Raw genomic sequence first — 56,674 nt, 5'->3', positions numbered from 1 at the left:
GCGACGGCGTGCGCCAGGTGATCCTGCCGCTGTGGAACGCCTGGCACTTCTTCGCCACCTACTCCAACAACGCCGACGGCGAAGCCGGTGGCAAGGGCTACGCGGCGCAGACCCGGTACGACTCCAGCCAGGTGCTCGACCGCTACCTCATCGCCAAGACCCACGACCTCATCGTGGACTTCCAGCAGGCGATGGACGACTACGACGTGTGGGCAGCCTGCGAGCTGGTCCGCGACCACCTCGACATGTTCACCAACTGGTACGTCCGCCGCTCCCGCCGCCGCTTCTGGGAGGGCACGGCCGAGGTGCGCGAGTCCTTCGACGTCTTCTACACCTGCTTCGAGGCGTTCCTGCGTGTGGCCGCCCCGCTGCTGCCGTTCACCGCCGAGGAGATCTACCGCGGGCTGACCGGCGAGCGGTCGGTGCACCTGACAGACTATCCCGACGCCGAGGCGTTCACCGCCGATGCCGATCTCGTCGCCGCAATGGACCGCACCCGCCAGGTCTGCTCGACCGGCTCCTCACTGCGCAAGGCCAACAACCTGCGCGTGCGGCTGCCGCTGGCAGGCCTGACCGTGGCCACGAACGACGATCTCGGCACCGACTTCCGCACGATCATCGCCGATGAGCTCAACGTCAAGGACGTCACCGTCATGGGCGTCGACCAAGCCGCTGCCGCAGGGTTCACCCTGGAGCAGAAGCTCACCGTCAACGCCCGGGCCGCCGGGCCGCGCCTGGGCAGGAACGTCCAGGCCGCGATCAAGGGCTCGAAGACCGGCGACTGGTCAGTCGCCGATGACGGCACCGTCACCGCCGGTGGGATCGAACTCGAAGCAGGCGAATACACCCTCGAAGAGGTCGCCGACGCCGGGGCGACAAGCGCCGCCCTGGCAGCAATGGACCGTGGCTTCGTCGCCCTCGACATCGAGGTCACCGACGAGCTGCGCGCCGAAGGTGTCGCTCGCGACGCGATCCGGGCGATCCAGAACGTGCGCAAGCAGCTCGACCTCGACGTCGCCGACCGGATCACCGTCACGCTCTCGGCCCCCGAACAGGTCCGTGCGGCCGTCGACACCCACCGCGACATGGTCGCCGGTGAGGTGCTCGCCGTCGAACTCGACACCACGAGCGAGCAGCTCAGCGGTGACGAGGTCTTCGCCGCCGGCGAACTCGCCTCCGATGCGGCCGTGCAGGTGAAGCGCGTATGAGCGAACACGACCCCGTCCACGACCCCGCCCACGGCACTGAAGCTGAAGGCATCGAGCCGGCAGGGCCCGAAGCGCCGCAGCTGCCGGACTTCGAGGACAACCCGCTCGTCCCGCTGGTGCCCGACGATCCTGACGCCGCCGAGGTCGATGCCATCGTCGCCGCCTCCCAGGGCGACGATGAGACCGACGCCGCCGTGCCCGCCGAGGCGCGCGGCACCTCGGAGCTGGCCCGCGTGTACTCCGCGCTGCTGTCGCGGCAGGGGGAGACGCAGGTCGAGCGTCGACTCGATGCGACCGAGCGGGCATGCCAGCTGCTCGGCGACGTGCACATGAGCGCTCCGGTCGTCATGCTCACCGGCACCAACGGCAAGTCCTCGACGGTGCGGATGGTCGACCGGATCCTCTCAGCCGCCGGGCTGCGAGTCGGACGCTTCACCAGCCCGCACCTGCACCGGGTCACCGAGCGCATCGCCGTCGACGGCGAGGAGGTCAGCGAACGGGTGTTCGTCGACGCCTATGACGCGACTGCCCCGATCCTCGAGATGGTCGATGCGGAGCTCGTCGCCGCCGGCCGGCCGAAGCTCACCTTCTTCGAAGCTCTGACGGTGCTCGCCTTTGCGATCTTCGCCGAGGCGCCCGTCGACGTCATGGTCATCGAGGTCGGCATGGGCGGCGAATGGGACTCCACCAATGTCGCCGATGCCGCCGTGTGCGGCTTCGCGCCGATCGGCTATGACCACCAGGCCTACCTCGGTGACACGCTCACCGAGATCGCCGTGACGAAGGCCGGCATCCTCAACCGCTCTATCGACCCCACCCCGGCCCCGGACCCGGTGGCAGTCATCGCAGCGCAGGATGAGGAGGCCGCCGAGGCGCTGGCAGCCCAGACTGCCGAACGGGATGTGCCTGCAGTGTGGGCTGGGCAGAACTTCGGGCTGCGCGGGCGCGAACGCGCCGTCGACGGCCAGCTCATCGATGTGCAGGGACTCTACGCCGGATATCCGGATCTGTTCCTGCCGCTGCACGGAGAGCATCAGGCGGACAACGCCGCCCTGGCGATCGCCATGTGCGAGGCGTTCCTCGCCGACGCCGACAAGCCGCTGAATGGCGAGATCGTCGCCGAGGGGCTGTCCCAGGTGACCTCGCCGGGTCGTGCGGAGATCCTGCGCACCGAGCCGACGATCCTCGTCGACGGTGCGCACAACCCGGCCGCGGCCCAGGTGCTCGCCGACACGATCGGCGAGGCCTTCGACTTCGAGTTCGTCGTGGCCGTGGTCGCGATGTTCGCCGACAAGGATCCACACGGTGTCCTCGAATACGTCCACCGGTTCGCCGACCGCATCGTCGTCTCCGAGGCCCTCTCGCCGCGGGCGCTCGAACACGGCGCACTCGCAGCCGCTGCCGCTGAGTGGTTCGACCCGGAGGACGTCACCGACACGCCAGACCTCAATGCCGCGCTCATGGCCGCGATCGATCTGGTCAACAGCCAGGACAGCCCGCACGCCGGGATCGTCGTGACCGGCTCCCTGCTGACCGTCGCCGAGGCCCGCACGCTGCTGGGCAAGGGAGGCATCCAGTGACTGCCGAACACCCGAACGCCGCAGGACAGGAGCACCCGGTGGAGAAGCCTGACGGGCCTTTGAAGTCGAAGCTGCCGGTGCTGTGCGGTTCGATCCTCATCTCCGAGATCTGCGTCGTCTACTTCGCCGGTCTCACCGGGATCGGCCTCAAGCCGGTCAGCCTGCCGCTGCTCATCGCCGGTGTCGCCGTCATCACGGTGGTGCTGCTGGCTGCGGCGATCCTGCTGCCCAGGCGGATCGGCCAGAAGCGGCCCGGGGTCCTGCTCGGCTGGATCGGCCAGGCGCTCATCGTCGCCTGTGGATTCGTGCTGCCGGCGATGTTCTTCGTCGGTCTCGTCTTCGCCGGCCTCTACGCTGCCGCCGTGTACTGGGGCAGACGCATCGACCGTGAGGTCGTCGAGTACTTCCGCACCGGCGGGGGAGAGACGGCCGCCTGATCTGCGCGGTGTGAGCTGGTTCTCACCGGCCGGGCGCCCCTGGTGGTGATGCAATAGACTGGCACCGCATTGCCCTGCTCGGCGCACGGAACGTCGACTGATGACGAAGGAGAACCTGGTGACCGAACGCACGCTCGTGCTCGTCAAGCCAGATGGTGTGCAGCGCGGCCTCATCGGCCAGATCATTGCACGCATCGAAGCCAAGGGATACAGCATCGAGAAGCTCGAGCTCGTCCACGCAACCGCGGAGCAGCTCGCCGCCCACTACGAAGAGCATGAGGGGAAGCCGTTCTACCAGCCTCTCGTGGACTTCATGTCAGAAGGCCCCCTCGTTGCACTGGTGGCCTCCGGTCACGGCGTGATCCCCGGCTTCCGGTCGTTGGCCGGAACCACCGACCCGACGACCGCTGCGCCGGGCACCATCCGTGGTGACTTCGCCCGGGACTGGGGCGTCAGCGTGCAGAAGAACCTCGTGCACGGCTCCGACTCCGAGGAATCGGCGGCACGCGAGATCGCCATCTGGTTCCCCGAGGACTGAGACCGCCACAGCTTCGCAGACAGACGCGGGGTGGGACGCGCACAGCGTGTCCCACCCCGATGTCGTCTTCGAGGTGCGTCCCGATGTCGTCTTCGAGGTGCGTCAGAGCAGTCCGGAGAAGAACGTCCAGAACTTCACGATGATGAGTCCGTAGACGATGCACATCCACAGCACGCCGATGAGCAGGGCATGCTGGGCGAACACACGGGAATAGGGACTGGCGGTGACACCGGCACCGAAGAAGCCGCGCAGCACCGCATATCCGGTGACGACGCAGAACATCGGAATCGTCACCGTCCACACCACGATGCACCACGGGCAGCCGACCCCGATGGCGAAGATCGAGGTGTAGAAGAGGTACATGCACAGCAGCGCACCCGCCCCGAGACCGGCAGCCAGACTCATCCACATCCAGCCCGGCAGCTCCACCCGGGCGAGGACGAGCACCCCGAAGATGAGCGGTACGACGAATGCCGCGATGCCGAGGAACTGATTGGGGAACCCGAGCAGCTGGGCCTGCGGGTAGTCCATCACCGACCCGCATGAGAAGAACGGGTTCAGATCGCAGGACAGCGTGATGCCGGGATTCTCCAGCTTGCGCAGTTTGTCGATCGAGAGCAGGAACGACATCCACAGTCCGATGACCGATCCGATGATGAGGAAGATCCCCAACGGCAGTCGGCGCAGGAACCAGGCATCGGCAGCCGGTGCGGCTGCAGGGGATGAGGCAGGGGAGGATGCCGCAGGAGGTGTCTGGGCAGGAGGAGTATTCACCCCAACAGCATGCCGTGTCGATTCGGTCTGCGACAAGTGTGACCGGATGCCGAGGCTGATCTGCCCACCGCAGAACCTGCGCCGCTGCAGGACGGCACACCGTGCCTATGACATAATGATGATGGCGACAGGCTGAACACACCCGGCCAGTTGCCCGCTTCCACCGAGCGGAGGTCTGACTCCCGCAGGTCAAAGCTGAAGCGGCACGTGCGTGCCACCGCGCTGACGCAATTCGCGCGAGCCCATGTGTACCCACAGTTTTTTCTGCCCGCCGGCACGGCTGCGACGCCGCGAGACGGGCACCGCCATCGCCCATGGCGCAGCTGGAAGGTGTGCCGGCTGCGGTGGGCAAGGAGTTCTATACAGATGAATCACGAACCCGAGGATCAGCAGAATCCGACAGAGGGCATTCTCGCCGATCTCGAGAATCTGCGTGCGCAGTCCGAAGCCAAGCGCACCGACGACGACGCCGACTCACGCGGTGACGCATTCGCCGTCCTCGACGAGATCGCCGAGAAGGCCGAATCGCTGCGCGCCGGCGGGCATTCAGCCGAGGATGCTGGCCAGGCAGCTGAGGCCGATGACGATTCCGCAGAGGAGAAGCCCAGCCGTTCGACGCGCCGCCGCAGCACAGGCGGCCCGAAGTCAGCCCGCTCAGCCGTCGCCAACCGCGGTCTGATCTTCGAGTCCTATGTCGGTGATTCCACCGACGACGAAGACGACGACAGCGACGATGACGCCGATTCGCAGCCCGCGCAGCAGGCTGTCACGATCGATGTGCGCAACCCGTTCTCCTTCGGCTTCAGCGCTCAGCGTGAGGAGTCAGATGACGAGCCGCTGCAGCCGGTGAGCGTGCCGGCCGGGGGCGGTCTGCTGTTCCAGACGCCGCAGGCCGAACTCGGTCAGCAGGTGGATCCGGATTGGACCCCTGATGACGACGAAGACGATGACGACGACACCGACGACGCTGACGGCTCCGACCGCAGCGATCGCTCCGATCGTGATGACGACGGCGATGACGACCAGCCGCGTCGCCGCCGCCGAGGCGGGCGGGGCAAGCGCTCGCGCGGTCGTTCCAACGGCAACGACGACGATTCCGGTTCTGACAGCGACAACCGCGGTGGCCGCCGCCAGCGCAGCGACGACAGCGACTCCAGCGACGACGGGAAGTCCGACGACAGCGGCCAGGATGACAATCGCAGCGGCCAGAACGATCGCGATGACCAGCGGCAGGATCGCAGTGACGATTCCGGTGACTCCGATGACGACTCGAGCAGCTCGCGGCGTCGCCGCCGGCGCCGCAGCCGGTCGGGCTCCGGATCGAGCAGCGGCACCAGCGCCTCCGAAGTCACCGGTGTCAAGGGCTCAACGCGCCTGGAAGCCAAGCGCCAGCGCCGGCGCGAGGGCCGCGAGGCCGGCCGCCGCCGCCCGGTGATCTCGGAAGCGGAGTTCCTCGCCCGCCGCGAATCCGTTGAGCGCACCATGCTCGTGCGCGACCACGACGACCGCACCCAGCTCGTCGTCACCGAAGACGGCATCGCCGTCGAGCACTACCTCAGCGAGTCGAAGGCCCAGGCCTCCCTCATCGGCAACGTCTACCTCGGCAAGGTGCAGAATGTGCTGCCGAGCATGGAAGCCGCGTTCGTCGACATCGGCAAGGGCCGCAACGCCGTCCTCTACGCCGGCGAGGTCAACTGGGACGCACTCGGCATGGACGGCAAGCCGCGCCGCATCGAGCTCGCGCTCAGCCCCGGTGACTCGGTCCTCGTGCAGGTGACCAAGGACCCGATCGGGCACAAGGGCGCCCGCCTGACCGCGCAGATCTCCCTGCCCGGGCGGTTCCTCGTCTACGTGCCCGGCAACGACATGACCGGCATCTCCCGCAAGCTTCCGGACAATGAGCGACAGCGGCTGAAGAAGCTGCTCAAGCAGATGGTGCCCGAATCCGCCGGCGTCATCGTCCGCACCGCCGCCGAAGGCGCCTCGGAGACGGAGCTCGGCCGGGACATCGAGCGGCTGTCCAAGCGCTGGGAGTCGATCGAGAAGAAGTCGACCTCGACGAAGACGACTGCTCCGCAGCTGCTGTACAAGGAGCCGGACATGATCGTCCGGATCATCCGCGATGTCTTCAACGAGGACTTCAGCGCCCTCGTCGTCGACGGCGACGAGTCCTGGGACACGATCCACGAATACGTCGAAGCCGTCGCCCCCGACCTGCTCGAGCGGCTGAGCCGCTACGAGGAGGACGGAGACATCTTCGACCACTACCGCGTGTCGGAGCAGATCGACAAGGCCCTGCAGCGCAAGGTCATGCTGCCCTCCGGCGGCTCCCTCGTCATCGACCGCACCGAGGCGATGACCGTCATCGACGTCAACACCGGGAAGTTCACCGGCTCAGGCGGCAACCTCGAAGAGACGGTGACGAAGAACAACCTCGAGGCAGCAGAAGAGGTCATCCGCCAGCTGCGGCTGCGCGACATCGGCGGCATCATCGTCGTCGACTTCATCGACATGGTCCTCGAATCCAACCGCGATCTCGTCGTCCGTCGGCTTGTCGAGTGCCTCGGCCGCGACCGGACCCGCCACCAGGTCGCCGAGGTGACGTCGCTGGGCCTGGTGCAGATGACCCGCAAGCGCATCGGCACCGGACTGGCCGAATCGCTGGCTGCCGCCGGAGAGGACCTCTCCGGACGAGGCCTTGTGCTGCCGGGCACCGAGGACGACGGCTCCTCACGCGGCCAGTACAAGTCGCGCAAGCGCCGCGGACAGGACAACCGCCGCTCGAACAAGGACGCGCAGTCCCGCGAAGAGGAAGAGAAGCAGTCTGCCTCCCGCTCGGCTGTCGCCGCGATCGCCAAGGCAACGCTGAAGGCCGATGACGACGACAGCGCCGAGACACCGGCAGCCGACCAGGGCTCTGGCTCCACAGACGAGCAGAACAGCGGTTCGCAGCGCACGGGCCGCGGCAGGCAGGACGACGGCGTCTCCGGCGACGCAGGCGGGGAGAGCTCCTCGCGCAGCCGACGCTCCCGCCGTTCGAAGAAGCAGGCCCAGCCGGCCGATGATTCGAGTGCGCAGGAGCGCTCAGAGGACACGCAGGGCAGCGATGAGCGCAGCACCGGCGACCCGGGCAGCGGCGAGCAGGGTGGAAAGCGCTCACGGCGCAGCCGCTCCCGCCAGGCTGCGAAGTCCGCCGATGCCGGCCAGCAGGCTGCCGGCGAGGCGCAGAGCTCTCAGCAGCCTGAGGCTTCCTCAGCACCGGCGCGCCGCACCCCGCGCAAGCCCGCCGAGCCCAGCGGTCCGGCACCGCTCATGATCGGCGCTGAGACCGAAACCCGCGTGCAGGAGGCGCCGGCGCGCCCGGCCAGCCAGCCTGAGCGCGCGGACAGCCAGCCTGAGCGCGCGGACAGCCAGCCTGAGCGCGCGGACAGCTCCGCAGCGCAGCCGGCTGCTGCTGAGCAGCAGGAGCGTCAGGAGCCGGAGAAGCAGACCGAGGCGCCGCCGATCCTCATCATCGGCGCCGACGACTGAGCCGAGCGTCTGCGAGGCATGCGCAGGGCCTGTTGCCGCATCTCCGCGGGAGCAGGCCCTGCAGCGCTCTCACCAGGTGCTTCAGGGGCGAGCCCGGGTTTCGCAGCGGTGCGCAGACGCGAGATCACGGGGTGCTTATACCACAGATTCGCGCCGTTTCAGCGGTCCGAAAGGAGTCAATTGTGAGCTAGGTAACGGTTGGATAACTGAAAGTTGCATTGGCACTTTTGCAGTTGCGGCCAGCCCCGTTTTAGGGGAACTTATAGCTTCATGAGCACCTTTGTGAGCGCCGCCACACTCCTACCTCTGGCGGCAAACGCGTCCATCGAAGAAAAGGTCGACGGCATCCTTGCTCCGTTCGTCGACCGTTTCGAAACAGTCATCTTCTACCCCCTGTCGATCGGAGCAGTGTCGTTCCCGATCGTCGTCGCCTGGCTGATCATCGCAGCCTGCGTCTTCACCATCTACTTCGGCTTCATCCAGTTCCGCGGATTCGGCGTCGCGCTCGAAGTCGTGCGCGGCAAGTTCTCCTCCAAGGACGACCCGGGTGAGGTCACCCACTTCCAGGCCCTGTCCTCGGCAGTCTCGGGCACCGTGGGCCTGGGCAACATCGCCGGTGTCGGCGCCGCGATCGCCATGGGCGGTCCGGGTGCTGCGTTCTGGATGGTTGTTGCCGGAATCCTCGGCATGGCCACGAAGTTCGTCGAGTGCACCCTGGGTGTCAAGTACCGCGAGATCGACCAGGACGGTGTTGTCCACGGCGGTCCGTTCAAGTACCTGCCCATCGCCTTCAAGTTCATGAGCCGTCCGGTCGCAAAGGCGCTGACCGGTGTGTTCGCCATCGCCATCCTGCTCTTCGGTGTCGCCGGCGGCGGTATGTTCCAGGCCAACCAGACCGTCGTCCAGCTGCAGAACTCCGCAGGCGGTGCCGACGGCCCGCTCGGCGACGGCATGGTCCGCCTCATCATCGGCATCGCCATCGCCCTGCTCGTCGGCCTCGTCATCATCGGCGGCATCAAGTCCATCGGCAAGGTCACCGACAAGCTGGTCCCGGGCATGGCGCTGTTCTACATCGCCTCCTGTCTCATCGTCATCATCGGCAACCTGTCCTACATCCCGACTGCCTTCGGCATCATCTTCGAAGGCGCCTTCAGCCCGCAGGGCATCGCCGGCGGTGTCGTCGGTGTCATGATCGTCGGCTTCCAGCGCTCGGCCTTCTCCAACGAGGCCGGCATCGGCTCAGCACCGATCGCCCACTCGGCGGTCAAGACCCGCCGCCCGGTCTCGGAGGGCTTCGTCGCCCTGCTCGAGCCGTTCCTCGACACGGTCATCGTCTGCCTCATGACCGCCCTGACGATCATCATCGCCCACCAGCCGTCCTACCAGGAGGCCATCGAGACCACCGCCGCCGGCGGCTCGGTCGACGGTGTCACCCTGGCCTCGGATGCGTTCTCGACCATCACCGGCTGGTGGCCGATCCTGCTGACCGTCGCGGTTGTGCTCTTCGCCTTCTCCACCCTCATCACCTGGGCGTACTACGGCGAGAAGGCCTGGCACTTCCTGTTCGGCCGCCGCAAGGCCACCGACCTGGTCTACCGCCTCATCCTCATGGCGTTCATCGTCGTCGGATCGGTCGCATCGTTCGGCAAGGTCATCGCATTCGCCGATGCCGCGCTGTTCATGTGCGCCTTCATCAACATCCTCGGCCTCTACATCCTCATGCCGGTCGTCAAGCGCGAGATGAAGCAGTACCTCGCCGACCGCAAGCACGGCAAGCTCTACGAGCTCGGTGCTGAGGACGAAGCGCACCTGGAGGAGATCCGCCAGGACCAGGGCCTGAAGTGACCACCGCCTCGGCGCCGGTGAGCACCTGACCGGAGCCGAGCCCGACCCCGAACGCGGGAGGACAGCGAGCCTGTCCTCCCGCGCTCACGTCTATCCACTAATCTGAAGGCATGGCGCACATGACTCCGCTGCACGACCTCGCCGCCCGCTGCGGCATCAGCCCGGTGACCCGCGACGACGACGGCACTGAGCGACCCGTTCCCGAGGCGGTGCTCACCGGCCTGCTCGAGGCGCTCGGGGTGGCCGCGACCACCGACGACGACGTGGCCGCCAGCCTGCAGCAGCTCGCCGATGACGAGCTGCGCCGGGGTCTGCCGCAGTGCGTGACGATGCGGGCAGACGCACCCGAAGGGGTGCCGATCCACGTGCGCGAGGGCGCACCCCACCGGCTGGTCATCGAGACCGAAGACGGTGCGGCGATGCCGGTCGAATCGATCGGCGAGGCGACCGCGACCACCTCGGTGATGGTCGACGGGACACCACAGCTGCGCCAGTGCCGCACTGCCGTGCTGCCCGAAGGGCTGCCGACCGGATACCACACCCTCGTGCTCACCGACGGTGACGCCGAGCACCGCTGCCCGCTCATCGTCGCTCCCGCAGCCACGGCCGATCCCGGCCGCCGCGCAGGCCGTGACGATACGGCACACGGGCGGATGTGGGGTGTGTGCGCCGACCTGTACGCCATCCGCTCCCACCGCTCCTGGGGTGTCGGCGACTTCGGCGATCTCAGCGACCTCGTCATCGCCGCCGCCGACCGCGGCGCCGACTTCATCCGGCTGGGTCCCATCCACGCACTGCCGATCCGCGAGACCAACGTCAAGAGCTCCAAGGCCAGCCCGCTGGGCACCCCATCGCCCTATGTGCCCTCCAGCCGGGTCGCGATCGACCCGATCTACCTGCGCATCGAGGACGTTCCCGAGATCGGCCACGTGCCAGCCGCCCAGCGTGAGGCGATCCAGTCACTCGGCCGCGGCTGGGGCCGGCCGAATGCGGCCGCCGAGCCGATCCCGCGCGCCAAGGTGCTCGGCGACAAGCTCGCCGCCCTGCGCATCCTCTACAGCATGCCGCCGACGCCGACACGGCGCCGGCTGTTCAGCGACTTCTGCCGGCAGGCGCCCGAATCGCTCAAGCGCTGGGCGCTCATGAGCGCAGCAGCCGCCCACTACGCCACCAGCCGCAACCCGGATGCGTGGCGGGAGAAGATGCCGCACCCGCACAGCAGCACAGCCGCAGAGTTCTCCGACGAGCACCGCACCGACGTCGAGTTCTGGCTGTGGACCCAGTTCCTGGCCGTCGAACAGCTGCGCCAGGTCAAGGCCGTCGCCGCACAGGTCGGCATGCGGGTCGGGCTCATCACCGACATCGCTCCCGGCATCAGTGCCGAGGGAGGAGACTGGTGGGCAGGCCTGCCCGGCGAGGACGCGACGACCGGCAGCCAGAGCCTGTACCTCGACGGCATCGAACGCCGTGACGGCGCGGCCGCCAGCGGCGATGCCGCCCTGCGGCCGTGGAACCCCCAGCTGCTCGCGGCAGACGGCTACACCGCCGTGCGCGACATGCTGCGCACCGCTGCGGCCGGAGCCGGGGCGATCAGCATCGAGCGCTTCTCCAGCCTCGGCCGCCAGCGCTGGGCCGTCACCGACGCCGACGAAGACGCCTGGGCCGAGGTCGACCTCGGCAGCGCGGCGATCGACGCAGTGCTCGCACTCGAATCCGAACGGCTCGGCCTCGACATCCTCTCGACCACCTCGGTGTGGGAGGACCGCGAGCTGCGCCACAGCTTCGCCGACGGGTCTGCGCCGGCTGAGACCATCGCCGTCCTCACCCCGCCGACCCACGCCCCGCTGGCCAGCTACATCAACCTCGGCGACCTCGACGCTGCGCAGCAGCACAAGGCCCTTCACGGCGACATCCAGCAGCTCACAAGCGACGAGCGCACCAGACGCCAGGAGGTGCTCAAGGAAGCCGCCGAACTCGGCGCGCTGGCCCCGACCGAGACGATGGTCGGCACGATCGACGAACTCTGGCCGGTCGTCGTCGGGCTGCACGCCTACCTCGGGCAGCTCAACGCCGCCTACCTCGGCGCCTCCCTCATGGACATCGTCGGCCAAGAGGCCCCGCCGCACATCCCGGGCGCCGGCGAATCCCACCCGAACTGGTCGGTGGTGCTGCAGGACGCCGACTCCCAGGCAGTCCTCATCGAGGAACTCGACCAGCATCCCGGCTTCGCCCAGATCGCGAACACGCTGAGCGAACAGGTCTCCGGCGGCCATAAGCTGGAGGCCGCCGAACCGGTTGCCGGCTTCGCCGCGGACACCGGGTCGACGGCAGCAGGCGAACTCCAGTCAGATGCCGGAGCGGACACCGCCGGCCGCGACCGGCAGGCAACCGGCTCAACGGCTGCCAGCACCCGCTCACGTGAGGAGGACAGATGACCCGCGAATCCGCCGACCCGCAGTCTGCCGCCAGCGCAACCGGCCCGCAGGCAGACACCAGCACCGCAGCACCGGCGGAGCTCACGCGACTGCGCAACAGCATCGACAACGTCGACGCCGCCCTCATCCACATCCTCGCCGAACGGTTCAAGCTCACCGAGGCCGTCGGCCGGCTCAAAGCCAGCAGCGACCTGCCGCCAGCCGACCCGGCGCGCGAGGCCCGGCAGGTCGAGCGGCTGCGCTCCCTGGCCGAGGAGAGTCACCTCGATCCCGAGTTCGCTGAGAAGTTCCTCACATTCATCGTCGCCGAGGTCATCCGCCACCATGAGCGGATCGCCGAGGAGAACCGCGACAGCTCAGCCTGAGCGGGTGCAGACCGGCCGTGCAGGGGAGAAGCACCGGTTCTGGTGCCGCCTGGCTGCTTTGAATCCGGCAGCCGGGCGCGCTAGACTGTTGCGTCGGTGCAGAAAGCACCACGGTCGATCCTTCCTCTCAATGGGTCGGATCCTCCTGCCAGCTGCCAGGCAGCCGGCAGCAGGAGACGGACCAAGGAAGTATTGCCGTTTCGGGAAGTCGCCGCAGCATCCGGCTGGGCGCGCAGAATGCTAAGAAGGGGTTCGCACATGGTCTATGCCATCGTCCGTGCCGGCGGCCATCAGGAGAAGGTCAGCGTCGGCGATATCATCACCGTCAACCGTATGAAGGCCGCAGCAGGCGACAACGTCGAACTCGAAGCAGTTCTGCACGTCGACGGCGACACCGTCACCCACGACTCCGACTCGCTTGCCAAGATCACCGTCACCGCCGAGGTCGTCGACGAGACCCGCGGACCGAAGATCGTCATCCAGAAGTACAAGAACAAGACTGGTTACAAGAAGCGGATCGGTCACCGCCAGGATCTCACCCGCCTGAAGATCACCGGCATCAAGTAAGCACACCCAGCTCTTTCTAGGAGACACACTATGGCAACGAAAAAGGGAGCGAGCTCGACCAAGAACGGTCGCGACTCAAACGCCCAGCGACTGGGTGTCAAGCGCTTCGGCGGCCAGACCGTCAACGCCGGCGAGATCCTCGTCCGACAGCGCGGCACCCGCTTCCACCCGGGCGCCAATGTCGGCAAGGGCGGCGACGACACGCTGTTCGCCCTCTCGGCAGGCACCGTTGAGTTCGGCGCGAAGGGCGGCCGCAAGGTCGTCAACATCGTCGCCGGCTGATAACAGACATTCCGGCAGCCCGGCTGCCGGCTCACCACGACGGTGAGCGCACGGAGGGGTGAGTCCGCACGGACTCACCCCTCTGCGCATCTTCCGCGCCGTTCGCCCCGCGGGCGCACCACCCACCGAGGCGCTGCGCCCGCTAGGCTTGAGCGGGCAGCCGCTCGGCAGTCGTGCCAGCACCCAGACCAGGCAGCACACCTGGTCGGCAACCACAGGATGACAGGACGCTATGGCCATCGAATTCATTGACCGTGTGACTCTGCACGTCTCCGCAGGCGACGGCGGCAACGGCTGCACGTCGGTGCGGCGTGAGAAGTTCAAGCCCCTCGGCGGCCCCGACGGCGCCAACGGCGGCAACGGCGGCGACGTCATCCTCGAAGTCGACGACCAGACCACCACGCTGCTGCCGTACCAGCGCTCACCGCACCGCAGCGCCCCCAGCGGTGGGATCGGCAAGGGCGACCTGCGACACGGCGCCGACGGTGAGGACCTCATCCTGCCCGTGCCCTCCGGCACGGTCGTGAAAGCCGCTGACGGCACCCTGCTGGCCGACCTCGTCGAGCCGGGCACCCGGTTCATCGCCGCTGCCGGCGGCCGCGGCGGGCTCGGCAACGCAGCGCTTGCCTCGAAGAAGCGCAAGGCACCCGGCTTCGCCCTGCTCGGCGAACCCGGCGAGACCCGCGACCTCATCCTCGAAGTCAAGACCGTCGCTGATGTCGCCCTCATCGGCTACCCGTCTGCCGGCAAATCCAGCCTCATCGCCGCCCTCTCAGCAGCGAAGCCGAAGATCGCCGACTACCCCTTCACCACGCTCGTGCCCAACCTCGGCGTCGTGCAGGCCGGCGACACCCGCTATACGATCGCCGATGTGCCCGGGCTCATCCCCGGAGCCGCGCAGGGCCGCGGTCTGGGCCACGAGTTCCTGCGCCACGTCGAACGCTGCGCCGTCCTCGTCCACGTCATCGACATGGCCACCTGGGAGACCGACCGCGACCCGGTCAGCGACCTCAAGACCATCGAAGCCGAACTCGCCGCCTACCAAGTCGACGTCGCCCCCGGAGACGACAACACCCCCGGTGACCTGCTGCCGCTGACCGAACGCCCGACCCTCGTGGCCTTCAATAAGGTCGATGTGCCCGATGCCCAGGATCTGGCCGACATCGTCCGCGACGACGTCGAAGCCGCCGGCTACCGCGTCTTCGATGTCTCCGCCGCCACCCACAAGGGACTGAAGGAGCTGTCCTACGCGCTGGCGGACATCGTCGCCGCTGAGCGCGAGCGCCGCGCTGCCGAAGCGAAGGAGCCGGTGCGCACCATCATCCGCCCCGTCGCCGTCGACGACACCGGATTCCAGATCGTCGAAGAGCACTCCGCCGACGGCCCGGTCTTCCGGATCCTCGGCGCAAAGCCCGAACGCTGGGTGCGCCAGACCGACTTCGCCAACGACGAAGCCGTCGGCTACCTCGCCGACCGGCTCGAGCGCCTCGGCGTCGAAGAAGAGCTGTTCCGGGCCGGCGCCAAGCCCGGTGACACCATCGTCATCGGGCCTGATGACGGTGTGGTCTTCGACTGGGATCCGACCATGGTCGGCGGAGCCGAACTGCTGGCCGCCCCGCGCGGCGGCGATGCCCGCCTCGAAGAGGGCGGCCGCGCCACCCGCCGTGAGCGCAAGGCCGCGTTCCACGAGCGGATGGACGCCAAGGCCGCCACCCGTGCTGAGTTCGAAGCCGAGCGGCTGGCCGAGAAGGCCCTGCGGGAGGAAGGAGAACAGGGGTGACCGATGTGACCCTGGAGGCCACCCGCGAGGCGGTGCGCGGCGCCAAGCGCGTCGTCGTCAAGATCGGCTCCTCCTCGCTGACCTCGGTGGCAGGCGGCCTCAACCGCGACCACCTGCGCGCCCTGACGACCGCACTGGCTCAGCACCGGGCCGCCGGTCACGAGGTCATCCTCGTCTCCTCCGGCGCGATCGCCGCCGGCCTCGAACCTGCCGGACTGCCCAAACGGCCGAAAGACCTCGCCACCCAGCAGGCAGCCGCAGGCGTCGGCCAGGGCCTGCTCATGGCCGCCTACACCACCGTGCTGCGCGAACACGCCGTAGTGCCCGGACAGGTGCTGCTGACCGCCGACGACCTCATCCGCCGCACCCAGTACCGCAACGCCCAGCGCGCCATCGAGCGCCTCCTGGCCCTGGGCATCATGCCGATCGTCAACGAGAACGATGCTGTGGCCACCCACGAGATCCGCTTCGGCGACAACGACCGTCTCGCCGCCCTCGTCGCCCACCTGACGCACGCCGATGCGCTCGTGCTGCTCTCCGACGTCGATGCGCTCTACACCGCACCCCCGGGCACCCCGGACTCCCGCCGCGTCGACTTCGTCCCCGATCAAGACGCACTGGCCGCCTACGGCATCGGCGGCACCGGGGCAGCCGGCACCGGCACCGGCGGGATGATGACGAAGGTGCAGGCGGCGACCATGGCCGCCGATTCCGGCATACCGACCGTGCTGACAGCAGCCGACAACGTCTACCGGGCACTGGCCGGAGAGGACATCGGCACCTACTTCGCCGTCACCCACCGGCGCCGCCAGACCCGCCTGCTGTGGCTGGCGCACCTGGCCCAGACGCTCGGCTCCATCCGCATCGACGATGGCGCCGTGCGCGCGATCTCCCGGCGCGGCACCTCCCTGCTTGCCGCTGGGGTCACCGGCGTCGACGGGGAGTTCGAAGCCGGAGATCCGGTTGATGTTCGCGACTCTGACGGTAGGCTGGTGGCGCGTGGGCTGGTGAACTTCGCCACTCACGAACTCCCAGACATGTTCGGGCTGTCCACTGACGAACTGGGCCGGCGCTTCGGGGATGACTACCGCAAGGAGATCATCCACCGCAACGACCTGGTTCTCACCGACGCCGTCTTCTAGAAAGCACTGACCATGACGGAAACTGCGACTTCTGACATCCATCCCAAGACCGTGCGCGCGATCACCCGCATCGCCAAGAGCGCCAAGGATGCCTCCACGGAGCTGGCCACGACCTCGACGGCGGTGAAGAACGCCGCGCTCGAGGCGATCGCCCGGACACTGGAGGAGAACACCGCTGACATCCTGCAGGCCAATGCCGAGGACCTGGAGACGGCGGAGAAGAAGGGCACCTCCGAGGCGCTGCTCGACCGGCTGCGGCTGACCGAGGAGCGCATCGCCGACATCGCCGGTGCCGTGCGCGAGGTCATCGCGCTCGACGACCCGGTCGGCACCGTCATCCAGGGACGCACCCTGCTCAACGGCATCCAGCTGACCGAACAGCGCGTGCCGATGGGCGTGATCGGCGCGATCTACGAAGCCCGCCCGAACGTCACCGTCGACATCGCCGCCCTGGCCATCAAGGCCGGCAACGCCGTCGTGCTGCGCGGCGGCTCGGCAGCGAAGTCCTCCAACACGCTGCTCATCGAACTGCTGCGCACAGCGGTCGAAAGCACCGGCCTGCCGGCAGCGACCGTCGCCGGCATCGACGACTACGGCCGCGACGGCGCGAAGGTGCTCATGCAGTCACGCGACTGCGTCGACCTGCTCATCCCGCGCGGCGGCGCCGAGCTCATCTCCACCGTCGTCCACGAGTCGATCGTGCCGGTCATCGAGACCGGGGTCGGCAACGTGCATATGTTCCTCGACGCCTCGGCCACGGCCCGGCAGTCCGCCGACCTGGTCATCAACTCCAAGACCCACCGGCCGAGCGTGTGCAACGCCCTGGAGACCCTGCTGGTGCATGAGAAGGCCGCCCGGCGTGTGCTGCCGAAGGTCCTCGGCGAACTCGACGCCCACGGCGTGACGATCCACGCTGGTTCCGATGTCGGCGAGTACGCCCCTGAGGGTGTCAGAGTCCGGCGGGTCTCGCGCCGCGACTGGGCCAAGGAGTACCTCGGCCTGGAGATCGCCATCAAGCTCGTCGCCGGCCTCGACGAGGCCATCGAGCACATCCGCGCCTACACCTCCGGCCACACCGAGGTCATCGTCACCAACGACATCTCCAACGCCGACGCCTTCGTCGGTGCCGTCGATGCCGCCGCTGTCGGCGTCAACGTCTCGACCCGGTTCACTGACGGCGGGCAGTTCGGCCTCGGGGCGGAGGTCGGCATCTCGACGCAGAAGCTGCACGCGCGCGGGCCGATGGGCCTGACCCACCTGACGACGAGCAAGTGGATCATGCGCGGCAGCGGACAGCTGCGCACCTGAATCGACGGTCGGCCACGCCGCGCCCCGGGTGCGCGCTGACCTGCATTTCATGAGAAACTGGTGACGACTGTCGCGCCCGCGCGGCAGCCGGCACCATCTGACACAAGGAGAAACTGAGTGAAGACCGCCATCCTGCTCGCCCAGGCAGCACCCGAGCACCATGTCGTCATCGACCTGCCGATGGACCCGATCTACTTCGGCCTCATCGCATTCGGCATCCTGATGTTCCTCATGTTCGTCACGATGTCGTGGAAGGGCATCTCGCACCGCCACTGACATGTCATCAGGTCCGCGCAGAGTCGGTGTCATGGGTGGCACCTTCGATCCCATTCACAACGGTCACCTGGTCGCCGCCAGCGAGGTGGCGGCCACGTTCGACCTCGATGAGGTCGTGTTCGTGCCCACCGGCATCCCATATCAGAAGCAGCACGTCACCGCTGCCGAGCACCGCTACCTCATGACGGTCATCGCGACCGCCTCGAATCCGCGGTTCACCGTCTCCCGGGTCGACATCGATCGGCCCGGGGAGACGTACACCATCGACACGCTGCGCGATCTGGCCGAGGTGTATGGTGAAGAAACCGAGCTGTACTTCATCACCGGCGCCGACGCGGTCGAGCAGATCCTGACATGGAAAGACGTCGAGGAGCTGTTCTCGCTGGCGCACTTCGTCGGCGTCACCCGGCCAGGACACGACCTCAACGGCGACGGCATCCCGACCGATGAGCTGAGCCAACTGCAGATCCCGGCCCTGGCGATCTCCTCGACCGACTGCCGGGCGCGTGTGGAGAAGGGCCTGCCGGTCTGGTACCTGGTGCCCGATGGTGTCGTGCAGTACATCGCAAAGCACGAGCTGTACAGGAGTGAGGATGGCTGACGAGTTCATGTCCCGCAAGGCGCGCCGCGAAGCAGAGCGGCGTGCCGCCGAGCAGGCTTTCGAAGCCCGGCAGAGCAGCGGACAGTCCGGGCAGCCACCGGCAGACACGACTCCGGCAGACACGACGCCGGTACAGCAGACCCCGGCACCTGGCGGCCAGCCGCCAGCCCAGCAGCAGCCGATCCCGTCCTTCGACGCCGCCGAGGTGCCGCCGGTGCGCCACGAGCGCGGCCCGCTGGCAGCCGACCGGCCGGTCGAAGAGGCACCTCCGCAGACCGCGGCCAACCGCCGTCGCTACGACGACGCCTCGGCGCCGGTGCGCCCGACCGACCAGCCTCAGCAGAACGGGCAGCCGCAGGTGCAGGAAGTCCAGTCGACGCCCTCACCCTCGCAGCCGGTGCCCTCACCGCCGAAGCCCGAGCACGCGCCGCCGCCGTCTGCGACGGACCTGCCGGCATTCGCCACGCGCGCCGAACGGCGCCGCTACCTGCGCGAGCACGGCCTCGTGCCCGCCCCCGCCGACGCCCCCGACGACACCGCCACCGGTGAGGCTGCCGCCGGCACCGGTCCGACCGCCCAGGACACCCCGGCAGCAGCGAGCGACGACACCGAGCAGGCTGCGGCGATGACCCCGCGCCCACCGGCCCCGCCGGTCGAGGAGAGCAGCGCAGCCGCAGACCAGCGCCCGTACCCCTCGGCTCCGGCCCGGCAGGCCACGGCGAGCAACCTCGCCGGCGATCTCAGCGACGACGCCGCATCCGAGCGTCCGCACACCATGAGCCCCGGCGCCTATGCCACCAGTCAGCCAGGCGCACCGGCGGCCCCGGCTCAGGGATCCGGCGGGATGCCCGTCGAGCACATCGGCACCCAGCGGATGTCACCAGAAGCCAGGCCCGATGCGGTCGTCGCCTCCCCACCGGCAGCCACCCAGCCTGCTGCCTCACCGCTGCCGGCAGCCCAGCCGATGCCCTCGCCGTCAGCCCAGCAGACCGCAGCACCCGAACAGGCCGCCGCAGCAACCCCGGTGCCCGAGCATGCCCGCCCGATCACCGGCACCGCCCCGCCGGCAGCCGGCGGCGTCGACCTCACGGCACGGCGTCAGCGCCGTGCCCCGGTCGTCAAGCCCCCGCAGACAGAGGGCATCCGCGTCGTCACCGGCGCCACCCAGCTCGCCCGCACCCAGGCGGCGATCGACGAGGCCCGGCGCGCCGACGAGACCCAGACGCCCACCGCCTCGGGCCCGGCCGCCGGCACCCAGACCGACGCCAGCGCCGAGGCTGACGACCACGCACTGCGGGTGCGCGCCTCCGGCCCGATGACCACCCCGATCGACGCGATCCCGCAGGAGGACCTCGACAAGGAGGTCGAAGGTGACGCCGTCGAATCGTGGGACGCCCCAGACGCCGGGGAGGGCGATGAACTCGCCAGCCCACCGGCCCCGCCGATGAGCGCGCGCCAGATCACCCACGAAGACGGCGACATCCTCTACGACGGCGAGCCGTCGAAGCTGCCGTTCATCGTGCTCGGAATCGCAGGAGTCGCGGCGCTCATCCTCATCATCTTCGCCCTCATCCTCATCTTCTGAGGTCTCCTCGCAACGAAAGGAACTGCGTGACGGCTACCGACCACGCGATCGCACTGGCACGGACTGCTGGACAGGCCGCCGCCGACAAGCTCGGCACCGACATCGTCGCCCTCGACGTCAGCGAGCAGCTCTACCTCACCGACGTCTTCCTCATCGCCTCCGTGTCCAATGAGCGGCAGGCCGGAGCCGTCATCGACGCCGTCGAAGAGGCACTGCGCACAACCCACGACGCCAAACCGACCCGGCGTGAGGGCAAGGGCTCCTCAGGCTGGTCGCTCATCGACTTCGGCGATGTCGTCGTCCACGTCTTCACCGCCGAGGACCGGCAGTTCTACGCTCTCGAAAGCCTGTGGAAGGACTGCCCGGTGATCGAACTCGGCATCGATGCAGGCAGCGACAGCGCAGCGGCCGGCGGGCCGACGGCAGGTGTGCAGGATTGATGGTGCAGGCGCTGTACTTCGTCCGGCACGGCGAGACCGACTACAACCGGGAGGGCCGCTTCCAGGGCCACGCCGACATCCCGCTCAACGCCCGCGGCCGTGAGCAGGCAGCAGCGGTGGCCGCCGAGCTGGCCGGCCACGACATCCGCACCATCGTCTCCTCTGACCTCTCCCGCGCCCGCGAGACCGCCGATGCGATCGCCGGTGCCCTCGGCGTCGACGTCGAGGAGAATCCGCTGCTGCGCGAACTCAACGTCGGCGACTGGCAGGCCAAGACCCGCCAGGAGATCAGCGAGATCTGGCCCGAGCAGCTCGCCGCGTGGCTCAGCGGCCAGGACATGCGCCCACCCGGCGGCGAGAGCCGCAGCGAATCAGCCAACCGGGTCGTGCAGGCGATCCGCGCCCTCGTCGCAGAGATCGGCGAGGTCGACGGAGCGATCGCCATCGTCGCCCACGGTGCGGTGCTGCGCGGTGCAGCCGAGGAGCTCCTCGGCATGGGCGCCGGCAGCGGCAGCCTCGGCGTGCTCGGCAACTGCGGCTACGGCGTGCTCACCCCGCGCCGGGACGCGTGGGTGCTGCGCAGCTGGGGGATGAGCGCCACCGACACGCCCGCGTGAGCGGCACCTGTCAGCGCAGCGGACCGGCGCTAGTCCTTGACTGGGTGCTCGTTGCCCACCAGCTGGTGAGCGAGATCGAGCAGCTGCCGGGCAGAGCGCTCCCAGCTGAACGTCTGTGCCTGGCTGCGGCCTGCCTCGGCAGCAGTGCGCCAGCGGTCGGCATCAGCGAACCGGAGCACGGCCGCGGCCATTGCCTCAGGATCCCGCGGGTCGAAGAACTCCGCAACACCATCGGCGAGTTCGTGGAACACCGGGATGTCCGACAGCGCGACCGGAACGGCGCGGCTCATCGCCTCGACGACCGGCAGACCGAATCCCTCATCCAAGGACGGCATGACGAGCGCAGTCGCCCGATCGAGCAGCTGCTGGTAGTCCGCATCGCTGATCCCGCGGTGGAAGACCACCCGGGCACAGTCCGGGGTGAGGCTGCGCAGCCGCGCCTCGATCTGCGGGGTGATGCCACTGGCCAGGTGCAGCGTCCAGCCCGGCAGCCAGTGCAGCGACTGGACGAGTGTCTCGACGTTCTTATACGGCAGGAACGAGCCCATGTAGACCAGCGTGCGCGCATCATGGCCGCTGCTGCGCTGCGGCAGCTCAGCCGGCGGGGTGGCGGCGTTGCGGATGACGGTGACCGGAAGGCTGGTGAAGTCCTGCTCGGCCAGCAGCCGGGCGGTCGTCTCCGAGACCGCAGCGACCGCGTCAGCACGGTCGAGCAGCAGCCGCTGCGGCCAATGCGCCTGGTGATACAGCCGCCACAGCCCGCGCACCGGCACCGGCAGGTCCCGCGGGGGCAGCGGATGGGAGTAGTAGATGAGGTCGTGGATGGTGAGGATGAGCTTGTAGTCACGCGGCCAGGAGCCCATCACCTGCATGGGGGAGAAGACGACATCGGCACCGAGCCGGTTGAGCTTCGTGCCGATCCACAGCTCGGCCGGTGACAGCGGGGAATTCAGCTTCACCGATTCGACCTCGGGCAGCAGCGCCAGCTGCCGGTCGTCGTGGATGATGGCGGTGACGTCGACGTCGGTGCCGGCAGTGAGCTCGAGCAGGGAGGTGAGCAGGGAGGCACCGTACCGGGAGATCCCGTCATGATGGGTCATGCGGGTGAACCGGGCGTCGAAGAAGAGTCTCATCGCCACCAGCCTAGGACACGTTCTGCGATGATCTGCGGTCGGTTGCAGCGTCATAACAGGTTCTCAGCGTTTTGGCGAGCTTCGTCCAGTGTCGATATTATGTCGCGTATGTTCGAAGCGACTCCCGCACCCGTGCCAGCAGCCGCATTCCGAGCTCTTCGATCTGAGGGCACCAACACGGGTGGACGGGTGGAACATCCATGACAGGACTTGTGACCCTGGTCCTGCTGGCCGGTCTTGTCGCACTGACCCCGGTCATCACCGCTCTCGCCGGCCGGGCCTCCGGCTGGCTCATCGGCGCCGCGTACGTCGCCGCCGCCATCGCCTTCATTCCGGCCACCCAGGCGGTCCTCGCCGGTGACACCCCGGAATGGGCGCTGCCGTGGATGCCGGCCTTCAACGTCGACCTCGCCTTCCGCATCGACGGCATCGGCGTGGTCTTCACCCACATCGCGCTGCTCATCGGCGCGGCCGTGCTGTTCTACTCGACGCACTACCTCGACAAGGGCCGCAACCTCAGCTTCTACTGGCTGATGGTCGCCTTCACCTTCTCGATGGTCGCTCTTGTGCTGACCAACGACCTCGTCGTCCTGTTCATCGCCTGGGAGCTGACCTCCTTGGCGTCCTTCATGCTCATCGCCCGATCCGGCTCATCCGGGCAGGCGCCGTCGTTCCGCACACTGCTCATCACCTTCGTCGGCGGTGTGCTGCTGCTCGTCGCCGTCGGCTTCATCATCGCCTTCACCGGCACCACGAACATCGTCGCCGCCCTGACCGACCCGTTCTGGGCAGCCAATCCGGCCGCCACCACGGCAGTGGCGCTGCTCGTGGCGATCGCGGCGATGACGAAGTCCGCGCAGTTCCCGTTCCACACCTGGCTGCCCGATGCGATGGCCGCTGCCACCCCGGTCAGCGCCTACCTGCATGCCGCCGCCGTCGTCAAAGCCGGCATCTTCCTGCTCATCCGCTTCAGCCCGGCCTTCCACACCACCCCGGCCTGGAACGGCCTGCTCATCACCGCCGGCCTCATCACCACGGCCCTCGGCGGCTGGTTCGCCCTCAATCAGGCGGACCTGAAGAAGCTCATGGCCTACTCGACGGTCAGTCAGCTTGGCCTCATCGTCGCCGCGATCGGCGTCGGCAGCGAACTGGCGCTGGCTGCGGCCGTGTTCCACGTCATCGCCCACGCGCTGTTCAAGTCCGGGCTGTTCATGATGGTCGGCGTCGTCGACCACATCGGCCACACGCGTATGTTCGGGCGCATCCCCCAGCTGTTCCGGGTCGCCCCGATCTCGTTCGCCGTCACCATCATCGGCACCGCCTCGATGGCCGGCATCCCGCCGCTGCTGGGCTTCGCGTCGAAGGAGACGGTTTTCATGGCGCTGCGCGAGACCCCGGGTGCTGCCGCGCTCGGCTGGCTCGCCCTCATCGCCGGTGCTGCCGCCTCGGTGCTGACGTTCGCCTACTGCGCCAAGATCGTCTTCGGCAGCTTCGTCGACGGGCCCGAGGTGCCGGCCGAGAAGCTCGGTCACGAGGACACGGTGATGCTCACCTTCGCGGCCCTGCCGATCCTCGCCTCCGTGCCGCTGGCGTTCATGCTGCCGACGCTGGAGAAGCTCGTCGTCCCGGCCGCTGCCGCAGCACTGCCGGGCACCGACCCGCACCCGCACCTGGCGCTGTGGCACGGCATCAGCCCCGAGCTCATCGCCTCCGCCCTCATCATCGCCGCCGGCATCGTCATCATCCTCATCCGCCAGCGCGCCTGGGAGTTCTTCACCGCCGCGACCCTGCCGTTCAACGGTGCCGATGTCATCGACGTCATCACCCGCCTCCTCAGCCGGCTCGGCGCCCGGGCCACCCGCCTCATCGGCGATGAGCGCGGCGCCCCGCACGCCGCAGCGATCGTCGGGCTCATGACGGTCGTCTCGATCGGGGGCCTGGCCACCGTGCTGGCCGACCATGAGCTGCCGGCCGCTCAGGCGAACCTGTCGCGCCCGATCGACTTCGTGCTGCTGGGCCTCATCGGATTCTCCGTCATCGCCGTGTGCTTCTCCCGCTCCCGCATGACCGCCACCGTCGCGCTGTCGGCCATCGGCATCCTCGCGACCATCCAGATCATGGCGATCGGCGCACCCGACGTCACGCTCACCCAGCTGCTCGTCGAGGCGATGACGATCATCGTCATCATGCTCGTATTGCAGAAGCTGCCGCGCACCTTCTGGAAGTATCCCAAGCGCATGCAGATCCGCCGCGGCGTGCTCGCCATCCTCGCCGGCATCGGCGTCGGCGGCATGACATGGGCGATGGCCGGCCGGCGCGAACGCTCCGACATCGCGATGTGGTACCTGAATGAGGCCCCGGAGATCTCTGGGGGCAACAACATCGTCAACGTCATCCTCGTCGAATTCCGTGCACTCGACACCCTCGGCGAACTCACCGTGCTCGGCATGGCCGGCATCGCCATCGTCGCCGTCATGTCGACGGTGCGCGACAAGTACATCGACCCGCCGGCCTCCGAAGTTCCGGAGATGCCGCGCCGGCCGTGGATCGTGCTGCGTCCGCGCGGTTCCATGGCCCACCGTGCGGTGTCTCTGGCCTGGCCGAACGTCGTGGCCATGCAGCTCATGGTCCGGATCGTCGGCCCGATCCTGGCGATCACCTCGGCGCTCATCTTCTGGCGCGGGCACAACGAGCCCGGCGGCGGCTTCATCGCAGCGCTCGTCGGCTCGGCGATCGTCGGGCTGCTGTACATGTCGACCTCGAAGGACCGGGCGATCGGCCCGCCGCGCGCGCCGCTGTTCCTCATCGGCGGCGGAATGCTCGTCGCCGTGCTGACCGGCATCGCCGGACTCATCTTCGCCGGGTCGTTCCTCGAGCCGATCCACGGTTACATCCTCGGCGAGCACTTCTCGACCTCGCTCATCTTCGATGTCGGCGTCTATATGGCGGTCGTTGGACTCATCCTCGTGTCGTTCAACCTGCTCGGCACCTCGGATTCAGCCTTCACCCCGGCCGGTGACGACGTCCTCTACCTCGGTGAGATGCACCGCGATGTCGTCGATCACGAGCGCACCCGAGAACGCACCGACGAGATGGTCCACGGTGAGCTCGCCGGCCCGATGGAGAACATGAGAGGCGAGCCGCCCACAGCCGAGGACTACTTCAGAGAAGACAGCGACCACACCCGGTTGTCGAGATCATCGAGGCACATCGGCTCAGGCACCCAGATGAAGGAGCGTGGAGAATGATCCTGGCAGTCACAGTCGGCGTTCTCACCGCAGGCGGGGTGTACCTGCTGCTGCAGCGTTCCATGGTGCGTGCCGTCTTCGGTCTCACGCTCATCTCCCACGCCGCGAATTTCGCGCTGCTGGCCTCCGGCGTGCCCGCCTGGCGCGGTGAACCGCTGGCCGACCGCACCGACATCGCTGTCTCAGCAGATCCGCTGCCGCAGGCCTTCGTGCTCACCGCCATCGTCATCACCCTCGCGGTGACGATCTTCATGCTCGCGATGGCTGTGCTCGGACACGATGACGACCAATACCGCACACCGGAGACAGGGGAGGCCCACCAGCAGTGAATCCCGCTCTTCTGCTCCTCATCATCGCCGTGCCGCTGTTCGCCTCGGCGATGACCGTCCTCATCCGCGCGCGCGTCTTCGAACGCGCCCTGCTGCTCGCCGTTCCTGTCTTCGTCTTCGTCTTCGGCATCGTGCTGCTCGTCTACCACCAGCAGGTGCCGGTCATCGCCCACTCGGTCGGCGGATACGAAGACGGCCTGGCGATCCCGTTCGTGTCCGACACGTTCACCGCGCTCATGCTCATCGTCACCTCCCTGGCGGCGTTCGTGTGCTGTCTGTTCCTCGTCATCACCGGTGAGGACCAGTACCGGTTCGTGCCCTCACTGGTGCTCATGATGCTCTCCGGCGTCTACGGTGCCTTCCTCACCGGCGACCTGTTCAACCTCTTCGTCTTCATCGAGGTCATGGTGCTGCCGTCCTACGCGCTCATCGCCGTGACCGGCACCTGGCGGCGCCTGGGCGTGGGGCGAATGTTCGTCATAGTCAACCTCCTCATCTCGACGATCCTCGTCATCGGCGTCGGCTTCGTCTACGGTGCTGCAGGCACCGTCAACATCGCCAGCATCGCAGCGATCGGCCATGTCAGCCCGCAGCTGTCGCTGGCAGTCGGCTTCGTTCTCGTGGCCTTCCTCGGCAAGGCCGGCGCAGCTCCCATGCACGGCTGGCTCATCCGTTCGTATCCGAACACCTCGGCGGGGATGATGGCGCTGTTCTCCGCCCTGCACACGAAAGTCGGCCTCTACGCCGTCTACCGTGTCTACACCGCGGTCTTCGGCCAGCTGGCCCCGTGGGCGTGGGTGCTTGTCGCGCTTGTCGTCCTCACGATCCTGCTCTCGGTGATCTCCGCCTTCGGGGAGCACCGGGCCCGCAACGTACTGGCGTTCACAATGTCCAACGGCGTCGGCCACATCCTCATCGGCGTCGCCCTCATGACCGCCGCGGCACTGTCGGCGGGCATGTACTACCTCATCCACCACATCATCACGATGGCCGGACTGCTGCTCGTGCTCGGCGCCATTGAGCAGACCTACGGCACCGGCGCGTTCAAGAAGCTATCAGGCCTGGCCCGACGAGAGAAGCCCGCCACGGTGCTCATGGTGCTCGGGCTCTTCAGCATCATCGGCCTACCGCCCACCTCGGGCCTGTGGGGCAAGGTCGGGCTGATCCTCGCCTCGGCCTCAGCAGACCGGCCCGGCTCCTGGATCATCATCGCCGCGATCGTCATCGGCTCGGTCATCGGGCTCATGGCCTTGCAGCGGATGTGGTCGAACACGTTCTGGGGCAAGGACATGACGATCTACCATCCGGACTCCAAGCAGACCGGACGCGCCCCGGCCACGGAGCTGACCGACGATGTGCGCATCCCGAACCGGCTGCTTGTGCCCGGTGCGATCATGATCGCCGTGTCGGTGTTCCTGTTCTTCGGCGCCCAGCTCGTCATCCCGTTCACGCAGCGCGCCGCCGAGGGCCTGCTCAACATCACCCCCTACCTGGAGGCGGTGCTCGGACATGTTTAATCCCATCAGCGCGATCGGATACTCCGCGTGGATCCTCAAGGAAGTCGTCGCCGGCAGCGTCGAGGTCATCACCCACATCTTCCAGCCTGGCGGCTACGACCATCCGATGATCGTCGAACTGCCCCTGCGCTGTGTCACCGATGTCGAGGTCACCCTCATGGCCTCATCGATCACCATCACTCCGGGCACCCTCGTCGTCGCCGTCGGCGCCGGGGACGACCGCCGCCCGCCGACCCTGTTCGTCCACGTCCTCTTCGCCGACAGCGAGGACGAAGCACTCGAAGGACTGCGCGACATGGAGAGCCGACTGCTCAAGGTCACCCGCGGGCGCGCACCCGGAGACATCCGCGAGGGCACGAAGTCAGGTGATGTGCGATGACCATCGTCATCTGGATCTGCATCGCCCTGCTTGCCGCCAGCATCGTCATCGGGCTGGTGCGAGCGCTCACCGCCATCGATATGGGCTCGCGGGCCATCATCGGCGACCTCGTGTACTTTTCGGCCATCGGCATCCTCACCTGCATCGCGATGCTCGTGGACCTGTCGATCATTCTCGACGTCATCTTCCTGTCCTCGCTGCTCGGCATCCTTGCCACGGTGGCGCTGGCCCGCATCCAGACAAGGGGGCACCGATGATCCCAGACACCCTGGCCGCCGTGCTCGTCGGGATCTTCGGGATCACCGGCAGCCTGCTCGTGTTCTTCTCCGTCATCGCGATGTTCCGTGCCAAGGACGCCCTGGCCCGCATCAGCGTTTTCTCACCGGCCACCGGCCTCGGCATGCCGCTCATCCTGGCCGCCGCCTACATCTACACGCTGTGGCAGGACGGCTTCAACCTGATGCGCCTGCTCATGGCCCTGGTCGCGTTCGTCTCGCTGCTGCTGGTGTCCTCGGTTGCTTCGAACACGCTTTCGCGCGCGACCTTCATGGGCGGCTCACCGGTATGGCGCAAGACGCACCCGAACCGGCTGGCCGAACCGCGCAACCCCGAAGACGACGTCGACCTCGACTGAGCGGTCAGTCCGCGATCGCGTCGATGATCCCTGCGATCTGCTCCGGGCGCTCATAGTGCGTCAGGTGCCCGACGCGATCGAACACCACGAGCTCGGCATCCGGAAGCGAATCAGCGAACGCCGTAGTCGCGGCGAGCGGCGCGATCTTGTCATCCCGCCCGGCGACCACGGTGACCGGCATCGTCAACGCGTCTGCCGCCTCGGCGGCGGTGTGCCGGATCGAGACCTCGAAGGCCTCAGCCAGAGAGCGGCGGTCGGCAAACGTCGAGAAGTGCCGGCGATGCTGGTCGTGGATGAACGCGCGCAGCCCCGGATCCCGGGTTGCGGCCATCACCTCGCTCATCAGCCGGACGATGGCCCGGTTGCGCAGTAGCGCGCTGCCGGCCCGTTCTGGCAGCTGTGATCCGGCCCAGTAGTAGGCTTGTGCGGCCTGCGTCATGATCCGGTTCGTGCCCGCGAGTGTGGGGGAGACGATCGGGTTGAGCAGGATGAGCGGTGCCGCCGCCGAGGCGGTGGGCGCCTGAGCGCGATCAGTGCGGCGCATCGTGCGGGCGGCCCAGTGCGCGGTCAGGATCGAGCCGAAGGAGTGTCCGATGACCAGCGGGGGAGCACCTGCGGCAGATGTCACCGCGGTGACGAGCCCGTCGATGAAGTCGAGGTAGGCCTCCAGAGTCAGCCCGCCGGGCAGCGGGGGAGTGTGCCCGAATCCGGGCAGATCAGGCACATGGGCGTCGCGGGTGCGCAGGTGATGGGCGATGAACGACAGACCGTGGTGGTCGCCGCGGAAGCCGTGGATGAGCAGCACCGGCCTGCGGTCTGCGCTGGCGGACGCGCTGCGGGCCGGGTAGTTCCACAGCGCCGTCGGAACTGAGCCGTCCCGGAAGGGCACTAAGAGATCGGTGCGGGAGCTGCGTATGAAGTCCATCGATGGTGAGTCTAGCGCCCGGTCGTCAGCTGATCTCGCAAGCGCCCGATACGGCACCCCAGGCGACCCGGCGTCAGCGTTGTGCAGCTCACACCTGCAGGATTTTGCAATTCGGGCGCAGGTGAGTAACATCGATACAGGCGTTCGCGAGAACACCAACCCACACGGGGGTATGGCGCAGTTGGTAGCGCGTCTCCATGGCATGGAGAAGGTCAGGGGTTCGAATCCCCTTACCTCCACGTTGTGAAGTCTCGGGACATCGTTCACTCGATGTCCCGAGATTTCTTTTTGTTTCGGCGCTGATGTGTCGCGTCATCGTTCCGGGCCCGTCACCTCAGTTTCCGGGCGTGCGATGGCTCACCTCGAATCTGATTCCATCGGACGGGCCCGAGGTTTTGGGGTGTCGTGCGTGGCGACCGGGTGTTGCTCGCCAAACAGGCCTGCACGGCCTTGTCGTGTTGACGAACGATGACATGAATCCAGGAATATGAGAATCCCGGGCCATCGTTTCCTGATGTCCCGGGATCCTCTGTACGCACGCCGCTGCCGGCAGTGGTTCGCGACGTCCAACGATCGTCAGCTCGGTGGTGGCGCCGCCTTCTGCACGAGTTCGGCCACACGCGTTCGAACGGTATCCGTCAGGGCCGGGATCGCGAAATGGGTTGCCCACATGTCCCCGTCGTCAAGCTGCGCGGCACCGTTGAACCCGAGAGTCGAATAGCGGGTGTCGAATTTGCTGGAGAGCTGCAGGAACACAACGACATCGGTGTCGTCGGCGTAGGCCGGCATCCCGTACCACAGCCGCGGGGCCAGGTGAGGCGCCGTCTCGGTCATGATCTGATGGACAGCTGCTGCGATCTGCTTGTCGCCTTCCGGCAGCGCGGCGATCGCCGCGAGCAGTGCCTCCAGGTTCTTCGCCTTCTTGTTCCCGCCCTTCTGCGTGCGCAGTTCGGCCGCGCGCTCCTTCATCGCAGTGAGCTCTGCCTCGGAGAAGCCGCTGTCATTCGCCATGGCCGGCCTCCCGGGCCTGGATGCGGACGAGGTTGCCGGCGGGGTCCCGCACCGCACAGTCGCGCAGTCCGTAGACCTGGTCCTTCGGCTCCTGCACGACCTCGACGCCAGCCTGCACGAGGCGCTGGAAGAGCCCGTCAAGATCGTCACTGGCGAGGTTGATACCGGCATAGGTGCCCTTGGCCATCATGTCGGCGATGGTCTGCGCCTCCACATCGGTGACCCCGGGGTCGCATACCGGCGGCTGCAGGACGACGTGGGTGTCCGGCTGACCGGCAGCGCCGAGGGTGATCCACCGCATCGCGCCCTCACCGACATCGAGACGCACATCGAAGCCGAGCACATCGCGGTAGAAGCGCAGGGACGCTTCCGGATCTGTGTGCGGCAGGAAACTGGAATGAATGCTCAGTGTCATAAGCACAAGGCTACGGAGCCGAGAACGGCTGCGCTTCTCGATTCCTGACCGGTCTCGTAATCGTCCGGACGACACAAGCCGGAAGCTGCAGCAGGTCCGCCCTTGCTGCTTTTCGGTACGCTGTCGGGGAGACATCGACGAGTTCGGTGAATCGCGTGCTGAACGTCCCCAGCGAGGAGAAGCCGACGCTCATGCAGACATCCGTCACACTCAGCTCGGAATGGCGCAGCAGCGCCATCGCGCGTTCGATCCGCCGTGTCATGAGGTAGGAGTACACGGATTCTCCGAAAGCCGCATTGAACCTCCGTGACAGGTGTCCGGCCGACATGTGGACACCGCGGGCAAGGGAGGGAACGTCGAGAGGCTGGTCGAACTCCCGGTCGATCCGATCCCGGACTCTGCGCAGCAGTACTAGATCCGTCTGAACGCGGGGACCGGCTAACATGGCGCGAGCGTAGCACGCCGGCCAGGCGCGTCTTGATCCGCAAGACACCGGCGTAGGCGACCTGTCCGGATACGCTGGAGCCGGGTGCGATGAGGACTGCAGATGGGAGACGGCGGTGGCGACGATGCTGACACGGACGGCGAGTGCCGAGGGTGTGCTTGAGATCGTACGGCTCGATCCCGCTGACTGGGACGCCCACCGTCAGGTGCGCCTGCGGATGCTCGCCGATGCGCCCGAAGCGTTCTGGGGCACCTACGAGGAGGCCGCGCAGCTGCGTGCGGCTGACTGGCAGGCCCAGCTGAGCGGCGCACGCATCGTGCTCCACGCCCGCCACCGGGAACAGCCGGCAGACGGTGAGACCACCGCAGCCGAGGTGCCGGTCGGGTGTCTGGTGCTCCAGCCGGAGGGCTACACACCGGAGCTGCCGCTGGCCGCAGACGAGGCGATCCTCACGAAGATCTGGGTGGATCCGGCCGCGCGCGGCAGGGGAGTGTCAGCCCAGCTCGTGCGCTGTGCGGCCCGGATTGCCGAACAGCTCGGCCGCCCGCAGCTGCTCCTCGACGTCGACGACAGCAACACGGCAGCGATCCGGTCCTACGAGCGCCTGGGCTTCCGGGCGACAGGACGCCGAGACGAGCGTACTGCGGCCGGTACGCACTGGGTCGAATACACTGCCCACACCTCGCAGCTGCGCTTAGATGAGACTGCATCGCCACGCGGCTGGCCACCGCAGCACCGCCAGCCACGGCAGAACCGCTGGGCACCGCCATGCGGACGGCGCCTGCAGATCTGCTTTCGTGTCGTTAGACTGTCTGCATCGATCACTGCTGATCGATCCTGCGGGAGCCCGGGAAGGGCTGAGAGGGCTTAAGCGCCGACCGCTGAACCTGATGCGGTTGACACCGCCGGAGGAAAGGACGCCAGCGCTATGCCCGTGCCAGCAGATCAGGCACACCCTCTCACAGCAGACGTTGCGATCGTCGGCGGCGGCATCATCGGCCTTGCCACAGCGTGGAGGCTGACCCGCGCCGGTCTCAGCGCAATCGTCATCGATCCCAGCCCGGGAAGCGGTGCCAGCCTCTCCGCCGCAGGGATGATCGCTCCGGTCTCTGAGATGAGCTATCAGCACGGCCGGCTCTTCGCTCTCATGCGCGACTCCGCTGCCGAATACCCGACATTCGTCGCAGCCCTCGAAGCAGACGCCCAGACCGACGTCGGGTACCGCGAAACCGAAACACTCGTCTGCGCCGCTGACCCGGCAGATCGCCAGATGCTGGCCGATCTGCAGCACTACCAGCAGGCAGCCGGCGGAGAGGTCGAAGCGCTCACGAGCCGGGCCGCCCGGCGACTCGAACCAGCGCTGAGCCCGTCGCTGTCCGGGGCTTTCCACTCAGCCGGGGACCACCAGGTCAACCCGCGACGCATCACCGCCGCCCTGCAGACCGTACTGCCGGCGATCATCCGGCGCACCGCCGTCGAACTCATCGAGACGGAGAGCAGCAGCGGAACTGCCGTGACCGGAGTCCGCCTCGACGACGGCAGAACCATCACTGCCCCGGTCACCGTGCTCGCCACGGGAATGACGCCGACGCGCGCGCCGCTGCCAGACGACGTCCCACTGCCGCTGCGCCCGATCCGCGGGGAGGTGCTGCGCACCCGCCTGCCCTCCGGCCTCCCGCCGCTGCTCGAGCACACGATCCGCGGCATCGTCACCGGCAGACCGATCTACCTTGTGCCGCGGGCCGACGGTGAGATCGTCATCGGCGCGACCAGCCGCGAAGACAACCGTGAGGGTCCCAGCGTCGAAGGCGTCTCCCAGCTGCTGCGCGACGCTCAGCGCCTGGTGCCGGGCATCGGCGAGTGCGAACTGACAGAAGTCACTGCTCGGGCCCGGCCCGGCACCCACGACGACGCCCCCTACCTCGGCACCGTGGGCACCGCTGGCCGTGGCCCGATCAGCGGTCTCATCGTCGCCAACGGCTTCTACCGACATGGCATCCTGCTCACCCCGCTCGCCTCAAGGCTGGCTGCCCAGCTCGTGCTGCGCGAGCTCGACCCGCCGACCGTGCCCGAAAGCACAGACCATCCTGCGACCGCAGACACCGACCACCACCATCTGCAGACGATGAACCCGCGCCGCATCGCTCATCCCGCTGCAGAGAATCAGCCACAAGGAGGAAGACCATGACAGCGAACCACAGCCCCACGACCCCGACGGAATCAGAGGTGACAGTCACCATCAATGGAGAGACCCGCACCCTACCGGCCGGCACAACGCTGCGCGAGACCATCTCCGAGACCACCGGCCGCCAGCTTCACGCAGACGGCACCGCCGTCGACGGTCAGCGCCTCGGCATCGCCGTCGCCGTCGACGCGACCGTGATACCGCGCAGCCGCTGGTCGGCCACCTGGCTGCGCGATGGCCAGAACGTCGAGATCATCACCGCGATGCAGGGAGGGTGACGCCGGTGACACATCCAACCGCGAACACACATCCACATGCGCTGCCGCCGCTGCGCATCGACGGCGTCGACCTGCACTCCCGCCTCATCATGGGCACCGGGGGCCTGAGCTCCCTGAGCGTCCTCGAAGACGCGCTCATCGCCTCGGGGACAGAGCTGACCACCGTCGCCATGCGCCGCTACACCCCGCAGACCGGTGACAGCCTGTTCACCCTGCTGGAGCGCAACGACATCCGCATCCTGCCCAACACCGCCGGCTGCTACACCGCCCGCGATGCCGTGCTCACAGCCGAACTCGGCCGCGAAGCGCTCGAGACCGACTGGGTCAAACTCGAGCTCATCGCCGATGAGGACACGCTGCTGCCCGATGTCGTCGAACTCGTCGACACCACCGAGCAGCTCGCCACCCGCGGCTTCACCGTCTTCGCCTACACCTCAGACGACCCAGCCGTCGCCCGCCGCCTCGAAGACGCCGGAGCCGCTGCAGTCATGCCGCTGGGCGCCCCGATCGGTTCAGGCCTGGGCATCCTCAATCCGCACAACATCGAACTCATCTGCGCTCGCGCCCGCGTGCCGATCATCCTCGACGCCGGCATCGGCACCGCTTCGGAGGCCGCCCTGGCGATGGAGCTCGGCTGCGACGCTGTGCTGCTCGCCTCCGCTGTCACCCGCGCCCAGGACCCCGTTGCGATGGCCACAGCGATGCGCCACGCCGTCATCGCCGGCGGACTCGCCGCCCATGCCGGGCGCATTCCGGCCCGCCGGCACGCCACCGCCAGTTCACCGCAGGAGGGCATCATGGCCCCGCTCGCAGCTGCCGCACCGGTCGCTGAGGCGATCTCATGAGCGGCATCGGACCGCTTGCTGTCTCTGCAGATGGGCTGACCCAGGCTGAAGCACAGCGGGCCAGCCGCCACCTGAGCCTGCCGGGTTTCGGACGTGAGGCACAGCTGCGCCTCAAGACCGCCAGGGTGCTCGTCATCGGCGCCGGCGGGCTCGGCTCCCCGGTGCTGCTCTACCTCGCCGCGGCCGGCGTCGGCGCCATCGGCATCGTCGACGACGACACCGTCGAGGTCACCAACCTGCAGCGCCAGGTCATCCACACCACTGCCGACCTCGGACGGCCCAAAGCGGCGTCTGCAGCGGAGAAGATCACCAACCTCAACCCGCATGTGCGCGTCGAGACGCATATCGAACGCCTGCACCCCGACAATGCCGCAGGGCTGGTCGACGGCTGGGATGTCGTCATCGACGGCACCGACAACTTCGCCACCCGCTATGTCGCCTCCGATGCCTGCACGCTGGCCGGCGTGCCGTGCGTGTGGGGCTCGATCCTGCGCTTCAACGGCCAGGTCAGCGTGTTCTGGTCCGGCCACGGTCCCACCTATCGCGACCTCCATCCCGAACCTCCGCCTGCCGGGGAGGTCCCCAGCTGCGCTGAAGGCGGCGTGCTCGGCGTGCTGCCGGGCACCATCGGCTCGGTCATGGCGACCGAAGCGATCAAGCTGCTGACCGGCATCGGAAAGCCGCTGCTCGGCCGGGTGCTGCTCTTCGATGCACTGTCGATGACCTGGCGCGAACTCACCCTGGCGCCAGACCCTGACGCAGCTGAGGTCACGACGATCGGTGAGCCCACCGCCGAGGCGAGCTGCGAGGCGGTGCCGGCCACCGCCTCGGGCGCGGGGGAGTCCATCACGGCCCGTGAGCTCGCCGACCGACTGGGAGAGGGCACTGTCGTGGCCGTCGACGTGCGGGAAACGTGGGAGCGGGAGATCGCCGTCATTCCGCGGTCTGTGAGCGTTCCGCTCGGTGAGATCGAACAGCGCGGCTGGCAGGCGCTGCCACAGACCGGAGCCGCAGCGACGTACGTGTTCTGCTGCAAATCCGGGGTCCGCTCCCAGCAGGCGATCGACATCCTGCGCACGCGCGCCGAAGGCGAGCCACCGCATCCGGGACTGATGAATCTCGCCGGCGGAATCGATGCGTGGGCAGACACGGTCGATGCGCAGATGGCCCGCTACTGAGGGCGGCCGACAGGGGAGAGCGCACGGTTCTTTCCTACCGCGGCTTGCCCTACGCGCATAAGGGAAGGAGCGGAATCGAAACTCCGCTGTCAGCGGTTCCTGATTCGAAACTCAGCATTCTTTGTGCTTACATCGAAAAGGTGCCGATGCCCGTCAGAGGGTATCGGCACTGGTCTGCGGCGAGACGCTGAGTACCCCACCGTGCGCACGGCTCGGTGCAGACACCGTCCTGTCCGCCTGCGAAACGGAGATTCTGTGCCGCCTTCTTCTGACACTTCACACCTTGTCCAACTCGGCTTCCCCGGCCTCGTGCTGCTGCTCGTGCTCTTCTACGGCGGCACGATGCTCATGTCGGTCGCGATATCGAAGCGGAAGGAGAACGCGGACGATTACATGACCGCCGGCAACCGGATCGGCTTCGGCATCTCCGCAGCATCGATGACCGCCACTTGGATCTGGGCTTCCTCGATGTACGCCTCGGTGACGGCCGGCTACACCTACGGCGTCTCCGGGCCGATCCATTACGGCCTGTGGGGTGCGCTCATGATCCTGTTCATCTACCCCTTCGGCAAGCGCATCCGTGCCGTCGCCCCGCGCGCCCACACCCTGGCTGAGGTGATGTACGCCCGTCACGGACGCTCCTCCCAGCTCATGCTCGCCGGATCGAATGTGCTCGGCTCCGTCATCTCGCTGACGTCGAACTTCATCGCCGGCGGGGCGATCATCTCGCTGCTCTCGCCCATCAGCTTCGGAGGGGGCATCGTCATCGTCGCCGCGGGCGTGCTGCTGTACACACTGTGGTCGGGTTTCCGCGCCTCGGTGCTGACTGACTTCGCGCAGGTGTGCGCAATGCTCGGTGCGGCTGTCATCATCATCCCCGTCGTGTTCTTCGCAGCCGGCGGACCGGAGATGTTCGAAGCCGGACGCGCTGCCGGCAACGTCACCCCGGCACAGGAGAGCTTCTTCTCCTCGGAGGCCTTCATGCAGCAGGGAGCGCCCTATATCGCAGCCGTGCTCGCCTACGCGATCGGCAACCAGACGATCGCCCAGCGGCTCTTCGCGGTACGGCAGGACCTCATCAAACCGACCTTCGTCACCGCGACGATCGGCTACGGCTCTTCGGTGATCGGCATCGGCATGATCGGCGTCATGGCACTGTATCTCGGCGTTCAGCCGCTGGATGGAGACGTCAACAACCTGCTGCCGCAGATGACCGCCAGCTACCTGCCGGCGATCCTCGTCGCCGTCGCCTTCGTCATGATCATCGGCTCCCTGTCCTCAACAGCCGACTCCGATCTCTCCGCGCTCAGCTCGATTGTCATGACCGACATCTACGGCCAGTCCGTCGGCCGGCGCAAGGCCGACCCGCGGACCATGCTGCTCATCGGACGGGCGACGATGATCATCGCCACCGGTGCCGCACTGTACTTCGCCACCGCCCGGTTCAACATCCTCGACCTGCTCGTCTTCGTCGGGGCCCTCTGGGGCTGCCTCGTCTTCCCGGTCATCGCATCGTTCTACTGGAAGAAAGTCACCAACCGCGCCTTCACCGTCTCCGTGCTCGCTGCGCTTGCGGTGTTCATCCCGGTGCGTTTCGAACTGGTGCCGCTCACCGGGGTGTGGGCGCTGGCGGTCGAAGCGCTGGCGATCATCGGCGTCGGCGTGGTGCTCGGCATCATGGCCTTCGGCTTCTTCGGGCTGCGACCGGCGGTCATCGTCGGTGCAGCTGCCACCGTGGCCACCGGTCTCGTCGGATTCGACTTCCTGCGCGAATACACCGTGCTCTCTGCATCGCTGGTCGCCTACGCGGTGTCGTTCCTCGTCTGCTGGGCGATGTCGGTGCGCTCGCACCAGGACTTCGACTTCGACGTCATCCAGCAGATCACCGGCGACTTCGACCCCACCGATGACGGCGCTGCGGACACCGACTTCGATGCCGAACTCCGCACACTCGATGCAGCCGACGGCCCTGCGCCGCACGCTGATGAACCCGACCGTGCTGACAGTGCCGAGCGGGCTGACCACGCCGGCTCGCGGGCGACTCCGAACACCCCTGATGAGAGGAAGTGACATCTGATGTTCATCACCATCCTGACCCTGTACACGCTCATGTGGCCGGTGCTCGTCGCCGGCGTGCTGTACTTCATCGTGCGCGGCTTCATCGCCGACATCCGCGCCGCACGGCGCAACGACGACATGGTCATCTGAGACCTCATCGACGTGGTCATCTGAGACCCCGATCCCGGCACCGCTGACAGGGCGGACGGCAGACAGCACAGACTGCTGCCGTCCGCCCTGCGTGCTTAGTCCTTGCGGACCAATGACAGTTCCGTCCTCAGCCAGACGCGGCGGTGTGCATGCCTGAACAAGCATGGAGGCATGAACACAGCACAGAAGAATCCAGCCACCGACGTCACGAATCCAGCCATCGACGTGCGCGACCTCGTCTATCGCCGCGGCGGGCGCACGATCCTCGACCACGTCAGCTTCCGCGCCGAACCTGGTGACGTACTCGCCCTCATCGGCCCCAACGGCTCCGGGAAGTCCTCCACCCTGCGCTGCCTGCTCGGGCTCGCCCGCCCCGCCTCCGGCACCGTCGACATCAACGGCGCCTCCTACCGGCAGCACGGCACCGCATCCGGAGTCGGCGTCGCCCTCGACAACTCCGGCTTCAACCCGCACCACCGCGGCCGCGACGCCCTGCGCATTCGCGCCGCAGCCATGGGCCTGCGCGGTGAACCTGCCCGCAGCGCCATCAGCCGTGCCCTGTCGATCGTCGGAATGACCGAGGTGGCAGGACAGCGCATCGGCCGCTACTCCTACGGCATGCGCCAGCGCCTCGGTCTCGCCGGTGCGCTGCTGGGCAGCCCGCGCACCCTCGTCCTCGACGAGCCGAGCAACGGACTCGACCCGGCAGGCATCCGCTGGCTGCGCGAATTCATCACCGACTTCGCAGCGCTCGGCGGCACGGTGCTCGTCACCAGCCACAACCTCAGCGAGATGACCCGCAGCGCCACCCGCTTCGCCGTCATCGACAACGGCCGCATCACCTCGGCCCCGGCTGCCGGAGAGATCGACGACCTCGAAGCGCACTTCTTCGCCCACACAAGCCAGACCGCAGCGCACTGAAAGGCAGAACATGTTCAGCGAACTCCTCAAACTCCGATACAACCGATCAACCACGATGCTGGCCGCAGCCGCGGCATTCGCAGTGCTGCTCGCCGGCATCGTCATGCTTCTCATCGACCCGCTGCTCGACGCGCTCATCGGGCTCAATGACACCATCCCGAATGCGACCAACGCCGATTCCCTCGATCCCGCCACACGAGCGGCGCTGCAGCCGGACAGCCCCGGCATCATCTGGCTGCTTGCCAACATCACCGCCAGCAGCGGAGGCGATCTGGGCGTGCCGATCTGGTGCGCACTCATCATCGGCGCCGTCGCAGCCACCTGGGAGTACCGGACCGGAGCGATCATCCCGACGACGCTCGCCGAATCCCGCCCGTGGCGAGTCGTGGCCCACAAGACGGCAGCCGTCGGCGCGGCCGTCACCGCAGGCTCGCTCGCACTCGTGGCGATCTCGGCCGGCCTGCTGGTGACCGCCCGCCAGGTCCACGACGCCACCCTGCCGGCTTGGCCGGATCTCCTCGGCAACTGGCTGATCGGCGCCGTAGGGCTCGGCCTGGTCGCCATGCTCGGCACGCTCATCGGCTTCCTCATCCGGTCGCAGCTGTGGACGATCATCGCCATCGTCGCCGCCGGGCTGCTCGAGACCGGTCTGCGCCAGCTGAGCACCCTGTTCTCCGGTGACATCACCGTCGCACAGCTGCTGCCCTTCGGCCTGCCGGCAGACGCGCTGCACAGCGAGGCGATCCTCGGGATCGAGGCCCAGGGGCTGGGCGCCGGTGCGGCTCTCATCGTGCTGGCCGGCTGGGTGCTCGTCGCCGCAGCAGCAGCGGTCCTGACTGTCAGCCGGCGCGAACCGGCGATTGGCTAGGATCGGGCCATGCGCGCAATGGACCGGAATCTCCTCGTCGATGCCGCCATAGCCGTGCTCTCGGCAGCGACGGTGCTCATCACCGTCGCTGTCGAACCGCTCGTGCTCAGCACGGCCGGCCCGCGCCCTGCCGCGATCGCCGTGCTGCTCACGGCGACAGTCGCAGCGCTCAGCGGTTATCTGCTGCGCTTCCGGATCGGCATCGGCTGGTCCTTCGCCGCCGTTGCCGGCATCTACCTGCTCCACCTCGCACTCGCCGGGGAGGCGCCGGCAGGTGTGGTGCCTGTCCTCTTCGCCATCACGGTCAGTCTGTGCCGGCGCGTGACGCCGCGCGCCTCAGCACTGACAGTCGCTGTCTTCGTACTGGTCAACATCGTCCTGCAGCTCGCCCGCGGGGTGTGGCCAGCCGACGCTGAGCGCCTCGGACTGGAGACCTCGGCGGCGGTTGTGCTGCCGCTGCTCGTCTTCAACCTCGTCGCCAACTCCGCTGTGCCGGCAGCCGCCGGCTGGTGGCTGCGGACGAACGATGCGCGCGTGCAGGCACAGGCTGAGCTCGTCGAGATGACGCGGCAGAGCCGCGATCTGGCCGTCGCCGAGGCGGTCCTCACCGAGCGGGGGCGCATGGCCCGAGAGCTGCACGATGTGGCCGCGCACCATCTCACCGCCGTTGCCGTCAGCGCTCGCGCGCTCGAGCGCATCGATGATGCGACCATGGCAGCTCGGCTGCGCGCTCAGCTGCTGTGCGACGCTGATCAGGCGATGGAGAGCATCAACGACGTCATCACCGTGCTGCGGGAACCGGCACCGCCCGGTGGTGATGGCGAGAGAGCCCCGGTCGCATCAGTGCAGCATCTGACACAGCTGTTCGATCAGGTCAGGCAGCGCGGCGCCGTGACCGTGGGAGACGTGCACCTGGATGCTGTCGACGAGTCGCTGCCGCGCAGCACGTCTCATGCGGTCTTCCGCATCGTGCAGGAGGCGCTGACGAACGCCGAGCGCCACGCGCCCGGTTCCACGGTGACGGCGGCGGTCACCGCCGACGCCGCCGCCGGCCAGCTTGAGATCCTCGTGCGCTGCACTGCCGGCACAGCGCAGACGGCAGGCATCGACGGCACCGGCACCGGCCTGCGCGGCATGCGCGAGCGCGCCGAACTGCTCGGTGGGACGCTGAGCGCCCAGCCGAGCAGCAACGGCTTCACCGTGCGCGCCCGTCTGCCGCTGACCCGGAAGGAGCAGGCATGATCCGCGTCGTGATCGCCGATGATCAGCCTGTCATCCGCACCGGATTCTCCGTCATCGCAGAGTCCGCCGGGGACATCGAGGTCATCGGGCAGGCCGGTTCCGGTCCCGAGGCGGTGGAGCTGGTGCGGACGCTGGCCCCTGACGTGGTGCTCATGGACGTGCGGATGCCTGACGGTGACGGGCTGACAGCCACCGCGCAGCTGCAGGACACCGACACCGCGGTCGTCATCGTCACGACCTTCGATCTGGACGACTACGTCTTCGGAGCCCTCGACGCCGGTGCGGTCGGCTTCCTGCTCAAGAACGCCGACGCAGATGACCTCATCGAAGCGATCCGCGCCGCCGCCCGCGGCGAGGGGCTCGTCGGCCCTGAGGTGACGCGGCGCATCGCCGCCGAATTCGCCCGGCGCCGACCGCATCCGGCAAGCGGCGGCAGCGGCGACGGTCGGACACAGCTCCCCGGGCCCGAGGTGCTCTCAGAGCGGGAGCGCGAGATCGTCACCGCGCTGGCCGAAGGGCTGTCGAACGCGGAGATCGCCGCCCGGCTGCACATCGAGGTCTCAACGGTGAAGTCCCATCTCGCCCGGATATCCCCGCGGCTCGGGGTGCGCGATCGGGTGCAGCTGGTCGTGTGGGCCTACCGCAGCGGCCTAGTGCGCTGAGAGGTGCCCGAGGTCGGCGCGCCGGGGTCGATGTGCAGATTGTCGATCAGCCGGACACTGCCGACGTAGGCGGCGATGAGCGCGAGGGCCGGCAGCTCGGTCGTCGCCTCCAGCGTCGCCGGGTCGACGACCTCCAGATAGTCGAGCGTGACATCCGGGGTGCTGTGCACCTGCCGTCTCAGCCCTTCGAGATCCCAGTCGCGGCCGGCGCGGGCGCGTTCCCGCAGCGCGAAGAGCGCTTTCGACAGCGCCAGCGCCGCTTCCTCCTGCTCGCTGCTCAGCAGCAGGTTTCTGCTCGACATCGCCAGCCCGGCAGGCGTGCGCTGCGTGGGCACCGGCTCGATGGTGACCGGGAAATTCATGTCGGCGACCATCCGCTTGACGATCATCACCTGCTGGGCGTCCTTCTCACCGAAGTACGCGTGCAGACGGGCCGGTCCCGGCGGATCGAAGATGTTGAACAGCTTCGCCACCACCGTGGCCACCCCGTCGAAGTGACTCGGCCGCGAGGCACCCTCCAAGGTGGTGCCCATCCGGCCGGAGGACACCCGGATGATCGGCGCGTCGGGGTAGCCGGGGTACATCTCCTCGACCTCCGGGGCGAAGACGATGTCGACACCGGCCTCCTGCATCGTCTGGCAGTCCCCGGCCAGATCGCGCGGATACCGCTCAAGGTCGAGCGGCGACTCGAACTGCAGCGGATTGATGAACAACGAGGCGACCACCACCTCGTGCGCGGCCCGGGCGGCCTGCATGAGGGCGGCATGCCCGCCGTGCAGCGCGCCCATCGTGGGGATGAGCCCGACGGAGGTGGCGTCGCGGTCGCGGATGAGTTCGGCCATCTCCGAGCGCAGCTCGGCGACAGTGCGGGTGATGATGAGCTCGGCCATGTCAGGTCCCTGGGTTGAGCGAGCAGGTCCCGGCCAGCCTATCGTCTGCGAGCATCCCGAAGATGAGGGTGTCGGTCCATTCGCCCTTCGACCACCAGTCCTGGCGCAGGTGGGCCTCAGCGATCATGCCGACCCGCCGTGCCAGCCTGGCCGAGGCGGTGTTGCGGGCGTCCATCTGCGCGCTCACCCGGTGCAGGCGGTAGTGATCGAACGCCACAGCGAGCACGGCGGCGACCGCCTCGCTGGCGTAACCGCGGCCGCTGTGCGCGGGATCGAGAACCCAGCCGATCTCCGCCGTCGCCCGGGTCCCGCCCGTCTGCCACAGCGTGACATCGCCGATCACCGCAGTGTCGTGTTCGATGATGAGGGCCAGGCTCGCAGCCGAGGTGTCGAGACCGGTGCAGGTGAGCCGCTCGGCTGTCTTCTCAGCGGCCAGGGTCGGCGTCCAGGCTTCGTCGAGCAGGTAGCGGGCGACGGCGGGCTGGGAGTAGATGCCCAGCAGCGCTTCGGCATCGTCGCGGCGGTGGGTGCGCAGCCGCAGCCGAGGTGTGAGCACCGGCAGCTGCAGGGGCGGGAGGTCAGGTGGAGGAGGGGGAGTCTCGGTCATCGCGGCTCTCCTTCGGACGGTGACGGCATCAAAGCTAACCTAACACGCATAGGTTAAGCTGGTGCCGTGAGCTACTGGGATGCACCGAGGCCCGTGCGGCGCCGCCGCGCGATCGACGTGGATGCGCTGGCCCGCGCAGCGGCAGAGCTGCTCGATGTGGGCGGCTTCCCGGCCCTGACGATGCGCGCCGCTGCCGAGCGGCTCGGTGTCGCAGCGGCCAGCCTGTACTCACGGGTGCGCGGCGTCGACGATCTGCGCGACCTCGCCCTCGATGCCGCGCTGGCTGACGACGGGAGCATGCAGCAGGCGGTGGCCGAGGCTGCGATCGATGAGCTGATGCTGGCGTACTTCCGCCATCTGCGCCGCCATCCGTGGGCTGGTCAGGTGATCGCGCTGCGCACACCGCGCGGGCCGCACTATCTGGCGCTGTCGGAGCGGATGTGTGTGCTGCTGTGCGATGCGGGTATGGCCGATCCGCTCGGCTGCGCCTATGCGCTGTCGAACCTCGTGATCGGCTCGGCACTGACGTCGGCGATGGCGGCAGGGGAACAGGCCGCGCTGGTCGATCCCACCATCGCCCCGGTCTATGCGGAGCTGCACGCCGGCCACACCGTCGACCCCGAACAGATCCTCACCGCCGCGGTTCAGGCCCTGCTCGCTGCCGCACCCACGCGCTGAGACGACCACCGCAGGAATCCACCCCGGCACCTGCAGCCGAGGTGTGCAGCCGAGGTGTGCAGCCGGGTGCCGCAGCCGTGGTGCGAACCCGGAAAATCGGATGCAGCAGATGCCGGGGTGGCGCGCTGCGCATCCACCCCGGCACCGAGATCAGAGATCAGTGGTTGTGACCGTCGTGCTCGTGATCATGGTCGTGATCGTGCCCGTGGTCGTGGTCGTGTCCATCACCATGGTCATGATCATGTCCGTGGTCGCCATCGTGACCGTGCGCGTCGGCTCCAACGCTCACCTCACCAGAGGCGGCGGCGATCTCACCGGGAACCTCGGGCAGGTCGATGCTGGCGGTCACCTTCCCGGCGGCAAGGTCGACGAGGTGCAGCTTCTTCGCCGCCGGCTCCGTGACGTAGACGTGGTCGCCGGAGACATGGACCGTCGGCTGCGGCTGCTGCCAGTCCTCCGGCTCCTCCCACTCACCGGTCACCGGAATCTCCGTGCCGATGGTGCCCGACTCCGGATCGATGACCCGCAGGGTCCCGTCCGTGCCGTGGACGAGCGCTTCACCTTCAGCACCGCGGCCCAGTGAGCGGAACGAATACGCAGCCGGCAGGTCGACGAGTGTCAGCTTCCCGCTCGTCGTGTCGGTCAGGGTCACCCGCGTCGGACGCTCGACCTCGGCCTCGGGATCGGTCTTGTAGTCACCGAGCACGACCGGGGAGTCCTCGTGTCCGCGCTGGTTGCCGATCCGTCCGTGCTCATCGGGGGAGTCGACCTTGGTGATCTCATCGCCCTTGATGATGAGCAGGCCGTTCTCGCAGCCGACGGTGATGACTCCGTCCTTGACGGCAGCCTCACCGTGCACGCCGGGGCAGTCGCTGTTCTCGGCGACGTCCGTGCCTTCGGCGTCGCGGATGACGACACCGGAGCGGGTGTCCTCATCGCCGACGGTGTGGATCATCGAACCGTCGGCGCGCACAACGGCGACACCATGGTGGGCCTCCTTCGCCTGGGCCTTCTCCGTCTTGATCGGCGCATCAGCGGAGAGCTCGGCAGGATCGAAGGAGTGGATCTCGCCGGTGCCGTCGAAGAACGCGACCGAGGTGCCGTCATGGTTGACGAGGTGGCCCGGGTGGCTGCCTTCGATGCGCTGGTCGGTCAGCAGCGGGTCGGTGGTGTAGGAGTGCGAATGGTCGCCGTGCGGTTCGGACCAGGTGCCCATGTCGAGCAGCCGGAACGCATCGCCTTCGGTGAGGAACAGGTGCCGGTTGTCGCCTGCGGCGTTGAGCCGGGTGAAGCCTTCGGCTTCGAAGGTGCCGAGCACCTTGTGCGACTCTGCGTCGAGCACCATGACGCCGCCGTCATAGGTCAGCGCGATGCGCTCAGCCGGGCCTGCGGTCTCGGCGGTCTGCCGTTCGGTGGGCTCAGGGGACTGCCCGGCGGAGTCCGAGTTGGTGCTGCCGCAGCCGGCGAGCACTGCCAGGGACAGCGCCGCAGCCGAGGCGGTGAGGAGGGATGGGATGCGTGATGCGTGGAGAGTCATGCCGGTCATAGTGGCAGTGCGCGGCGGATATTGTCATAGGTTCATGCGCGCATCAGCGCCGGCAGCCGAACCGAGCGTAGGACGAGAGCCCAACGGGGCGTACGATGAGTCAGACATCGCAGCATGCAGCGACGCACCGGAGGACTGCCGTGAGCACCAAGGTCGACTTCAAGAAGACGCTGGAGCGCTACCGGGCACGCGCCGGCCGCTTCGATCGGATCGAGCTGCCGGATACGAGCTATCTCATGGTCGATGGAGCCGGTGACCCGAACACCGTCCCAGCATTCACCGCCGCGATCGAAACGCTCTACCCAGTGGCCTACACCCTGAAGTTCCACTCGAAGAACGCCTACGGCCGCGACTATGTGGTCCCGTCGCTGGAAGGCCTGTGGTGGGCGGCCGACATGACGGCCTTCACGACCAGCCGGGACAAAGCGCAGTGGCAGTGGACGCTCATGCTGATGGTGCCCGAGTGGCTCACCGCAGACGATGTCGATGCAGCGATGAGCGCCGCACGCCGCAGAGCGGAGAAGACAAGCCGCCCGCTCCCGCTCATCGACCGTCTGCGCGCAGACGAGCTGCAGGAGGGCACATGCTTGCAGACCCTGCACATCGGCAGCTTCGATGACGAAGCCGGCGTGCTGGCCGACCTGCACGAGACGGTGATTCCCGCCGCTGGCATGCAGCCGGGCGGCCGGCACCACGAGATCTACCTGTCCGACTTCCGGCGCACCGCACCTGAGCGGCGCCGGACCATCCTGCGTCAGCCCGTGCGCTGACACTGGCGCCGTTCGCCTCCCGTTCACCTGTCTGCCGTTGAATGGCAGGCATGCAGCCTTCCGCCTCCTCGCCTGACCACCTGCCTGCCGCCGCACCCGCCAGCCGCGGCTCCGTTGCCGAGGTGTTCTGGATCTTCCTGCGGCTGGGGCTCACCTCCTTCGGCGGTCCGGTCGCCCACCTCGGGTACTTCCGTGAGACCTTCGTCGAGCGCCGCCGCTGGCTCAGCGACCGCGCTTATGCCGATCTCGTCGCGCTGTGCCAGTTCCTGCCGGGCCCGGCCTCCAGCCAGGTCGGCATGGCGCTGGGCCTCAAACGCGCCGGCTTCGCCGGCATGCTCGCCGCCTGGGTCGCCTTCACCCTGCCCTCGGCGCTTGCGCTGGCGGCCTTCGGCTTCGGCATCCATGCCCTCGGCGACCTCGGCGACGCCGGCTGGCTCACCGGACTCAAGGTCGCAGCCGTAGCCGTCGTCGCGCATGCGGTGCTCGGCATGGCGCGCTCGCTGACTCCCGACGCACCGCGGGCGAGCATCGCGGTCGCCGCCCTGGCCATCGCCCTGCTGGTGCCCACCGCATGGGCGCAGGTCGCTGCGATCGTCCTCGCCGGCGTCATCGGGTTGGTATGGCTGCGTCCGGCCGTGCCCGAGGCGGCAGACGCCTCAGGCGGGCAGGGGCACCCGTTCCGGGTGCGTGTGCCGATGCCGGTGGCCGCCGGCAGCCTCATCCTCTTCGCCGTCCTGCTCATCGGGCTGCCGGTCATCGCGCGGCTCACCGGCAGCGATGCGCTGCAGCTGGCAGATGTGTTCTACCGTGCCGGCGCGCTCGTGTTCGGCGGCGGGCATGTCGTGCTGCCGCTGCTGCAGGCCGAGCTCGTGCCCACCGGGATCGTCTCGAACGACGCCTTCCTCGCCGGCTACGGGGCCGCCCAGGCAGTGCCCGGCCCGCTGTTCACCTTCGCCGCCTACCTCGGCACGGTGAGCACCACCTCGGCGACGGGAGCGGTGGGCGCGGCGATCGCGCTGGGCGCGGTCTTCCTTCCGGCAACGCTGCTCGTCATCGGCACGCTGCCGCTGTGGCAGGCGCTTGCCGGGCACCGGCTGGCCCGCCGGGCGCTGAGCGGCGTCAACGCCGGCGTGGTCGGGATCCTCGCCGCCGCGCTGTACCAGCCGGTCTTCACCACCGGAATCACCTCTGCGCTGACACTCGTCATCGGAGCTGCCGCCTTCGTCGCGCTGAGCGCGTGGAAGGCTCCGGCCTGGGCCGTTGTCATCGCCGCCGGACTGCTCGGCCTCCTCGTCCTCTGAACCTCCCGGCGCAGCGGGCCCGCAGCGCCGGGTTCAGCGGCGCGGACGCACGAACGGGAAGGTCAGCACCTCTCGGATCGTCGTGTTCGTCATGAGCATGACGAGCCGATCCATGCCGATGCCGAGCCCGCCTGCCGGCGGCATCCCCGCCTCGAGCGCGGCGAGGAAGTCCTCATCGACCTCCATCGCCTCGGCGTCGCCGTGGGCGGCCTTCCACGACTGCTCGGTCAGCCGGCGCCGCTGCTCGATCGGATCGGCCAGCTCGGAGTAGGCGGTGCCGACCTCCATGCCGTTGATGACGAGATCCCAGCGCTCGACCAGTCCCGGCTTCGACCGGTGCGGGCCGGTCAGCGGCGAGGTCTCGGCGGGGAAATCGCAGTAGAAGGTCGGCGTGACGGTCTCCGCCTCGACGAGCTCGCCGTAGAGCTCCTCGATGATCGCACCGGGCCCCATCGTCGGCGTCAGGGCGATGCCGTGATCGCGGGCGAGCTCCATGAGGATCTCCATGTCCGTGTCCAGTGAGATCGGTGCGGCCAGCCGCTGCGAGAGCGCTTCGCACACCGGCACCAGCGGCCAGTCCCCGGAGATGTCGGTCAGCTCCCGGGCCGGTGCTCCGGAGTCGTCGAGGTCGCCGGTGAGCAGCGGCAGCTGAGGGCTGCCGTGGATCGTCGTGGCCACAGTCTGGATGAGTTGCTGCGTCAGCCGCGCCATATCGACATAGTCGGAGAACGGCAGATACGCCTCCAGGGAGGTGAACTCCGGGTTGTGCGTGGCATCGGCGCCTTCGTTGCGGAAGTTGCGCGACAGTTCGAAGATCGGGCCCGAACCGGCCACGAGCAGCCGCTTGAGGTAGAGCTCCGGGGCGATGCGCAGCGTCAGCGGCGTCGAATAGGCGTTGATGTAGGTGTGGAACGGCCGGGCGGTCGCCCCGCCGTGGACCGTGTTGAGCACCGGGGTCTCGACCTCGGCGAAGCCGCGCTCGGTCAGCACCCGGCGGGTGGTCGCCATCACCTGCGACCGCGTTTCGAGCAGGCGCAGCGCGTGCGGGTTGACGAGCAGATCGAGAGATCGGTGCCGGGCCCGGAACTCCGCATTGCCGATGCCCTCGAACGGGATCGGCACAAGCGCCTTGGCCGCCGGCGTCAGCCCGGTGGCGAGCACCGACGGGGTGCCGGTGCGTGAGCGCCCCCGCCGGCCGGTGACCACGACGATGTCACCGGTGTCGAGAGCATCGGTGAGTGCCGCGAAGTCACCGTCGAGGCTGTCGCGCTCGAGCACCACCTGCACGGTCACGTCACGGTCGATGAGGTCGGCGAAGACGACACCGCCGTGCCGGCGCAGATGCCGGATCCGGCCGCTGACCGGCACCTCGTCGGGCCACGCATCGATCCCGCCGACCTCGGCCAGCGACCGCTGTGCCCGCAGCCCGATCGGATACGGCGGCAGGCCGGCCGCCTGCAGCTGCTCGGCATGCGCGATGCGGTGCTGCGTCACCGGTGCACGGCGGGCCTGCTGCGGCATCCGCTCAGCCCGCACCGCACTCAGCGCTGCGCTGAGCTCCTGCAGCTCGGAGTCGTTGAGCTCACCACCGGCTGCCGGCCGGCCGAACATCTCCGGCAGGAAGCCCTCTGCCATCGAGAAGGCCAGCGCGGCCGGGGCGAGGGCACCGGAGACCGGTACGCACAGATAGCGCGGACGCCAGTCGGGCAGGTACTTCTTGTTCGAGCGGTACAGCGATTCGAGCTGGAAGTAGCGGTCGAAGAAGCCGAGCAGCCGGGACTGGAAGTCAACACTCGGCCTGCGTCCGACGCGTTCGGCTTCGGAGAACACGCGGCGGAACATCACGAAGTTGAGCGACACCTCGTCGATGCCGTGCTCTTCAGCCCAGCCGACGAGTGCTGCGACCATCGCCTCGGTGATGCCGTTGGGGGCCAGCCGGCGGTCATGGCGCATGACATCGAGACTCAGCCCAGAGCCGACGGGAACGAAGCTCAGCAGCCCGACCGGCCCCTCGGCGCCGGCGGCGGTGACGATGACGGTGTCGGCGTCAGCGAGATCGCCCCAGCGATTCAGTGCCATCGTGAACCCGCGGTCGGCCTCCCCGCCACGCCACCTCTCAGCGCACCGGCCCCACTCCTGCAGCTCCGCGGTGGGCAGCTCGGAGAGCCGCCTGACCTGGATCGACACACCGGCCCGGGCGACGCGCTTGGCGGCGCGGGCGACCTCAGCCAGGCCGGAGAGGTGCAGATCGAACTGCTGCGGGCGGATGATCGCCTCATCGCCCATCGGGATGATCGAGAAGCCGCGGGCGGCGAAGGCGCGGGCGCCGGCTTCGGAGACCGAACAGGCCACCGGGACCTGCCCGAAGGAGCGGGCGTGGGCGATCCAGCCATCGATCGCCTGCCCCCAATGCGCCGGATTGCCCAGCGGGTCCCCGCCGGCGAGGCTGTGGGAGCCCTGCTGGCGGAAGGTCACCGCGGCGTCGTCACCGGGGGAGAAGATCGCATCCCGGTCGCGGCGGGTGGCGAAGTACGCCAGCGAGTCCTCACCCGGGAAGCGCTCGAGGAGGGTGCGCAGCCGGATCTCCTGCGCCGCATGCCAGGAGCCCGGCGTGCGGGTCGGCCGCAGCAGCACGTAGACGGTGAGGAAGATCGTCACCGCCGTCAGCGTCGAGATCGTCACCGGCACCCAGAACGGCAGATGCCTGACATCGAACTGGTCGGGATCACCCGCCGAGAAGGCCCGCAGCAGTGCAGCGGTCACCGCGTCGAAGCCGAACTCGGCGTCGTGGATCGTCAGCGCCGAGGCGATGACGGCGTAGGCAAGGGTGACGAGGCCGCCGACGATGAAGACGATGCTCGCGCGCAGCCCGGCGGTGAAGCCGACGCGGGCGGGGAACATCGGCAGCAGCCAGATGCCCAGGGCGATGATCGCCAGTGAGGCGATGAGACTGAGGATGTGCAGACTGACGATCGCGACGAGCATCACCGTGGTCTCGATGCCGAGGTGGTCGTTGGCGGCGGCGACGAGGACACCGCTGGCGGCGAGCAGGCCGAGGAGCTCGAAGGCGATGATGATGCCCAGTGCCAGCCGCATCCGCCGCATGAGCATCCACGCCAGGATGAACAGGGTGACGATCGATGCCGGGTTCGGTGCCAGCGGCGTGATGAAGGTGCCGAACACGATGCCCGGCCAGAAGCCCAGTCCCGGCGCCAGCCGATCGAGCAGCCAGATCGCCAGCGCGCAGAAGGCGGCAGCGAGATAGACGCTTGTGAGGATGCGGGAGGCGCGCTCGCGGCGCGGGGAGGACGGTGCAGAGTGCATATGGAGGATTCGCTATCGGGTCAGCAGCGGGAGTGGACAGGGCGAGGCGGCGCGTCGGAGCGCGCTGCTTCACTGTAGCGAATCCCGCTGGGAGACCCGGTGGGCAGCAGCAGAGCCCGCCGGTGATCCGACGGGCTCTGCCCAGTGCTGCGATTCAGTGCCGCCAGGTGTCGACGGGTGGATCGCCTTCGGTCTTGCTGATGATGAGGTGGGTGCCGTCTTCCTGCAGAATCGCCTCATCTCCGTGTGCTGCCGCAGTCGCGGCAGTGCGCGCCTCGGAATCGTCTTCGACATAGCCGACGCGTTCGCCCTTGCCGACCTGCGAGTCGCCAAGCACCTTCTCGGCGGCCTCTTCGACCTTGTCGAGACCCTTCGAGCCTGAGCTGCTCGATTCCTGTCCGCTCTTCGTCATGGTCATCGCCTCCTTCGTCCATCCAGCTTATGCCGACACTCACGTGCTTGGAAACCTCAAGGGGCGTGTCGGTGACCGCTCATCTCAGGGTGTCGAAGAATTCCCGCGCTGCATCGTCGAACGGTTCGGAGCGGCGGGTGCTTGTGCGGATCTGCACCATCACCGATTCGGCTCGCGCACACACGGCCTCGTCGACGACGATCACCTGTTCGACCGTCAGCGAGGAGGTGCCGACCCGGCTGATCCGGCTGCCGATCGTCACGGTGCCCGGCCAGTGGACTTCCTGCAGATAGTCGATCGTGATCCGCGCGAGCACGAATTCGCGGTCGGTGACCTCGGCGTGCTGCTCGATCTGGGAGATGATCTCGACGCGACCGGTTTCGAAGAACGTCGCGAAGACCGCGTTGTTGATGTGGCCCTGTCTGTCGGTGTCGGAATAGCGCAGCTTGTCCGTCGTGGTGAGCGGAAAATCCGCTGGAGAGAGATCGTCGTGCATACCCCCATCGTGGCACAGTGGAGAGTAGAATCGAGGCCATCCTCCTGCCGGGAGCGGTCCGCACGTCGGCTCATGTGTGCAGCGTATGAAATCCGCTATATAGTCAGGTCTGCATGTGACGTGCTGGCGTGGCAGAATGATTGAAGCCTGAACCAGTCACCCCGATCAATGGAAAGGTGGAGCCATGGCTGATCTGCGGATCTCCGATGCTGCTTTGTTCATGGGGGTCAGTGATGACACACTTCGCCGGTGGATCCACGCCGGAAAGCTCTCCCAGCGCCTCGACAGCAGCGGGCGCGCCGTCGTCGATGGAGCTGAGCTCGCCGAGCTGGCCCGCGCGACCGCGGTCCTGCCGAAGGATCCGGCCGCTGTGCAGTCCTCGGCCCGCAACCGGTTCGTCGGTCTCGTCACCGCCGTGAAGAAGGACGGCGTCATGGCTCAGGTCGACGTTCAGTGCGGTCCCTACCGGGTCGTCTCTCTCATGTCGGCTGAGGCTGTCGAGGAGCTTGAGCTCACCGTCGGCGATGTCACAACCGTCGTCGTCAAGGCCACCCAGGTGCTGCTGGAGATGCCGAAGCGCTGACTCGGGTGCGGCGCGTGTGTGCAGGCGCACCCGCCCAGACCTCAATAGATCCGCATCTGCGGGTCGAGGTGGAAAGAGCCTCGTAATCATCGTGTGGAATCCCGCGCATCGAACGCACATGCAGTGCTACGGTGTGCTCAAGCTGGCGGGGACTGCTGCCAGCATGGACACGCAGCAAGGGAGCCACACTCATGAAATCGACGCTCATCACCACCGGAGCGCTCACGGCGGCTGCCGCCCTCATGCTCACCGCCTGCTCCGACGGGTCCGGCAACAGCGCCGGGTCAGACAACGGCGCCGAGTCCGGCGGCGGCTCCATCACCGTCTTCGCTGCCGCCTCTCTCAACCAGGTCTTCGCCGATCTCGGCGAGTCCTTCGAGGAGGAGACCGGCACCTCCGTCGACTTCTCCTTCGGCGGTTCCTCCGACCTCGTCGCCCAGATGCAGGCCGGGGCTCCTGCCGACGTGTTCGCCTCAGCCAATGAGAAGAACATGGACAAGATGACCGACGAGGACCTGATGGAGGGCCAGCCGCAGATGTTCGCCACCAACACCCTCACCATCGTCACCGCCCCGGACAATCCCAGAGGCGTCGAGGACCTGCACAGCCTGAGCGCCGATGACATCTCACTGGTCATCTGCGCACCCGAGGTGCCCTGCGGTGCCGCCACCCAGGAGGTCGCCGAGCTCGCCGGTGTCGAACTCTCACCTGTGAGCGAGGAGAACGCAGTGACCGATGTGCTCGGCAAGGTCACCTCCGGCCAGGCTGACGCCGGACTCGTGTACGTCACCGACTCCACCGGTGCCGGAGATGACGTCACCGCCGTGGACTTCCCCGAAGCCGCCGAGGTCATCAACAACTACCCGATCGGCGTGCTGAAGTCCTCGGAGAACGCCGAGGCCGCCCAGCAGTGGGTCGACTACGTGCTCTCCGACACCGGCCGGGAAGCGCTGGCTGACGCCGGCTTCGGCTCACCGTGAGTCACGCTGGTCTGCCGCGCTGGCTCTGGCTGCCCGCAGCCTGCGGGGCGGCCATCGTCATCGTGCCCATCATCGGGCTGCTGACCCAGGTGCCCTACGCCTCCCTATGGGACCTCATCAGCTCGGACTCGGCGCTGACCGCTCTGCGACTGTCGCTGCGGACCTCGCTGGCAGCCACCGGACTGTGCCTGCTCGGCGGAGTGCCGCTGGCCTTCGTGCTGGCCCGCGCCCGGTTCCCCGGCCGGCGAGTGCTGCGCTCGCTGGGCCTGCTGCCCTTGGTGCTGCCGCCGGTCGTCGGCGGCATCGCACTGCTGTACACCTTCGGGCGCATGGGCCTCATCGGCCGCTACCTCGAAGCAGGCGGCATCTCGATCGCCTTCACCACCATCGCCGTCGTCCTGGCGCAGACCTTCGTGTCGCTGCCCTTCATGGTCATGACGCTCGAAGGCGCGCTGCGCAGCACCGACCCGCGCTATGAGCGCATCGCCGCAGGTCTGGGCGCCAGCCCCACCCGCACCCTGCTGACGGTGACGATACCGGTGCTCGCCCCTGCCCTCGCCTCGGGCACGGTGCTGTGCTTCGCCCGGGCACTGGGCGAGTTCGGCGCCACCCTCACCTTCGCCGGCTCCCTGCAGGGCCGCACCCGCACGATGCCGCTGGAGATCTACCTCGCCCGCGAAACCGACCCGGCCCAGGCGATCGCGCTGTCGGTCGTGCTCATGGTCATCGCCTTCACCATCGTCGTGGCCACCTACCGCACCCCCAAGCAGGCGCGCAGATGAGCGAACTGTCTGCTGTCTTCCGGCTGCCGGCCCGCGGGCTCGACATCGACATCGCGGTCCCGGCCGGGTCGACGACGGCGCTCATCGGGCCGAACGGGGCCGGCAAGTCGACGACCTTCGATGTGCTCTCCGGGCTGCTGACCCCGCCCGAGGCGGAGATCACCCTGGGCGCACGCCCGATTGTGCGCACCACCGGCCGGAAGGTGCGGGTGCCCTCCCACAAGCGCGGGATCGTGCAGCTGGCACAGGCGCCGCTGCTGTTTCCCACCATGACCGTCGTCGACAACGTCGCCTTCGCGCTGCGCTGCCGCGGGGTGGCCCGCCGGGAGGCCCGCATCCGGGCCGCCTCGATGCTCGAGCGCGTCGACCTGGCCGGAATGGAGGACCGGCGGCCGCACCAGCTCTCCGGCGGGCAGGCCCAGCGGGCGGCGATCGCCCGGGCCGCGATCGCCGAACCGGACCTGCTGCTGCTCGATGAGCCGATGTCAGCCCTTGACCGCGACAGCGTGCCGCACATCCGTGCGCTGCTGACCGAGCTGCTCGGTGATGCCACCGCACTGCTCATCAGCCACGATCGTGCCGATGTCGAGGCGCTGGCCGACCGGGTGATCGTGCTCGACGAGGGTGCGGTCGTCCAGGCCGGGACCACAGCCGAAGCGGCGGCGAACCCGGTGCCCGGGTTCGCCACCCGCTTCTTCAGCTGACGCGCTGTCGCTCAGTAGGCCTTGACGCGCTGTTCGACGATGAGATGGATGAGGGCGAACTGGCCGTTCTCGGTCGCCTCGAACGCCTCATCGAGGGCACCGGGGATGTCGGTGTCCTTCTCGACCCGGATGCCGAATCCGCCGAAGGCCTGCGCGAAGAGCGCGAAGTCCGGATTCTCCAGCTGCGTGCCCGAGACTCGCTTCGGGTACGCCCGCTCCTGGTGGGTCCGGATCGTGCCGTACTCCTGGTTGTCCATCACGATGATGAGCGGGGTGGCGCCGTACTGCTTGGCGGTGGCGAGCTCCTGGGCGTTCATGAGGAACTCCCCATCACCGGCGATCGAGATGACCTGCCGCTTCGGGTACTGCAGGCTCGCCGCCACCGCCGACGGCACCGAGTAGCCCATCGAGCCGTTGCGGGCCGAGATCATCGAGGCATAGCCGTTCGTGGGGAAGTAGCGGTGCGCCCAGTTCGTGTGCTCACCGGCACCGAAGGTCACCATCGCATCCTCATCGAGACGCTTGACGAGATTGGCCATCATCGTCGCCATCTTCGCCTGCCCGTCACCGGGCTCAGCCGACGGCGGGGTGGAGAACTCGACCTGCTTGGCGCGCAGCTCATTCGTCCACGTCCGCCACGAGTCGCACACCGGCAGGTCCATGCGCACAAGGTCGCGGACGAACACATCGGGCTTGGCCACGATCTGGTGGGTCACCGGACCTGAGCGTCCGCGCAGCGACGGGTCGATGGTGACGATGAAGTTCTTGCGCTCCCAATTCTGCCGGGCGGTGAACCCATCGGTGATGACGTCACCGGGAACAGTGCCGACGAAGACGAGCAGATCCGAGCCGTCGAGCACCTCGTGGGTGTGCTGCGGGCGCCCATAGCCCAGCGGGCCGACATAGCTCGGCGAGCCGAACGGGACGGTGCCCTCACAGCGCCACTCGGCAGCTGCCGGCAGATTGTGCGACTCCAGCCACTGGGTGAAGGTGTCGGCACCCTCATCGGTCCAGTCATTGCCGCCGAAGACGAACAGCGGCCGCTCAGCCTCCATGAGCGCGGACTTCAGAGCCTTCCAGTCGGTGACCGTCATGCCGCCCTGCGCGACGGGGATCTGCGGGTGGATGATCCCGTCGTTGGGCTGGGTGATGATGTCCTCGGGCAGGCCGACGACCACCGGGCCGGGACGGCCGGAGACCGCAGCGAACATCGCCTCGGCGACCACCTCGGAGGCCCGCTCCGGGTGGTCGAGGATCATGACGCGCTTGGCGCCGGTGTCGAACCACGCTTTGGGGTCGAACTCCTGGAACGCCTCCTTCTCCCGGTGCTCGAACGGGATGAGCCCGACGAAGAGCACCATCGCCGTCGAATCCTGCCAGGCGGTGTGCAGGCCCACGTGCGCGTTCGCCGCACCCGGGCCGCGGGTGACCATGGCGATGCCCGGCAGCTCGCCGAGCTTGCCGTCGGCCTCAGCCATATAGGCGGCCCCGCCCTCATGGCGGCACACGACGGTGTCGATCGGCGAGTCGTGCAGCCCATCGAGCACGTCGAGGAAACTCTCGCCGGGCACGACATAGACGCGCTTGACGCCATGGGCGGCCAATGACTTGACGATCACATGACCGGCGGAGATCTCGGAAGCTGGCATGCTGCTCACATCCTCTGTGTGACGTGGGGCTCTAGGTGGATTGGAGAAACTGTACCAACCTGTCCACCGGTGTGCCGCCTGTCTCACGGGCTGGTGACCGAGGTGTCGGACGGCCGCTGCCGAGGTGTGGGTCGCGCTAGGTGTAGTTCCCCGTGAGGTTGTGAACGCGGTCGGCTGGGGTGAGGCCTCCGATAGCGGTGTGGGCTCGATGCTGATTG

The 56,674-nt window shown here is 68.0% G+C and carries 55 protein-coding genes, 1 tRNA gene and 1 riboswitch (1 of these 57 cut by a window edge); of the genes, 43 read left to right on the top strand and 13 right to left on the bottom strand.

All coding sequences use genetic code 11. The features are described 5' to 3' along the window. The 4 genes from ileS to ndk form a co-directional block, all read left to right on the top strand. Nucleotides 1–1,208 carry the 3' portion of an isoleucine--tRNA ligase gene (gene ileS, locus H9634_RS05760; RefSeq protein ID WP_191725773.1) on the top strand. 2,062 nt of this gene lie to the left of the window's left edge, so only the last 1,208 of its 3,270 coding nucleotides appear in the window; its start codon lies beyond the left edge, outside the window; its stop codon occupies nt 1,206–1,208. Beyond that, on the top strand, nt 1,205–2,788 hold the full coding sequence (locus H9634_RS05755; protein WP_191725772.1) for a bifunctional folylpolyglutamate synthase/dihydrofolate synthase: 1,584 nt from the start codon (nt 1,205–1,207) through the stop codon (nt 2,786–2,788). Before ileS ends, H9634_RS05755 begins: the two co-directional genes overlap by 4 nt. Beyond that, nucleotides 2,785–3,225 (top strand): DUF4233 domain-containing protein, encoded by a 441-nt coding sequence (locus H9634_RS05750; RefSeq protein ID WP_318245011.1) that lies wholly within the window; start codon nt 2,785–2,787, stop codon nt 3,223–3,225. Before H9634_RS05755 ends, H9634_RS05750 begins: the two co-directional genes overlap by 4 nt. Nucleotides 3,226–3,325: 100 nt before the next feature. Then, nucleotides 3,326–3,763 carry a nucleoside-diphosphate kinase gene (gene ndk, locus H9634_RS05745; RefSeq protein ID WP_175294587.1) on the top strand — a complete coding sequence of 146 codons (438 nt, stop codon included), beginning with the start codon at nt 3,326–3,328 and terminating at the stop codon, nt 3,761–3,763. A gap of 102 nt (nt 3,764–3,865) precedes the next feature. On the opposite strand, the gene H9634_RS05740 is transcribed toward ndk, so the two are convergent. Then, entirely contained in the window at nt 3,866–4,537 is a 672-nt protein-coding gene (locus H9634_RS05740) for a vitamin K epoxide reductase family protein (protein WP_318245010.1), read from the bottom strand. Nucleotides 4,538–4,903: 366 nt separating this feature from the next. Here H9634_RS05740 and H9634_RS05735 point away from each other — a divergent pair, with 366 nt between their 5' ends. The 14 genes from H9634_RS05735 (at nt 4,904) to H9634_RS05670 (ending at nt 21,311) form a co-directional block, all read left to right on the top strand. After that, on the top strand, nt 4,904–8,068 hold the full coding sequence (locus H9634_RS05735) for an Rne/Rng family ribonuclease (protein ID WP_191725771.1): 3,165 nt from the start codon (nt 4,904–4,906) through the stop codon (nt 8,066–8,068). 270 nt (nt 8,069–8,338) lie between these two features. After that, a complete protein-coding gene (locus H9634_RS05730; protein ID WP_191725770.1) occupies nt 8,339–9,913 on the top strand; it encodes an alanine/glycine:cation symporter family protein in 1,575 nt (524 codons plus the stop codon). Nucleotides 9,914–10,023: 110 nt separating this feature from the next. Further along, the gene (locus H9634_RS05725; RefSeq protein WP_191725769.1) at nt 10,024–12,348 is read left to right on the top strand and encodes a 4-alpha-glucanotransferase; all 2,325 of its coding nucleotides are present in this window, start codon (nt 10,024–10,026) and stop codon (nt 12,346–12,348) included. Further along, nucleotides 12,345–12,713 (top strand): chorismate mutase, encoded by a 369-nt coding sequence (locus H9634_RS05720; protein WP_191725768.1) that lies wholly within the window; start codon nt 12,345–12,347, stop codon nt 12,711–12,713. Before H9634_RS05725 ends, H9634_RS05720 begins: the two co-directional genes overlap by 4 nt. A gap of 258 nt (nt 12,714–12,971) precedes the next feature. Next, complete coding sequence (rplU, locus tag H9634_RS05715) at nt 12,972–13,280, top strand: 50S ribosomal protein L21 (protein ID WP_102159800.1); 309 nt, start codon at nt 12,972–12,974, stop codon at nt 13,278–13,280. A 30-nt stretch (nt 13,281–13,310) separates the two neighbouring features. Next, complete coding sequence (gene rpmA / locus H9634_RS05710; RefSeq protein WP_102159802.1) at nt 13,311–13,562, top strand: 50S ribosomal protein L27; 252 nt, start codon at nt 13,311–13,313, stop codon at nt 13,560–13,562. Nucleotides 13,563–13,794: 232 nt separating this feature from the next. Further along, nucleotides 13,795–15,342, top strand: coding sequence for a GTPase ObgE (gene obgE, locus H9634_RS05705; protein WP_191725767.1), 1,548 nt, complete (start codon nt 13,795–13,797; stop codon nt 15,340–15,342). Further along, on the top strand, nt 15,339–16,484 hold the full coding sequence (gene proB, locus H9634_RS05700; protein WP_404801671.1) for a glutamate 5-kinase: 1,146 nt from the start codon (nt 15,339–15,341) through the stop codon (nt 16,482–16,484). The genes obgE and proB overlap by 4 nt, the downstream gene beginning before the upstream one ends. Before the next feature lie 12 nt (nt 16,485–16,496). After that, on the top strand, nt 16,497–17,792 hold the full coding sequence (locus H9634_RS05695; RefSeq protein ID WP_191725766.1) for a glutamate-5-semialdehyde dehydrogenase: 1,296 nt from the start codon (nt 16,497–16,499) through the stop codon (nt 17,790–17,792). Between the two features lie 117 nt (nt 17,793–17,909). Continuing rightward, complete coding sequence (locus tag H9634_RS05690; RefSeq protein ID WP_170273905.1) at nt 17,910–18,068, top strand: hypothetical protein; 159 nt, start codon at nt 17,910–17,912, stop codon at nt 18,066–18,068. A gap of 1 nt (nt 18,069) precedes the next feature. Next, the gene (gene nadD, locus H9634_RS05685) at nt 18,070–18,669 is read left to right on the top strand and encodes a nicotinate-nucleotide adenylyltransferase (protein ID WP_165883086.1); all 600 of its coding nucleotides are present in this window, start codon (nt 18,070–18,072) and stop codon (nt 18,667–18,669) included. Further along, complete coding sequence (locus H9634_RS05680) at nt 18,662–20,254, top strand: hypothetical protein (RefSeq protein ID WP_191725765.1); 1,593 nt, start codon at nt 18,662–18,664, stop codon at nt 20,252–20,254. Before nadD ends, H9634_RS05680 begins: the two co-directional genes overlap by 8 nt. A gap of 26 nt (nt 20,255–20,280) precedes the next feature. Then, a complete protein-coding gene (gene rsfS / locus H9634_RS05675; RefSeq protein WP_191725764.1) occupies nt 20,281–20,694 on the top strand; it encodes a ribosome silencing factor in 414 nt (137 codons plus the stop codon). Next, nucleotides 20,694–21,311: a histidine phosphatase family protein gene (locus H9634_RS05670; protein ID WP_191725763.1), complete on the top strand. Its 618-nt coding sequence runs from the start codon at nt 20,694–20,696 to the stop codon at nt 21,309–21,311. Before rsfS ends, H9634_RS05670 begins: the two co-directional genes overlap by 1 nt. 29 nt (nt 21,312–21,340) lie before the next feature. Here the strand turns inward: H9634_RS05670 and H9634_RS05665 are convergent, their stop codons facing one another. Then, nucleotides 21,341–22,444 (bottom strand): glycosyltransferase family 4 protein, encoded by a 1,104-nt coding sequence (locus H9634_RS05665; RefSeq protein WP_191725762.1) that lies wholly within the window; start codon nt 22,442–22,444, stop codon nt 21,341–21,343. 200 nt (nt 22,445–22,644) lie between these two features. Here H9634_RS05665 and H9634_RS05660 point away from each other — a divergent pair, with 200 nt between their 5' ends. The 6 genes from H9634_RS05660 to H9634_RS05635 are packed head-to-tail and all read left to right on the top strand — an operon-like array spanning nt 22,645 to nt 28,551. Next, complete coding sequence (locus tag H9634_RS05660; RefSeq protein ID WP_191725761.1) at nt 22,645–25,692, top strand: DUF4040 family protein; 3,048 nt, start codon at nt 22,645–22,647, stop codon at nt 25,690–25,692. Further along, nucleotides 25,689–26,021 (top strand): sodium:proton antiporter, encoded by a 333-nt coding sequence (locus tag H9634_RS05655; RefSeq protein ID WP_191725760.1) that lies wholly within the window; start codon nt 25,689–25,691, stop codon nt 26,019–26,021. The genes H9634_RS05660 and H9634_RS05655 overlap by 4 nt, the downstream gene beginning before the upstream one ends. Next, nucleotides 26,018–27,538, top strand: coding sequence for a monovalent cation/H+ antiporter subunit D family protein (locus H9634_RS05650; protein WP_191725759.1), 1,521 nt, complete (start codon nt 26,018–26,020; stop codon nt 27,536–27,538). Before H9634_RS05655 ends, H9634_RS05650 begins: the two co-directional genes overlap by 4 nt. Then, nucleotides 27,531–27,917: a Na+/H+ antiporter subunit E gene (locus H9634_RS05645; RefSeq protein WP_191725758.1), complete on the top strand. Its 387-nt coding sequence runs from the start codon at nt 27,531–27,533 to the stop codon at nt 27,915–27,917. The genes H9634_RS05650 and H9634_RS05645 overlap by 8 nt, the downstream gene beginning before the upstream one ends. Then, nucleotides 27,914–28,174, top strand: coding sequence for a transporter (locus H9634_RS05640; RefSeq protein WP_165883077.1), 261 nt, complete (start codon nt 27,914–27,916; stop codon nt 28,172–28,174). Before H9634_RS05645 ends, H9634_RS05640 begins: the two co-directional genes overlap by 4 nt. Beyond that, the gene (locus H9634_RS05635) at nt 28,171–28,551 is read left to right on the top strand and encodes a cation:proton antiporter (protein WP_191725757.1); all 381 of its coding nucleotides are present in this window, start codon (nt 28,171–28,173) and stop codon (nt 28,549–28,551) included. The genes H9634_RS05640 and H9634_RS05635 overlap by 4 nt, the downstream gene beginning before the upstream one ends. A 4-nt stretch (nt 28,552–28,555) precedes the next feature. Here the strand turns inward: H9634_RS05635 and H9634_RS05630 are convergent, their stop codons facing one another. Next, nucleotides 28,556–29,476, bottom strand: coding sequence for an alpha/beta fold hydrolase (locus H9634_RS05630; protein ID WP_191725756.1), 921 nt, complete (start codon nt 29,474–29,476; stop codon nt 28,556–28,558). Between the two features lie 166 nt (nt 29,477–29,642). Between H9634_RS05630 and H9634_RS05625 the strand changes: the two genes are divergently transcribed. Continuing rightward, nucleotides 29,643–29,715, top strand: a tRNA-Ala gene (locus H9634_RS05625). A gap of 337 nt (nt 29,716–30,052) precedes the next feature. Here the strand turns inward: H9634_RS05625 and H9634_RS05620 are convergent. Genes H9634_RS05620 through H9634_RS05610 form a run of 3 tightly spaced genes read right to left on the bottom strand, consistent with a single transcriptional unit; the run spans nt 30,053 to nt 31,347 of the window. Next, complete coding sequence (locus H9634_RS05620) at nt 30,053–30,487, bottom strand: DUF1801 domain-containing protein (protein ID WP_191725755.1); 435 nt, start codon at nt 30,485–30,487, stop codon at nt 30,053–30,055. Then, nucleotides 30,477–30,902, bottom strand: a complete 426-nt coding sequence (locus H9634_RS05615; protein WP_191725754.1) for a VOC family protein — start codon at nt 30,900–30,902, stop codon at nt 30,477–30,479. The genes H9634_RS05620 and H9634_RS05615 overlap by 11 nt, the downstream gene beginning before the upstream one ends. Nucleotides 30,903–30,912: 10 nt before the next feature. Next, nucleotides 30,913–31,347, bottom strand: a complete 435-nt coding sequence (locus H9634_RS05610) for a helix-turn-helix transcriptional regulator (protein WP_191725753.1) — start codon at nt 31,345–31,347, stop codon at nt 30,913–30,915. Between the two features lie 124 nt (nt 31,348–31,471). On the opposite strand from H9634_RS05610, the gene H9634_RS05605 reads away from it, so the two are divergent. From H9634_RS05605 to H9634_RS05560, 11 genes are all read left to right on the top strand, one after another. Further along, nucleotides 31,472–32,218, top strand: coding sequence for a GNAT family N-acetyltransferase (locus H9634_RS05605; RefSeq protein ID WP_191725752.1), 747 nt, complete (start codon nt 31,472–31,474; stop codon nt 32,216–32,218). Continuing rightward, a riboswitch (TPP riboswitch) is annotated at nt 32,177–32,278 on the top strand. Its footprint overlaps the gene before it by 42 nt. Further along, nucleotides 32,276–33,535 carry a glycine oxidase ThiO gene (gene thiO / locus H9634_RS05600; protein WP_191725751.1) on the top strand — a complete coding sequence of 420 codons (1,260 nt, stop codon included), beginning with the start codon at nt 32,276–32,278 and terminating at the stop codon, nt 33,533–33,535. Its footprint overlaps the riboswitch before it by 3 nt. Beyond that, entirely contained in the window at nt 33,532–33,810 is a 279-nt protein-coding gene (gene thiS / locus H9634_RS05595; protein ID WP_225210646.1) for a sulfur carrier protein ThiS, read from the top strand. Before thiO ends, thiS begins: the two co-directional genes overlap by 4 nt. Nucleotides 33,811–33,899: 89 nt before the next feature. Next, on the top strand, nt 33,900–34,655 hold the full coding sequence (locus H9634_RS05590) for a thiazole synthase (RefSeq protein ID WP_263598796.1): 756 nt from the start codon (nt 33,900–33,902) through the stop codon (nt 34,653–34,655). Next, nucleotides 34,652–35,833: a molybdopterin-synthase adenylyltransferase MoeB gene (gene moeB, locus H9634_RS05585; RefSeq protein WP_191725750.1), complete on the top strand. Its 1,182-nt coding sequence runs from the start codon at nt 34,652–34,654 to the stop codon at nt 35,831–35,833. Before H9634_RS05590 ends, moeB begins: the two co-directional genes overlap by 4 nt. 255 nt (nt 35,834–36,088) lie before the next feature. Continuing rightward, a complete protein-coding gene (locus H9634_RS05580; protein ID WP_404801670.1) occupies nt 36,089–37,903 on the top strand; it encodes a sodium:solute symporter family protein in 1,815 nt (604 codons plus the stop codon). 6 nt (nt 37,904–37,909) lie between these two features. Next, the gene (locus H9634_RS14460) at nt 37,910–38,041 is read left to right on the top strand and encodes a putative transporter small subunit (RefSeq protein WP_225210645.1); all 132 of its coding nucleotides are present in this window, start codon (nt 37,910–37,912) and stop codon (nt 38,039–38,041) included. A gap of 171 nt (nt 38,042–38,212) precedes the next feature. Beyond that, entirely contained in the window at nt 38,213–38,962 is a 750-nt protein-coding gene (locus H9634_RS05575) for an ABC transporter ATP-binding protein (RefSeq protein ID WP_191725749.1), read from the top strand. A gap of 10 nt (nt 38,963–38,972) precedes the next feature. After that, nucleotides 38,973–39,830: a hypothetical protein gene (locus tag H9634_RS05570; protein ID WP_191725748.1), complete on the top strand. Its 858-nt coding sequence runs from the start codon at nt 38,973–38,975 to the stop codon at nt 39,828–39,830. Between the two features lie 9 nt (nt 39,831–39,839). After that, nucleotides 39,840–41,072, top strand: a complete 1,233-nt coding sequence (locus H9634_RS05565; RefSeq protein WP_191725747.1) for a sensor histidine kinase — start codon at nt 39,840–39,842, stop codon at nt 41,070–41,072. Continuing rightward, entirely contained in the window at nt 41,069–41,734 is a 666-nt protein-coding gene (locus H9634_RS05560) for a response regulator (protein WP_191725746.1), read from the top strand. The genes H9634_RS05565 and H9634_RS05560 overlap by 4 nt, the downstream gene beginning before the upstream one ends. Here H9634_RS05560 and panC read toward each other — a convergent pair. Further along, nucleotides 41,710–42,624 carry a pantoate--beta-alanine ligase gene (gene panC / locus H9634_RS05555; RefSeq protein WP_191725745.1) on the bottom strand — a complete coding sequence of 305 codons (915 nt, stop codon included), beginning with the start codon at nt 42,622–42,624 and terminating at the stop codon, nt 41,710–41,712. The genes H9634_RS05560 and panC overlap by 25 nt on opposite strands. A 1-nt stretch (nt 42,625) precedes the next feature. Continuing rightward, nucleotides 42,626–43,231, bottom strand: a complete 606-nt coding sequence (locus H9634_RS05550) for a GNAT family N-acetyltransferase (protein WP_191725744.1) — start codon at nt 43,229–43,231, stop codon at nt 42,626–42,628. A gap of 66 nt (nt 43,232–43,297) precedes the next feature. Between H9634_RS05550 and H9634_RS05545 the strand changes: the two genes are divergently transcribed. Further along, on the top strand, nt 43,298–43,909 hold the full coding sequence (locus H9634_RS05545; protein ID WP_318245009.1) for a TetR family transcriptional regulator: 612 nt from the start codon (nt 43,298–43,300) through the stop codon (nt 43,907–43,909). A gap of 157 nt (nt 43,910–44,066) precedes the next feature. On the opposite strand, the gene aztD is transcribed toward H9634_RS05545, so the two are convergent. Then, entirely contained in the window at nt 44,067–45,446 is a 1,380-nt protein-coding gene (gene aztD, locus H9634_RS05540) for a zinc metallochaperone AztD (protein WP_225210644.1), read from the bottom strand. A 149-nt stretch (nt 45,447–45,595) separates the two neighbouring features. Between aztD and H9634_RS05535 the strand changes: the two genes are divergently transcribed. Together H9634_RS05535 and chrA are read left to right on the top strand one after the other, a co-directional pair. Next, nucleotides 45,596–46,225 carry a GyrI-like domain-containing protein gene (locus H9634_RS05535; protein ID WP_191725743.1) on the top strand — a complete coding sequence of 210 codons (630 nt, stop codon included), beginning with the start codon at nt 45,596–45,598 and terminating at the stop codon, nt 46,223–46,225. A 50-nt stretch (nt 46,226–46,275) separates the two neighbouring features. After that, nucleotides 46,276–47,526 (top strand): chromate efflux transporter, encoded by a 1,251-nt coding sequence (gene chrA, locus H9634_RS05530; protein ID WP_191725742.1) that lies wholly within the window; start codon nt 46,276–46,278, stop codon nt 47,524–47,526. A gap of 33 nt (nt 47,527–47,559) precedes the next feature. Here the strand turns inward: chrA and lysX are convergent, their stop codons facing one another. The 3 genes from lysX to H9634_RS05515 form a co-directional block, all read right to left on the bottom strand. After that, nucleotides 47,560–50,850, bottom strand: coding sequence for a bifunctional lysylphosphatidylglycerol synthetase/lysine--tRNA ligase LysX (gene lysX / locus H9634_RS05525; RefSeq protein ID WP_191725741.1), 3,291 nt, complete (start codon nt 50,848–50,850; stop codon nt 47,560–47,562). A 154-nt stretch (nt 50,851–51,004) separates the two neighbouring features. Further along, nucleotides 51,005–51,268: a hypothetical protein gene (locus H9634_RS05520; protein WP_191725740.1), complete on the bottom strand. Its 264-nt coding sequence runs from the start codon at nt 51,266–51,268 to the stop codon at nt 51,005–51,007. Nucleotides 51,269–51,341: 73 nt separating this feature from the next. Next, complete coding sequence (locus tag H9634_RS05515; protein WP_191725739.1) at nt 51,342–51,758, bottom strand: acyl-CoA thioesterase; 417 nt, start codon at nt 51,756–51,758, stop codon at nt 51,342–51,344. Nucleotides 51,759–51,942: 184 nt separating this feature from the next. Here H9634_RS05515 and H9634_RS05510 point away from each other — a divergent pair, with 184 nt between their 5' ends. From H9634_RS05510 to H9634_RS05495, 4 genes are all read left to right on the top strand, one after another. Beyond that, nucleotides 51,943–52,341, top strand: a complete 399-nt coding sequence (locus H9634_RS05510; protein WP_191725738.1) for a TOBE domain-containing protein — start codon at nt 51,943–51,945, stop codon at nt 52,339–52,341. Nucleotides 52,342–52,532: 191 nt separating this feature from the next. Then, on the top strand, nt 52,533–53,321 hold the full coding sequence (gene modA / locus H9634_RS05505) for a molybdate ABC transporter substrate-binding protein (protein WP_191725737.1): 789 nt from the start codon (nt 52,533–52,535) through the stop codon (nt 53,319–53,321). After that, a complete protein-coding gene (locus tag H9634_RS05500) occupies nt 53,318–54,103 on the top strand; it encodes an ABC transporter permease (protein ID WP_191725736.1) in 786 nt (261 codons plus the stop codon). Before modA ends, H9634_RS05500 begins: the two co-directional genes overlap by 4 nt. Continuing rightward, nucleotides 54,100–54,807 carry an ATP-binding cassette domain-containing protein gene (locus H9634_RS05495; protein ID WP_191725735.1) on the top strand — a complete coding sequence of 236 codons (708 nt, stop codon included), beginning with the start codon at nt 54,100–54,102 and terminating at the stop codon, nt 54,805–54,807. The genes H9634_RS05500 and H9634_RS05495 overlap by 4 nt, the downstream gene beginning before the upstream one ends. Before the next feature lie 11 nt (nt 54,808–54,818). On the opposite strand, the gene H9634_RS05490 is transcribed toward H9634_RS05495, so the two are convergent. Further along, nucleotides 54,819–56,456: a thiamine pyrophosphate-dependent enzyme gene (locus tag H9634_RS05490; protein ID WP_191725734.1), complete on the bottom strand. Its 1,638-nt coding sequence runs from the start codon at nt 56,454–56,456 to the stop codon at nt 54,819–54,821. Nucleotides 56,457–56,674 lie beyond the last annotated feature (218 nt).

The sequence above is a fragment of the Brevibacterium gallinarum genome, assembly GCF_014836885.1.
In the GTDB taxonomy this organism is placed as follows: Bacteria; Actinomycetota; Actinomycetes; order Actinomycetales; family Brevibacteriaceae; genus Brevibacterium; species Brevibacterium gallinarum.
The sequence above is the reverse complement of the archived record's forward strand: the minus strand, read 5'-3'. Positions and strand labels throughout refer to the sequence as shown.

Bases quoted from the DNA above. Each gene is read 5' to 3' on its own strand.
- H9634_RS05735 (WP_191725771.1), top strand. From the start codon at position 4,904: ATGAATCACGAACCCGAGGATCAGCAGAATCCGACAGAGGGCATTCTC.
- H9634_RS05575 (WP_191725749.1), top strand. From the start codon at position 38,213: ATGAACACAGCACAGAAGAATCCAGCCACCGACGTCACGAATCCAGCC.
- lysX (WP_191725741.1), bottom strand. From the start codon at position 50,850: ATGCACTCTGCACCGTCCTCCCCGCGCCGCGAGCGCGCCTCCCGCATC.
- thiS (WP_225210646.1), top strand. From the start codon at position 33,532: ATGACAGCGAACCACAGCCCCACGACCCCGACGGAATCAGAGGTGACA.
- H9634_RS05550 (WP_191725744.1), bottom strand. From the start codon at position 43,231: ATGACCGAGACTCCCCCTCCTCCACCTGACCTCCCGCCCCTGCAGCTG.
- H9634_RS05565 (WP_191725747.1), top strand. From the start codon at position 39,840: ATGCGCGCAATGGACCGGAATCTCCTCGTCGATGCCGCCATAGCCGTG.
- ndk (WP_175294587.1), top strand. From the start codon at position 3,326: ATGACGAAGGAGAACCTGGTGACCGAACGCACGCTCGTGCTCGTCAAG.
- H9634_RS05635 (WP_191725757.1), top strand. From the start codon at position 28,171: ATGATCCCAGACACCCTGGCCGCCGTGCTCGTCGGGATCTTCGGGATC.
- H9634_RS05695 (WP_191725766.1), top strand. From the start codon at position 16,497: ATGACGGAAACTGCGACTTCTGACATCCATCCCAAGACCGTGCGCGCG.
- H9634_RS05680 (WP_191725765.1), top strand. From the start codon at position 18,662: ATGGCTGACGAGTTCATGTCCCGCAAGGCGCGCCGCGAAGCAGAGCGG.
- H9634_RS05630 (WP_191725756.1), bottom strand. From the start codon at position 29,476: ATGGACTTCATACGCAGCTCCCGCACCGATCTCTTAGTGCCCTTCCGG.
- H9634_RS05645 (WP_191725758.1), top strand. From the start codon at position 27,531: ATGTTTAATCCCATCAGCGCGATCGGATACTCCGCGTGGATCCTCAAG.
- H9634_RS05720 (WP_191725768.1), top strand. From the start codon at position 12,345: ATGACCCGCGAATCCGCCGACCCGCAGTCTGCCGCCAGCGCAACCGGC.
- H9634_RS05520 (WP_191725740.1), bottom strand. From the start codon at position 51,268: ATGACCATGACGAAGAGCGGACAGGAATCGAGCAGCTCAGGCTCGAAG.
- aztD (WP_225210644.1), bottom strand. From the start codon at position 45,446: ATGACTCTCCACGCATCACGCATCCCATCCCTCCTCACCGCCTCGGCT.
- modA (WP_191725737.1), top strand. From the start codon at position 52,533: ATGAAATCGACGCTCATCACCACCGGAGCGCTCACGGCGGCTGCCGCC.
- H9634_RS05640 (WP_165883077.1), top strand. From the start codon at position 27,914: ATGACCATCGTCATCTGGATCTGCATCGCCCTGCTTGCCGCCAGCATC.
- H9634_RS05605 (WP_191725752.1), top strand. From the start codon at position 31,472: ATGCTGACACGGACGGCGAGTGCCGAGGGTGTGCTTGAGATCGTACGG.
- H9634_RS05670 (WP_191725763.1), top strand. From the start codon at position 20,694: ATGGTGCAGGCGCTGTACTTCGTCCGGCACGGCGAGACCGACTACAAC.
- H9634_RS05665 (WP_191725762.1), bottom strand. From the start codon at position 22,444: ATGAGACTCTTCTTCGACGCCCGGTTCACCCGCATGACCCATCATGAC.
- panC (WP_191725745.1), bottom strand. From the start codon at position 42,624: ATGGCCGAGCTCATCATCACCCGCACTGTCGCCGAGCTGCGCTCGGAG.
- H9634_RS05570 (WP_191725748.1), top strand. From the start codon at position 38,973: ATGTTCAGCGAACTCCTCAAACTCCGATACAACCGATCAACCACGATG.
- thiO (WP_191725751.1), top strand. From the start codon at position 32,276: ATGCCCGTGCCAGCAGATCAGGCACACCCTCTCACAGCAGACGTTGCG.
- H9634_RS05490 (WP_191725734.1), bottom strand. From the start codon at position 56,456: ATGCCAGCTTCCGAGATCTCCGCCGGTCATGTGATCGTCAAGTCATTG.
- rpmA (WP_102159802.1), top strand. From the start codon at position 13,311: ATGGCAACGAAAAAGGGAGCGAGCTCGACCAAGAACGGTCGCGACTCA.
- H9634_RS05495 (WP_191725735.1), top strand. From the start codon at position 54,100: ATGAGCGAACTGTCTGCTGTCTTCCGGCTGCCGGCCCGCGGGCTCGAC.
- H9634_RS05725 (WP_191725769.1), top strand. From the start codon at position 10,024: ATGGCGCACATGACTCCGCTGCACGACCTCGCCGCCCGCTGCGGCATC.
- obgE (WP_191725767.1), top strand. From the start codon at position 13,795: ATGGCCATCGAATTCATTGACCGTGTGACTCTGCACGTCTCCGCAGGC.
- H9634_RS05620 (WP_191725755.1), bottom strand. From the start codon at position 30,487: ATGGCGAATGACAGCGGCTTCTCCGAGGCAGAGCTCACTGCGATGAAG.
- H9634_RS05755 (WP_191725772.1), top strand. From the start codon at position 1,205: ATGAGCGAACACGACCCCGTCCACGACCCCGCCCACGGCACTGAAGCT.
- H9634_RS05510 (WP_191725738.1), top strand. From the start codon at position 51,943: ATGGCTGATCTGCGGATCTCCGATGCTGCTTTGTTCATGGGGGTCAGT.
- moeB (WP_191725750.1), top strand. From the start codon at position 34,652: ATGAGCGGCATCGGACCGCTTGCTGTCTCTGCAGATGGGCTGACCCAG.
- H9634_RS05615 (WP_191725754.1), bottom strand. From the start codon at position 30,902: ATGACACTGAGCATTCATTCCAGTTTCCTGCCGCACACAGATCCGGAA.
- H9634_RS05660 (WP_191725761.1), top strand. From the start codon at position 22,645: ATGACAGGACTTGTGACCCTGGTCCTGCTGGCCGGTCTTGTCGCACTG.
- H9634_RS05655 (WP_191725760.1), top strand. From the start codon at position 25,689: ATGATCCTGGCAGTCACAGTCGGCGTTCTCACCGCAGGCGGGGTGTAC.
- H9634_RS05560 (WP_191725746.1), top strand. From the start codon at position 41,069: ATGATCCGCGTCGTGATCGCCGATGATCAGCCTGTCATCCGCACCGGA.
- H9634_RS05610 (WP_191725753.1), bottom strand. From the start codon at position 31,347: ATGTTAGCCGGTCCCCGCGTTCAGACGGATCTAGTACTGCTGCGCAGA.
- H9634_RS05515 (WP_191725739.1), bottom strand. From the start codon at position 51,758: ATGCACGACGATCTCTCTCCAGCGGATTTTCCGCTCACCACGACGGAC.
- rplU (WP_102159800.1), top strand. From the start codon at position 12,972: ATGGTCTATGCCATCGTCCGTGCCGGCGGCCATCAGGAGAAGGTCAGC.
- H9634_RS14460 (WP_225210645.1), top strand. From the start codon at position 37,910: ATGTTCATCACCATCCTGACCCTGTACACGCTCATGTGGCCGGTGCTC.
- H9634_RS05730 (WP_191725770.1), top strand. From the start codon at position 8,339: ATGAGCACCTTTGTGAGCGCCGCCACACTCCTACCTCTGGCGGCAAAC.
- nadD (WP_165883086.1), top strand. From the start codon at position 18,070: ATGTCATCAGGTCCGCGCAGAGTCGGTGTCATGGGTGGCACCTTCGAT.
- H9634_RS05590 (WP_263598796.1), top strand. From the start codon at position 33,900: ATGGGCACCGGGGGCCTGAGCTCCCTGAGCGTCCTCGAAGACGCGCTC.
- chrA (WP_191725742.1), top strand. From the start codon at position 46,276: ATGCAGCCTTCCGCCTCCTCGCCTGACCACCTGCCTGCCGCCGCACCC.